Here is a 45,607-nt window from a genome sequence, read left to right on the forward strand (position 1 = left end):
TGCCGCCGCAACGCCACCGGCTGCGATGTGGACCACACCATCCCCTGGGCCACCGGAGGAACCACCGCGAGCACGAATCTGGCGCATTTGTGTCGGCATCACCATCGGGTCAAACACGAAGCCACCGCTTTGGGTGCTTGGCAGGTCAGACACATCAACCCCCACACCGCAGAACCTTTCACCACGATCCCGGAGAACACCTCAGCCCGAGGGGTCAGCGGTCAGCAGCACCCTGCTGACCAGCGAGCCCCTGCCGGGGTGCTGGAATGGACCTCACCCACCGGGACTGTGCGCCGCACTGTGCCCGGGGCCGCCACCCCGATCACCACCACGTGGCTCACCGGCCATGCACTTCAGCCAGGACCCGCGGATCACGCCCATGATCGGAGACAGACAGTCGAAAAGGCACCAGGCCCCTCCGCCGAGGACCCACCGCCCTTCTAAAGAGGTCGGTAGACGATCGTGTGGGGCCGTCAGACGTGGTGTCAGGCAGGCATCCAACGCAACCCGAGGTCTAGCTCATACGCGCAACTAGGTAAGACTCAACTAGGTAAGACGCAGCCGATCTCGGAGACGGCCCGGATCTCGTCGTCCTGCCTACCGCCCCAGGGACGGGTCGTAGTCCACATAGCCGTCGATGGTGCTCTGACGTCTCTGCAACCACTTCATACCGCCGGGCAGCCGGGAGATCCGCTGTTTGAGCACCACCCGTTTCTGCGCGGGCAGCACGCTGGCAGCAGCGTCGAGTTGCCGCTTGGCCGCATCGAGATCACCCGACCGCAGGTTATCGGCCATCTGGCGCAGCAGGCCCTGCGGGGAGCCCACTTCCAGGCGCCGCTCCACGAAAGCGATCTCGTCCGGGGTCATCTCGTCGCGGAAGCGGGCGAGGTTGCGGCGCAAGGCCTCGTCTTCACCCGCGTCCATGGCCTCCCGGTTGGACATCATGGATCCCGCCGTCCACCAGACCAGGCACAGAACCTTCTCCGTCCGGTGGAAGCGCCATCCTGAATACACCGCCCGGATCCAGAACTCCCAGTCCTCCACGAACGCCATGGTCTCGTCGAAGTCCCCGACCTCCTGGAAGAACGCCCGAGGGAAGAGCGAGGTCATGGAGCCGAAGTTGTACTGAAGGATCACTTCGCGCTGCCGGTTCGGCGCGGGCATGGGCTCGCGAGCAAGAGGGCGGGAGGTGTCCAGCCCTCCGCCCGTCACCTCGACCGCGTTCGGCACGATCAGCCATTTCCCGTCGCCGAGCCTCTCCCGTTCGGCCATCATGTGCGTGATGGCGCCGGGCAGGTATGCGTCGTCGGAGTCCAGGAACAGGACCCAGTCGCCCGTGGACCGGCGCAGGCCGTGATTGCGCGCGGAGGCCACACCGCCGTTCGGCTGCGAGACGACCACGAACTCCCGGCCGGGCAATTCCATCCCGGCGTAGACCTCCACCAGGTCCATGGCGTTGTCGGGGGAGCCGTCGTCCACCACGACGATCTCGAGGCGCGGCCAGGTCTGACGGAGCAACGACGAGATCGTCTCCCCCACGCTGACCCGGCTGTTGTAGACGGGCACCACGACGGACACCAGAGGGTGATCGCCGTCGTTGCCGGTATCAGCATCGGCGGATACGGAGTGCACCGGGTCGCGGTCGGGAACATCCCGCCCCTCCCCGGGGGCCTCGTCCATCGGACGAGGCGAAGGGGTACCCTCCGCGGACTCAGAACGCTCGGACATACTTCTTGTCTCCCCTCAGTGACCGTTCGGCCAGCGATCGTCCAATGACCGTTTGCAGATGACCTTCAGCACGGATCCGGCGGGTATCCACACCGCCGCAGCGCGCCGGATCGTTCTCGAACCGCGCTGCCACCCCTCGGACAGCGTGAGTCTACCGAGATCCCCTCTGACCAGGGCCGGTGACCAGGATCGGCGGATGTCCCCACATCTGCGCGTGTAATGGGTCTCATTGTCCCGGGACTCCAACCGTTTGCAGTAGAAGCCATGTAAGGTCACCAAGCGCGGCAGCACTTCCAAGGATGGGGATTCCTGGACGATCTTGCTGCCTGCATACGACGGCGATCCAAGAGGCCGTCGTATGGCCCGGGCTTCCCGAGTGCGGGCATATCGGGTTTGTTGATTGAAGGGGAACCACCGTGACGCTTACGCGTTATCTGAAGGCTCTGCGCCGTCTCTGGATGACTGTCCTGATCGCCACGGCGGTGGGTCTCGTACTCGGTCTCGGCTCAGCCCTGATCCTGCCGAAATCCTACGAGGCTCAGTCCACCATCTTCGTGAACGTCTCGGAGTCCACGACCGTCCAGGACCTGCAGATGGGTGAGCAGTTCGCGCAGGCCCGGGCGGCTTCCTACGCCGCGATCGGCACGTCCTCGCGAGTTCTGGACCCGGTGGCCGAGGAGATCGGGGGCGACGTCGACGCCTCCGCTCTGGCCGAGGACGTCACCGTGACCAACTCGCCCAATACCGCCGTGATCACCGTGACCGGCACCGATGGCGATGCGCAGCGCGCGGCCGACATCACGGCCGCCACGGCCGAATCCCTGGTGCGGGCCTCCGCCGAGCTGGAGGGCGCATCGGACAGCGACTCGTCACCGGTGCAGCTGAGCATCATGCAGGAAGCCGTTGTCCCCGAGGACCCCGCCGCGCCCTCGGTTCCCCTGAATCTCCTCGTGGGCGCTGTGGTCGGGCTGGTCGTCGGCTTGCTGATCGTCCTGGCGCGCGCCGGAAGCGCACGCCGGGCCGAGGCCTGAGCGCACCGGAGGAAACCGCCATGAGCACCGGCTCCAAGACGCGTGTGCTCGTGGTCTGTCCCACCGAGTACGGCGGGCAGATCGAGCACGCGGCGGACACTGCGATGGCACTCGCCGCGGATCCCCGCGTCGAGCAGGTCGTGCTGCTCTCCCGCCCCGGGGCCGACGCCTACCTGGGCCGCCCCGAGGTGGCGGGACTGAAGATCGTGGAATCCATCCCCCCGCGCCGCACCTCGGGATTCGGGCCGCTCCGTCAGGGCCTGCAGGTCCTGGACCTGGTACGCGAGCACACCCAGATCCACCGCCTGAGCCGCCTGGCCGGACCCGACACCGTGCTGGCGCTCGATTCCAGTAAGTATCCGTGGCCCCGTGTCCTCACCGCCGGCCGGCAACAGCGACTCGCGTTGTTCCTGCACAATGTCAAACCGCATCACGACGACGGCGCCGCGGCCTCCCTGCGTGAACGCGTCCTGCGCTACCTGGAGCTGGGCGCCGCCCGCGGCTGCGACCGGGTCATCGTGCACGGCGAGGACCAGAAGCGCACCGCCGGATCGTTCGTTGCCGGGGACCTGACGGCGGTCACTCTGCCCACCTCCACGCGCATCGACGAAGCGGCCACCGCGGAGTCGGTTCCGGTGGACGTTCCCGCCGAACCCGTCACGGAGACGGACTCGATGCGAGGCGGTGCACGAGAAGACCTCGAGGACCTGACCCGAGAGCCCTACGCTCTGGTGCTCGGTGAGCTGAGGGCCAACAAGGGGGTGGAACTCGCCATCGACGCTGCGGGCCGGGCCCAGGTGCCGATGCTGGTGGCGGGTCGTCCCGAGAGCCCCGAGCTGGGCAGGCTGCTGCACCAGCGTGCCCAGCAGACCGGCTGCGTCAATATCCTGGCGCGCTTCCTGGAGCGCTCGGAATTCACCCGGCTCCTCGAGGAAGCCGCCGTCGTCGTACTGCCGTACACGCACTTCGATGCGCAGTCGGGCGTCCTGGCCAAGGCCTTGGCCTCCGACCTGGCGATCGTGGCCTCCGACCTGACCTCCCTCAGGGAGCAGGCCGGCGACTACCGGAACATCCTGTACGGCGATGTCCACGACGTCGATGCCTTCGCCCAGGCCATGCGTGAAGGGTTCGACCGCGCCGCGGCCTCCGCCCCCCGCGGGGCGATCGCGCCGTCCGGCCACTCGGACTGGGAGGCCACGGTGGAAGCGGTGCTCGGCACCCGCCGGGAGGACCGGAGGTCGTGGGCCGTACGGACGTGGGGCATACGGAGGAAAGAGGACTGAGATGCCGAGCTCATCGACTCCGTGGTCGGATACGCCGCCTTCGCCGCAGCCGGACTCACGGTGGCTGCGCGGACCGCGTCACGCCAAGACGCCCCAAGGACCTGAGGCCGGGCTACCCGGCACCGTCGTGGACCGGGCTCTCGCCGGTCTGCTGATCCTCCTGTCCGCATTCCCCTACGCGGGGATCGCCCTGGGCGGCAATACGAACGTCCCGATCTCATCGTTCGTCGCAGCGTTGCTGCTCCTGCGCTGCATCAGGTACATCCCCCTGATGGTCGTCGCGGTGCTCTTCGCCGCCATTCCGTTCTTCTCGGCGTTCATCCGGATGTTCTACGACCCCACTCCCCTGCAGCTCGTGCCGGTGGTCACCTGGGTCATGGCAACGCTGGCCCTGCCGGGAGCGGCGGCGGCGGTGATCTTCCTGCGCCGTCGCACGATCCCATGGCTGTCCTGGGCGCTGATCGGTTCCGCGGGGTACGCGGTGGTGCAGAAGCACATCTTCATCGACAGGCTGGGAACCGTGCCGTTGCCCCGGCTCTACGAGCTGCCGGGGTACGCGAACCTGCTGCCGTTCCAGGAGACCTTCCTGACCTATGTACGCAGGCCGTTCGGGTTCTTCCCCGAGACCTCCTTCATGGTCGGCACCGTCACCCTGATGGCCATGGTGCTCATCATCCTTCTCCGCCACTACAGGCTCTCCCCCGGCATCCGGGACTGGGCCGCGATCGGACTCTCCGTCTGGGCCACCGCGGTGAGCGGCTCCGGCTCGGCGATCTTCGTGCTGGGCGCCGTGGTCATGGCCATCGTGCTGCCCTTGGCCCTGCGCAGGGCCTGGATCGGGGTCCTGGGCGTTCCCGCGGCCATCGTGGGCGCCTACCTGGTGGCGGACAGCGTGCTCGAAGAACGCTCCACCTCCTTCAACTGGTCCTGGGCGGACCGCGGCTCCTCCATCCAGGCGGTGATCAAGCACCTGCTCGAGAGCCCAGGGGCCTTCTGGGGAGGCATGGGGCGCGGACGCGTGAACGAGGAGTTCATGGCGGGGAAGATGCCGACGGAGACCTTCACCCACTACAACCCGATCGTGGACATCTTCTCGGTGACGGGACGCATGGTGGCGGAGAACGGAGTCCTCGTAGGCGGCGCCGCCTTCCTGTTCCTGGCCCTCCTGCTGCTGCGTTCCGGTGGCCGGGTGCCGTTGTTCTACGGCGTCCTGCACGTATTCGTCTGGGGCGTGATCGCAGGCGGCACCATCACCTACGACAACGCGTTCTGGCTCTGGGGCGGCGCCGGAGTATGCCTCGGCCTGGAGCTGACGCGGCACTGGCCTGAGAAACCGGTCCCCGAACGCCGCCGGATCCCCACCGTCCAGGAGATCGAGGCCCGTCATGACCGGGATCTCGACGCTCTCAAGGAGAAGCATGCGCATCCTGCACGTGGTTAACGATGCCGATACGGGTGGGGCCCAGACCCTCATCGAGGCACTCGCCCGGCGCCGCGGGTCCCACGACGAGGTCCGGATCCTGGTGCTGCTGGGGCGGGGCGGCCTGAGCGACCGCCTGGAGGCCGCGGCGACGTCGGTGGACTATGTCGGCATGTCCCGCCGGGAGGTTGTTCCGGCCCGAGCCGTAGCGCACCTGTTGCGCCTGGTGCGCAAGCACAGGATCGACGTCGTGCACTCGCACTTGCACCAGTCCGATCTCGTCAACGCCATCACCCCGCATGGGCGTCCCCGGATCTCCACGCAGCACGCCAGCGAGGACGCCTCGTCGAGCAGGGTGGCCCATGCCGCGTGGAGAGCCGCCGGAGCGCTATCTTTCCGCATGGATCAGATGGTGGCCTGCTCGCCGTCGGCACGGAACATCACGGCGGAGTTCGGCTACACCTTCCGGCCCGGACGAATGCCCGTGATCTTCAACGGCACCACGGTGACCGACTCCCCGGCGCCGAACCCCGGGGGCCAGCAGCTCCTGCACCTCGCCCGTTTCGCCCCTCCCAAGGACCACCGGAATCTCCTGGAGGCCATGGCGCGTGTTCACGCCGACCATCCGCAGGCCAGGCTGCTGTGCGCCGGTCACGGTGCGGACGAGTCGAACGAGCACCTCACGGCGTGGCGTGCCGAACTGGGGCTGGACGACGTCGTGGAGTTCGCCGGGACCATCACCGACGTGCGGCGGAGGATGCGCGGGGCCGCGGCTCTGGTGTTCGCCAGCTACAACGAGGCCCTGCCCATGGCCGGCCTGGAAGCGATCAGCGAGGGATTGCCGGTGATCACGACGCGCGCCGGCGACGCCGCTTTCATGACGGTGGACGAGCGCCTGGCCGTCGCTCCCCACGATCCGGACGCTCTGGCCGCGGCCATCAGCTGGTTCCTGGATCGGCCGGTCGACGAGGTCGAGGCCATCCGCATGAAGTCCTGGGAGCTCTCCCACCGGGATTTCGACATCGACCGCGCCACGCAGCGGTACATGACGATCTACCGGGATCTCGTCCGCTCCTGAGGCATCCGGCCGGGCCTGCGACTGCGCACGTCGTCATGCGATCGTCTCCGGCGACGTACCGCGGCACGCGCGCCGGTCAGGCCCTCTCGGGTTGTTCAGGGTCTCCGGCCTCTCGGATGACCGCCCGGTCGGCCTCGCGCTCTGCCACGAGGGCCTCTGAGTTCTCCTCGCTCATCTCCGCCACCACCGCTCCATCGGCCCGCACCAGCTTGATCATCCGGAAGGCCATCAGGGCCAGGCCCGCACCCACGATGAGGATCGTGGGCCAGGCGGGCAGGAAATGGGCCACGATCAGCGCGACTCCCGCATAGAGCGCCGCGCCCCCCGCCATGACCCCCCATCTGCCGAGGTCCTTGCGCTCGATCCCGTAGGAGACGTCCTTGTCGGCCAGATACATCTGGACGCCCGAGAGCAGGAAGCCGGGCAGCACCGTGGCCAGGGCCACGAGGGCGATACTCCCCGTGGCAGTCGCAAGCCAAACGGACGGGAGGGTCAGCACCAGGACGGTCAGGCTCAGGATGGAAGCGCGCATGGGCGATCCGCGGAGGTTCATGACCAGGTTCGCCGGCTGGGTGATCGCCTCGGCCATGATGCCGAAGGCCAGCATGGCCAGCGCCAATGCCGCGAAGGCGAAGTCGTCGCCCATCCACGCCGTCATGAGTTCCTGAGGGATCGAGGCCACGGCGACGGACATGAGCAGGCCGATACCGAACGTAAGGGTCAGGCAGTTCTTGAGGATCCGGGCGGATCTGCTCGGCGTCGCAATCCTCATGGGGTACCCGTAGGGCAGGGCGATCCAGGAGACCACCAGGCGGCAGGACTGATAGACGCGCATGATCGCACCGAAGGCCGTGGTGGCGTGCAGTCCCAGGGTGGGGCCCACCAGGAACAACGGCAGCTGATAGATGGCGAGCTGCGATAGGGCACCGATGGACATGACGGAGGACAGCTTGATCAGCGGCTTGCCGTGATCACGCCACAGCCCTTCGCCGACGACGGGGGCCCTGAAACGACGCGCGACGGCGATCATGCACACCACCGGCGGAAGCATCAGGGACGCGCATTCCACGATCACGATGCCGAGCAGCCCGGTGTCCGTGACGGCCACGACGCCGTAGCCCGCGGCACGGCCGAGGATGGCGATGACGGCGGCTTTCCGCTCGACGTCGGGCCTGTTCAGGCCCCACAGCACGGAGTTCATGCCACGGCCCAGCAGGGAGAGGAAGAGAGTCACCCCCGCCATGACGGTCAGAGGCCACAGGATCTGCTGATCCTGCTCCGCGATGGTGACCGTCTGCAGGTAGAGGGGGAAGACCACCATGTACAGAGCCGTCAGCACAGCGGCCAGGATCAGGAACACCAGCAGGGCAGCAGTGACGAACATGCGCCGTTCACGCTGGTAGTCCTCATGGTCCGGGATGCCGGTCAGGGTGCGGACGATTCCGGCGCCGAGGCCGAAATCGGTCATGGTCAGCATCTGGATGGCGCCGATGGCCAGCACCCACAAGCCGTAGGAACTGGCCCCCACGATCGACACGGCCAGCGGGTAGAGCAGCAGGAGCCCGAAGATGGAGGTGAATCCGGACAGGTAGTTCCACAGGATGTTCTGTCCCAGGCGTGAGGCACTGGTATCGGCTCCGGTGGCGTGCTCTTTCTGCTGGTCGTGTTTCGTCATGCGCAGGAGAACCTCCTAGGTGATCGCTGTCCATGTGCCAGCGGGTGCCCGATCGAATGGACGGATCGCCGTGTCCGGTGCCATCAGGGCGTTGGTCTTGTGAGCGGCCGGCTCCCCTACCGGCCGACCCCCTCCGACAAGGAGCCCGAGGAGGATGGTAAGCACCTGCCACCGTGTTCCGGCATCCGGCAGGGCGTCATCAGGTTCGGGGACACTCAGGACTCTCGTCCCTGTGACGCATGATTCGGGGGTTCCTTGCGTGCTGCCGTGAGCAGGGTCTCGTCCCGTCCGGGCAGCAGCGCCGCTCGCAGGGTCTCCAGGACGGTCCGGCATCCCGTGGAGGTGAGCACCGAATGATCCAGCCGGTCGCTGGCGATCGAGGTGATCTGCCGCCCGGCCGCGGACAAGCGCTCTACCGCCCGGTCCCCCTGTGTCTTCTCCCAGCGGGGCAGGTCGTCGGGTCCGTTGAGCACCACCACCCGGGCGTGCCGGGTCATGGGCTCCAGCACCCGTTCGGGGGTCTCCATGACTCTCATGCGCCCGCCGGCCCGCCAGAGCGGGTAGGGCAGGCGCGTGCGAACAGCACTCACGGCTTGTTCCCGGGCCCAGTTCTTGAGCCCGGCCTTACCGCCGGTACGCGCCAGTTCATTGATCCACCGCACCCGGTCCCCGAGACCGGGCAGACCGCCCCGGATCTCGGTCTCGGGCCGCACCGGAGCGGAGGAGTCCCTGGCAGCCCGGTTGGTCACGGGCATGGCACCGCGAGGCGCATCCGCGTCATAGGTCTCCCGGACCTCCGCCCACAGCTCTTCGCTCATCTTCCACTCGGCGTGCCCGACGAGCACGATGGTGCTCGCATCGACCGGGGCGCCGCGAACTTCACCGAGACAGGCCGCCCAGGCCGAGGCGCACAGGAAGGAGGCGCTGATGGTGGTGCACCCGGCCTCACGCAGCCATGCCGTCGACTCCCGGAAGCTGGTCGCGCTGCGCAGGGTGTAGGAGTTGGTCGCTCGCAGAGCCTCTACCGGCGTGGAATCACCGACGAGCGGCCGGTCGACCCGGAGGGTCACGATCCCGTCCGAGGCCAGCGCACGGGCGATGTGGGGCCATTCCCCGCTTCCCACCCGTCCGTCAGGACCGCCCCCGGACACCAGCAGGCCGTGAGCCTGATCGAACCCGCCCGGCGAACCCTCCTGGTCACGCCAGGTCACCACGCCCGCACGACGATCGGCACCGACCTCCACCAGCCGCTCGTGGAGCGTCTGCCCCCGGTCGTCGGTCCAGCTGTTCTGCAGGACAGGGCGGATCCGCACGTCGAGCGGCTGGGCGTCCGGTGCGGGCAGAGCGTCGACGACGAGGCCGAGGACGTCATCGTGCAGGCGCGTCTCGAAGGGCTCCACGCCGTACATGGCCTTGGCCCGGCGTTTCTCGGCCTCTCTGACCTCGACGAGGGTCTCGGAGGGCTCGGGCACGGCCAGCGCGCTGAACTGCTCCGCCTGGGCCTCCGTCAGGGCCATTCCGAGCAGGTCGACCTGGCCCTCGGTGGAGGGTACGTGCGGTACCACCGTGTGGCGCAACCGGGACCATTGCCTCACGAAGGTCTTCCCTGCCACTGGCTCCCAGGACACAACCGCGTCGAAGTCCTCGGCCATGGACCCGAGGACTGCGGCACCCGTGCGGTATCCGACGGCGAAGACGGGGAGATCATCCGCGGCCAGGAGGGCCTTGGCGCCGGCGGTGACCGAACGAACGTCGCTCTGCCAGACCTTGACCGCGTCGTCATGGGAGGCCAGCGGCTGTGAATCGCCGCTGCCACGCCAGGTGAAACGGACGGCGACATACCCCTCGCGGGCAAGCAGTATGCACAGGCGGCGTACCGCGAGCGCCGAGAGCGCCTGCTCCCGGCCGGCAGGGGAGGCGACCACGACGATCCCTCGGGCGCCCCGGGTTCCGGCGTCCTCCGGAGTGTGGATCCAGGCCAGGACGGCCTCGGAACCGCTGCCGATCCATGTGGGCAGGCCCTTGATCATTCCCGTTTCTCCTCGCTCGTCCCGTGCTCCGGCCGGTCGTTCCCTCGCCGGTGGCTGTGCGGGCAGTGCTCTCATCGGCGTTCCTGACCTTCCGGAGCTATCAGGTCGATGGCGAGCGCGCCCGTGGACAGCAGCTCGAGATCATAGGCTTCAGCCAGCCGCTCGCGTTGCATGGCCCGGCTGTTCTCCCACAGGGCTGCGTGCTGTTCCGCGACCATGGTGTGACGTGCCTGCACATCGTGCAGGCGGTGCCAGTTCCGGACCAGGTCCTCGGGTTCCTGGAGGACCAGGGGCATGCCGATGCCGTCGAAGGCGCGAATGGCCCGGACGGCCATGGGCCGGCCCAGGCGAGCCGCCTCCAGGACGGTGATCGGGAACCCCTCCCAGCGAGCGGTATGGAGGTAGAGGTCTGCCGCGGCGAGCCGCCGAAGCACCGTCGAGGGCCCGACCCATCCCGTCACCTCTATGCCCTGTCGCTCCAGGCCCGCCTGCAGGCGGTCGTCTCCCCCGCCGACCCACAATGCCCGGACCGCGTGCCCCGACGCTCGCAACGCGGTCACGGCCTCCGCGAACCACACGGGGTCTTTCTGCAGGGTCAGCCTGCCGGATCCCACCAGCAAAGGGCCGCGCGGATCCGTCCAGGGCTGGATCGGAACGCCGGCCACCTCCTCGTGGGGCTCGGGCGCGACGTTGGGCACGTAGACCGTCCGGATCCTGGCACTCCATTTCCGCGCCTCCAGGTTCTCCGCACGGGAGCACCCCGCCAGGACATCGGTCCGGCTGCTCAGGAGACGTTCCACGGCGCGGTAGGCGCGGCGTTCCCCTGCCGATTTGTCCTCGCGGTCGAAGGCCCAGGCATGAGGGGTGTAGACATATCGCACGTTGGCGGTCCTTTTCGATGCCGCGCGCGCCCAGACCCCGGCGTAGCTGCTGTGGGCGTGCACGACGTCCGGCTGCAGCCGCAGGATCGTGTCCCTGACGAACCTGGTGGCTCCTATGTGACCGGCTATGTGGCCGGCATCGATCCGGTGGATCGAGGTGAACTCATCCGCCCACCCGGATTCGAGGGTGCCGGCCTCGGGGCGCAGGCGGCAGACGAGATGGTGCTCGCATTCCGGCAAGGCCCGGACGTAGTCGCGGACCGCTGCCGCCACTCCCCCGCCGAATGCCTCTACGACGTGCAATACCCGGCGCCGATGGAGGCCACGAGAGCCTGGCTCCCGTTCCTCGGCAGATATAGACGTTGCCACGCCGTTCCCCCTACCCGCTCCGGCACGTCCCCACGTGCCGCGGCGTTGCTTCCATCCTGCGGAACAGGCCTAGGCCGCCCCCTGAGTCGGCTGGGACAACGATTTCCCAGCCCGGTCACGCGATCTCAGATATTCGCGGATTTCCCGAGGACAACGGTATAGAACCACTTAGATCTTGGCACCGTGAACACCCAAATTCGTGGGAGTGAAACTCGACACATCAATAGGGCGAGCGGCGCTGGCCGCCGAGCCGGTCCCGGAGCTCGGCGCGCGCCCGCGGATGGCCCCATCCAGGTAGACGCCACAGCATGCTTCCTCCTCAGCAGCCTGCTGACGGTATGACGCGCCGGCCGGACCATGAGCCCTTCAACGGCTGAGCCTGCTCCATCGTCGCGGGCAGCGGCGGCAGGACCCCGCGGGCGCATCCACCGGGGCCTACGGAGGTCTCTATCACCTGATAATTGGGTGGCCGCATTCCGGGAGGGTTTCTCCCATGAAGAAACTGTGCACGCCGCGTCCTCCCGATCAAGGAATTCGGCCGACGATTCAGATAACCCGCCCACTAACGACGGCGCGGAGACCGCAGCGAATTCATAACGCGTTCCGCGCTCGCTGCGGCCTCCACCCGGGCACCTCCGGTTGTCTCATACGGCCACCGGACGGCGGTTCCAAGCGGGGATCAGCAGAACCGCTGCGATCAACGCCGTTCCGGCGAAGGTGTAGAAGACACCCGTGGCCGCCATCAGTCCGGGCAGCAGGCCGCCCAGGATGGACCCCACGGATCCGCACCCGTTAATGAATCCGGCGGCGCCGGCGGCATGTTTGCTGGTGCCGAAGTCGATAGCGGCCACCCCGGAAACCATGGAGTCGGCTGCATATGCGGTGAAGCCCACCACGCCGAGCAGAACGGCAATGACCCAGACGGAGCCGAGGGAGGCGGCCGGCTGCCACAAGGCCAGCGCAACGCACAGGACGAGAAGGCTGAGCACGCAGGGCGGCATCCGCCGCGCCTTGAAGACCGTATCCGAAATCCAGCCGATGACGACGGGGGCGATGACGCCCGCCAGCCCGAATGTGACGGGCACCAGGATCGCCGTCATGTTGTCCACCCCGGGCACGGCGTCGAGCACCAGGACGGGGCCCCACAGCAGGATGGCGTACCGGGCAGGCTTGATCATGAAGTAGATGATGCCGAGCCGAAGGACCATGGGGTCGTGCCGCGCAGCCGCCAGCAGGTCGCTGAGCCGGAACTTCTCCCGGGGAGCCTCGAGTTCCCGGGCCTGCGCCGCTGCGTGCCCCTTGACGTAGTCGTCGTCGAACTTCTTCGGATCCTCGTCGATACCCGGCAGCCCCACGTCCTCCGGCCGATTCTTCTGGAGAACCAGGAAGATCAAGAACACGACCAGCATGACCATCGCGCCCGTGAAGAATGCCCACCGCCAGTTGTCGAAGAGCGTGTAGGCGACCCATCCCATGACGGGAACGGCCACGAGCCCGCCGAACGCATAGCTGGTGGAGAAGAAACCCATGGCCCGGCCCCGCTTGGAGATCGTGAAGAACGTGGCCATGTTCTTGCTCAGCGCGGACCAGCCCGTTGACTGCCCCAGGCCCTGAACGATCATCAGGGGCAGGAAGAGCGACAGCGCGGGGATGACTCCCATGAGCACCGCGGCGACCATCGCCATGACCATGCCGCCCGCGATCACCACGCGCTGCCCGTATTTCTCCGCCACTGCACCCCAGACGAACTGTCCCACGGCGTACGCGGCGAGGTAGACGGAATCGAGGATGCCCGGGCCCGCGCGGCTGATGACACCCTCCTCCAAGATGCCGACTTTCGCCGCGGAGAACGCGTTCCGCGGGAAATAATAAGCGGCGTATACCAGCCAGCTCAGCATAAAAATCTGCGTTTGGTACCGCAGGAGAACCTGCCGGTTGGTGATAGAGGGATTTACAGATTTTTCTTCGATAACTATCTGAGCGCCATGAGCCTGCGAAGAGGACTCCGGAACACGTTGGGCATCCATAGGTGTTTCCTTCGTGAAAGAACCTGAACCCATCCCCTGACGGCAGCGATAACCTGGCGGGGCAGATTTGCCTTGAAAATCTTTCAGGTGAAGAACTGCCTGCTGACCGGGACAAGTGGTGACAACACCATTGTTTCAAGGCAAGGCGAACCGGTAAGGGGGAATTGTTTCTGAGGCGTTACGGTATTTCCCATTCCGATGAATGGCCCGTTACCCGATGAGTCCGCCGCCCGAGTACGCAGAGGCCGTACGACACGCTCACGGGAGAGCGAGGGTCGGCTCAGAGCCGGGATCGCTTCCAGTTGGTGCCCACCCTCTGCATATGCATACGCGTTCGATCCGCCCGGAAGAAGTCATGAGCGTATTCAGCGGCCCAGTTATCCGCGTCGTAGGTCACGCGATAGATCTCCAGCAGGCCGGAGCCCTGCGGAATCTCGAGCATCTCGGCCTGACGGGCATCGGCCGTGGTCGCTTCGACTGTTTCTTCTGCTCGATCGATCTGGAGTCCGTAGTGCTCCGTCAGGAGAGCATAGAGCGATCCGTCGAGATTCTCGGAGAGCAGCCCCGGAAACCGCCGGGCCGGAAGCACGGAGGTGTCCAGGGACAAAGTGGCATTCCCCGCGTAGCGGACGCGGACGGTACGGATGACGGGCGCCGTCTCGTCGATCTCCAGAGCCCTGCGTTCGTCGGGGAACGGCTGAGCGAGTTCGAGCCGGAGGACCCGGGTCTCCGTGGACAGGCCCTGACGGCGCACCATGTCGGGAACGCCCTGCACCGTGTTGAGGTGCCGCTGGATCTTGCCGTCGTCGGCGAACACCCCGCCGCTCTGCCCCATGGCCCGGCGAACCAGATGTTCGGCCTCGAGGCGCTCCAGGGCGCGCCGCAGGACACTGCGGCTGACCCGCAGCTGCTCGGCCAGGGCCCGCTCGCTGCCCACCCGCTCGCCGGGGCGGAAACGGTTGTCGCGCAGCAGCCGCCTCAGGCGCTGCTCAACGTGCTCGGTGCCGGACATGCGCTGAGTCCACTGGTGTCAGGACAAGACCGTCAAAGATTCATGCAGCGCATCGACCGCCCAGCCGATGTCATCGCGGTCGAAGGGCAGCGGTGGCCGCAGCTTGAGGACATTGCCGTGCGGTCCCGCCACTGACGTCAGCACTCCGCGCGAGCGCAGTTCTTCCAGCATGTCCAAGGCGAGCTCCTTGTCCGGCTCACGGGTGCCGCGGTCCTTGACCAGTTCGAATCCCATGAAGAGTCCCGTGCCGCGCACATCTCCGACAGCATCGTGGGCATCGGCCAGCTCCTTGAAGGACTGGAGCGTCTCCGCGCCGACCTCCTGGGCATGCTGCTGGAGGCCTTCCGTACGGATCACGTCGAGCACAGCCTGCGCAGCCGCCATCGAAACCGGGTTTCCGCCGAAGGTATTGAAGTACGGGACGGTGTCGCTGAACGAGGCCAGCACCTCCTCCCGGGCCAGCAGACCGGCCACCGGGATACCGTTGCCCATGGGCTTGCCCATCGTGATCGCATCCGGCACCACCCCATGAGCGGCGAACCCCCAGAAATGGTCTCCGGTGCGGGCGAAGCCGGGCTGGACCTCATCCGCGATGAAGATACCGCCGGCAGCGTGGACGACGTCGATGGCCTCCTTGAGATGGCTGCCGGTAAGCACGCCGTCCGAGGAGAAGATGGAGTCCGCGATGAAGCCGGCGAACTCCACCCCCTTGGACTCCATGTCGGTGATGGCCGCCCGGACCTGCCGGGCGAACCACGCTCCGATACCGTCCGGGCCGTTGCCGTCGATGCCCGTGCGGTAGCTGTCGGGGGCCGGGAGCAACCAGACGCTCTCGCCGATGGGCTGCCCGCTGCCCAGCGCCGGTGACACCGAGGAGCTCAGCTCGGAGTTCCCGTGGTACGCCTCGGTGGTGGCGATCAGACCCGTACCTCCCGTATGGGCCTTGGCCACGCGCAGGGCCAGATCGTTGGCCTCCGATCCCGTGCACATGTACATCGCCTTGTAGGCCTCGGCATCCAGGTACGCGGGCAAGGTGGTGCGGAGGTCGTCGGTGTAATCCAGGATGCGTTCGTGAAGGTATCGGGTATGCGTGTTGAGTTGCCGCATCTGCGAGTGCACGGCTTCCACGACGGCCGGATGCGCATGTCCCACGGACGCCACATTGTTGTACATGTCCAGATACTTCTCGCCATGGGCATCCCACAGATATTGCCCCTGCCCCCGGACGAGGTGGACTGGCTTCCGATAGAAGAGCCGGTAGGACCCCCCGAGGACGTCCTCGCGGCGTCGGGTCAGCGTGAGCGTCTTCGGATCCAGTTCCGCCGCGTGCTCGGCCCTGAAGCTGTTGGTGTCCATGATGGTGGACCGGATGGTCATGGGAGCTCCTCGGGGAGGTGGCGCAGCGTGGCCCAGGCGACAGATGTGCCAGTCCTCCGGAGTGCCGGACCGCGCGGTTGAGGCGCGCAGTTGAGGACGGTGTGGGGATCGTCGCTACTGGGCGGGGATCGTTACTACTGGCATTCATCCTCCCAGAACCGGCGGGAGCCCGGCCCTCCGGCTGTTTCCCGTGCGTTACAAGATGCGCCACCGTCGTGAATGGCCCGTTACCGACCGGGATCGTATGAAGATCGACCGGGTTCGGCCGGGCCGGTCACGAGCGTGCCGTCAGGTCAGCGCTCCTGGTGGCTCGCGCCCGCTGTCGGCCGGATGCCTCGTTCGCCGTTGGAGCCACCCGCGGCGTTGACCGTGAAACGGACGGTGTCCGAGCGGTAGCGGTCGTCCGAGTACTCGAAGGCCCGCCCGTCGGCGTCGGAGGATCTGCGGCGCAAACGCAGGACGGGCGAGGCCTCGTCGATGCCCAGCAGATCGGCATCGAGCGGGTCGGCACCGATGGCGTCGATCTCGACCTCCACCTGGTCGAAGTTCAGGCCTCGGGTGGCAAGGTATGCGGTGATGGACCCGGCTTCCAGATCGGCGTCGAAGAGCAGACGCCCTACGTCCTCGCGGAACCTGGTCCGCTCGAGCATCGTCGGCTCGCCGTCGAGCAGACGGAGCCTGACCAGCTCGACCACCATGGCCTCCGGCGGCACGTCCAGTTGAGCGGCGCAGTCCTCACCGGCTCGCCGTAATGAGAGCGAGACCGTGTGCGCGCCCGGCTGCCGTCCGTGGACCTCTGCCCACCTCGTGAACGGGAGATAGACGTCGATCGGCTGGCGCGCCTGGCGTGAGATCACGCTGCCCTGACGCCCCTGGCCCGTATCGATCAGGCCCTCGCGGCGCAGTTGAGCCAGCGCGTTGCGGACCGGGCCGCGGGACGTGCCCCATAGCTCGCACAATGCGGCCTCCGTGGGCAGAAGCGCACCCTCCGCCATCTCGCCGCTGACGATCCGGCGCCGAAGGTCTTCGGCGATCTGCCGGTACATCACACGAACCATATGTACATGTTAGTCCGAAGCCATCGTCCGAGGTGCTCGACCACGGCATTCACCCTGGATACTCGAAGACATGTATGAACAAGATGTTAATTATCGCACGTGAACGCTCACATAGCTATACAAGTTGACATGGTGCGGTCATCATTGTCTTCATGAAGATCCCAGAGAACGTGGATGTGCTCGTCGTCGGCTCCGGCATCGTCGGGCTGGCCCACGCCTACGAGGCATGGCGCCAAGGGGCCAGGGTGGCCGTCGTCGATGCTGCGGCCACCGTTCACGGCGCATCGGTGCGGAACTTCGGCCACGCCTGCATCACTCCGCAAGCCGGTGCAGCGTCCTCCTTCGCCGAGGTCGCACGGACCCGATGGCTCGAGCTGGCGGGAAAGGCAGGCTTCTTCGCCCGCGAGTCCGGCACGACGGTGGTCGCCAGACGTCCTGAGGAGATTGCGCTCCTCGAGCAGTTCGCCGCCGGCCGCGACGACGTCGAACTCCTGGACCGCGCCGGCGTCGGCCGTATCGTGGATGTCGCCGAGGACGCGCTCGGCGGGGCGTTCCTGCCCCGCGACCTGCAGGTGGACCCTCGGGAGGCGGCACCCGCCATAGCCCGCTGGCTCGAGAGCGTCGGCGTCGCCTTCCTCTGGCGCGCGACCGTGGCCTCCGTGGCGACGGGGACCGCCTATACCAGCCGGGGCGAGATCTCGGCCGAGCGGATCGTGGTCTGCGTCAATCACGACGTCGATCGGCTGTTCCCCGATCTCGCGGAGCAATACGAGGTGACCCGCTGCCGCCTGCACATGCTCAAGGTCTCCGGTGGCCCCGCACGGCCGCGCACGCCGGTGCTGACGGGATGGTCGCTGCTGCGTTACGCCGGCTTCGCCGGCTGCCCCGCGAGCGCCGACGTCCGGGACGCTCTCTCACGCGCGCTCCCGGCCGGCATCGAATACGACCTCAACCAGATGTACACCTCTCCCCCGGACGGGACCGTGATCGTCGGAGACACGCACGCGCGTGCCGTCGACGCCGCTCCTTTCCAGCCCTGGGAAGGCTTCGACCTGCTTCTCGACGAGACGCGCCGGCTCTTCCCCCGGTTGACGCTGGACATCGTGGAGACCTGGCAGGGGGTCTATGCCACATCGCCGCGTACCGAATTCCTGATCGCCGAACCGATCCGGGACGTGCATGTCGTCACCGTCACCACCGGCATCGGGATGACCACGGGCCTCGGGATCGCCCCGTCGGTGCTCTCCTGAGGTCCCCCGCAGGTCATGGCATCACCGCCGCAACCATCCACTCGCCCATCCCCCGCAAGCCCCATCACGACGACAGGAACAAGCTGATGACGACTCCCCTTTCACTCGTAGTACTCGACATGGCAGGAACGACCGTCGACGACGGCGGTGCGGTCTACACCGCTCTGCGCGAATGCGTGGAGGCGCTCGGCGTCGTCGTCGACGACGAGTCGCTCCAGGCGTGGATGGGCGCCGACAAGCGCACCGCCATTCGCGCCCTGGCCGGGGACCTCGCCACGCCCGACGTGGTGGAGACCGCCTACGCGGACTTCGCGGCGCGGCTGGAACGGTTCTACGGTGAACGTCCCCCTGTCCCGATCGAAGGAGTCCGCGAGGCCTTCGAGCAGTTGCGCTCCGCCGGCATCAAGATCGCCCTGACCACCGGCTTCGCCCACGACGTTGCGGATCCCCTGATCGAGGCCATCGGGTGGACGCCAGGGGCGGAGGGCTCGCCGGTGGACGCGATCGTGTGCGCTGACGACGTGGCTGCCGGTCGCCCCGCTCCGTACATGATCTTCCACGCCATGGAGGCCGCCGGAGCAGTCAGCACATCCGCCGTCCTGGTCGGCGGTGACACGGTGGTGGACGTCGAAGCGGGGACGAATGCAGGAGCTGCCTATGTGGTGGGTGTCCTCACCGGGCAGCTGAGCGCGGAGCAGCTGGCGAAGGCGCCGCACACGGACATCCTCCCGTCGGTGGCAGCCATCCCGGAGCTGCTGGGAATCGGTTGACGAACCCGGCGCCGGAGGTCCTCGGCGCCTCGGGCACGCCCATCAGTCCAGCTCCGCGCCCTTCCGCTCCGGGACCATGAACATGGTCAGGAACGCCAGGACGTAGATCGAGGGCAGTAGGGCCAGGGCGAACGGGAACCCGTGGCGTGCGGCGATCAGGGCGATGACCACCGGGGCGAATCCCCCGATGCCACGGCCGATGTTGAACAGGACGTTCTGAGCGGTCGCTCGCGCTTCCGTGGGGTAGAGCTCGGCCATCAACGCGCCGTAACCGCCAAGCATGCCGTTGGCGAAGGCGCCCATCACGAACCCGCCCAGCAGCAACGCAGTGGGGTCGGTGAACTGGCTGTAGAGCAGGACGGATACGGCCGCGCCGATCTGGAAGATCCAGAACGCCTTGCGCCGGCCGATGCGATCGGCCAGCTGGCCGAAGATGACGATGCCGGACGCCATGCCCAGCACCGTGACCGCCGTCCACAGCGAGGACGAGGTCAGGTCCAGGCCCATCTGATCGCTCAGGTATCGCGGCAGCCAGCTGATGATGCCGAAGTAGCCGAAGTTCTGCACCGAGGTCAGGATCACCATGGCCAGGGAGATGCGTACGGTGCGGGCGTCGGCCACCAGCAGGCGCAGCGGGGACTTCCGCCGCTGGCCCTCTGGCCGCTGTTCATCCGCCTCCAGGAACTTCGGGGACTCGTGCAGGCGTTTGCGGATGACGATCGCGACGATGGCGGGGAGAGCTCCCACCACGAACAGGCCGCGCCACCCGAACGCGCTGATGATCGGCGCGGACAGCAGCGCCGCCGCCAGCACACCGCACTGGAAGCCGATGCCCACCCACGACGTCGCCCGTGCCCGCATTCTCGCGGGCACGGCCTCGGCCGCCAGCGTCATGCCGATGCCGAACTCGCCGCCGATGCCGATGCCCGCGATGAAACGGTAGATGGCCAGGTCGGTGTAACCGACGGCGAACGCGGAGAATCCGGTGAAGACGGCGAACAGGATCACGGAATAGGTCAGCATCCGCACCCGCCCGAACCTGTCGCTGAGGATGCCGAAGACGATGCCGCCCAGCACCGCGCCCAGCAGGGTGACGGTGGTGAGAAAACCGGCCTGTGTATCGGTGATCTCGAAGGTGGCGATGATTCCGCTCAAGGCGAAGCTGAGGATCAGCAGGTCGAACCCGTCGAGCCCGTAGCCGATGGATGAGGCGAACACGGCCTTCCGGCCGTAGGGGGACATCTTGTCCTGGGCATGCGCAGCCGTGGACTCCGCTGTGCTCGCGGCGTCATGGCTCATGAGTGACCTCCCTGCGGGTCGAAGGGTCGAGGATTCCGGGGAGGCCCGAGTGGGAGGAGATTCCCACGACCGCAATTGTCCACCATGCGCCGGGGGCTTCAGCACTCCCCTGCTTGTCGCCTTTACCACTACCATGCCTACAGGCGCGGTCCTCTGGCCCGGTCAGGGGCTCGCGTCGGCAACCAGTAGTCATCGCTCGATCACCGCATCGAACACCCAGGAGGAATCTCATGGCCGTATCCGCTGAGCAGACCGTGAACGCACCCGTCCAGAAGGTGGTGGAGACCTTCCTGGACGAGTCCTTCAACCGGCACGTCTCGGAGCGCGGGCGGACCACGTTCGTATCGCAGACCGTCGAGGGCGACCCCTCGGGGGCGTTCACCGTGACCCTCGTGCGCAGCATGGGTGCCGACAGGCTCCCCGACATGGCGAAGAAGTTCATCAAGGACGGGCTGACGATCACTCAGGTGGACTCCTGGGCCGCACCTCAGGCCGACGGTTCGCGCGATGTCCGGACCGAGATCACCGTCGGCGGCATGCCCGCCTCGGGACAGGGCACCCAGCTCCTGAAGGCCGAGGGTGAGAAGACCCAGGTGTCCGTCGAGATGACCTTGACCACCAAGATCCCCCTGGTCGGAGCCAAGATCGCGGCCGCGGCGGAGCCCTATGTCGGCAAGGCCCTGTCCCTGCAGGCCCGTGAGGCGAACGCCTGGATCGCCTCTCACTGATACCCGAGTCCCCCGCTACGGTGGTGCGTGACACGTATTTGTGATCATACGGGCGTACACTGACGCGGTCCGACGTTCCCTCCAGGAGGTCAGCAACTGTGTCGCAAGACGCCGCCACCGAACCCGCAGTGCACCAAGGACACCGAGGACTTGGGGCTTTCGTCCGCAAGGACCTCGTGGGCGGTTCCTTATTGCTGATCGCCATGCTGGCCGCCTTGGTCATGGCCAACTCACCGGCCTCGGACCTGTATTTCAATGTCCGGGACTTCGAGATCGGCACCGAGGCCGTCCCAGGGCTCATGCACACCGTGGGCGAATGGGCAGCAGACGGCTTGCTCGCGGTGTTCTTCTTCCTGGTCGGCCTGGAGCTCAAGGCCGAGTTCGTGGACGGTGAACTGCGCAATCCCCGGAAGGCGGCCCTGCCCATCGTGGCGGCATTCGCCGGGGTGCTCACTCCCGCGCTGATCTTCGTGGGCATCAACCTGATCGACCGCACGGATCCCAGCACCCTGCAGGGCTGGGCCATCCCCACCGCCACGGACATCGCCTTCGCGGTGTCCGTCCTGGCGGTCGTGGGATCGGCCCTGCCCGTGGCGATGCGGACCTTCCTGCTGACCCTGGCGGTGGTGGACGACCTCATCGCGATCATCATCATCGCCGTGTTCTACAGCCACGACTTCAACCTGCTGTCCCTCATCGGGGCATTCGTGGTCCTGGCCGTCTACTGGGCGCTCACGCACCGCTTCAGCCACTTCTTCATCGAGAAGAAATGGGCCGCATGGCTCATCCTCCTGCCCCTCGGGCTCATCACGTGGCTCCTGGTCTACAACGCCGGCGTCCATGCCACCATTGCCGGCGTCCTGCTGGGCTTCGCCACCCCGGTCATGGCGATCATGCCCCGTGTGATCACCAAGAAGGCACCCGCCTTCGGCCTGGCTCCGACCCTGGAGCACCGGCTCCGGCCGTTCTCCAACCTGGTGGCGGTGCCGATCTTCGCGTTCTTCTCCGCCGGCGTCGCCGTCGGAGGCTGGAGCGGCCTTCGCCAGTCCTTCACCGACCCGGTGGCACTGGGCATCGTCTTCGGCCTGATCTTAGGCAAGGCGATCGGCATCTTCTCGTCCTCGTGGCTCATGGACCGGTTCACTCCGGCGCGCAAGGACAGCGACTACGGCTGGAGCGATCTCTTCGGGCTCTCCGTCGTGGCGGGCATCGGGTTCACCGTGTCGCTGCTGATCGCGGATCTCTCCTTCGGCCTGGGCTCACCGCACGACAATCACGCCAAGGTGGGCATCCTGTGCGGATCCGCCATCGCGGCCGTGGTAGGCGGCACGATCCTCCTGATCCGCAACGCCCACTACTCCAAGCTGCGCGCGGAGGGGCAAGAGGTCGATTCCTACGACGGCTGACGGCGCTGCCGGGCATGCCGCCGGTTCGAACCGGCGGCGCCCGTCTGCTCCCGATCAGTCCTCGGTGCGCCCCGCGGCCGCCTGCCGCAGGGCGGCCTCGGTGGCCACCCAGGCCAGTGCGGCGCACTTCACCCTGGCCACGAAGCGGGAGACGCCGAGGAACGCGACGGCGTCCCCCAGCAGTTCCTCGTCCGGCTCCGCCGCCCCGCGTGAGCGCAGCATCTCCCGGTAGGCCTCGATCTGCGTAAGCAGCGTGGAGACGTCAGCGCCGGGAGCCATCTCGGAGAGCACCGAGGCCGCTGCCATTGAGATCGAGCACCCGTCCCCCTGCCAGGTCAGCGAGGTCACGGTGTCCCCGTTCAAGCCGACGCGTACCAGGATCTCGTCACCGCAGGTCGGGTTGTACTCGTGGTGACAGCCGGCCGCGTCCTCATCGCCCATCGGGGTGGCGTCGCCCGCTGCCAGGCCTTCGCCGATCCGCCGCTTGGAATGGTCCAGGATGACCTCCTGGTACATCTGGTCCAGTGCGCTCATGCGCTCATGACTCCTTCAATCGGTGCTCGTTGAGTCGGGCTCGTTCAGTCGGTGCTCGAGACGGCTCTCGAGTCAGTCCTCGGCCCGGAAGTACGCCCGCACGCCCGAGAGCTCCTCGAGGAAGCGGTCGACGTCCGCGGTGGTGTTGTACACATAGGCGCTCGCCCGGGTTGTCGCCGTGATGCCGAGGCGCCGGTGCAGCGGCTGGGCGCAGTGGTGACCCACGCGCACGGCCACGCCGGCAACGTCCAGCAGCTGGCCGACGTCGTGGGCGTGCACGCCCTCCACGACGACGGAGGCCAGACCCACCCGTTCCTGTCCCGGCCGGGGGCCGACCAGGCGCACACCCGGGATCTGCGCGACGCCGCGGGCCAGGCGCTGACCCAGCTCCGCCTCCCAGGCAGCGACACGATCCATGCCCAGGTCCTTCAGGAACCGCACCGCCTCGGCCAGTGCCACGGCCTGGGAGATACGCTGCGTTCCCGCCTCGAACCGCGCGGGTGCCGGAAGATACTCGGTGCGCTCCATGGTCACGGAGGTGATCATGGAGCCCCCGGTCAGGAAGGTCGGCAGGGAGTTGAGCAGCTCGGCCCGGCCGTAGAGGGCGCCGATCCCGGTGGGCCCCAGCATCTTGTGGCCGGAGAACGCGGCGAAGTCGACGCCGAGCGCATGGAAGTCCACCGGCAGATGCGGTACCGACTGGCAGGCATCCAGGACGGTGAGGGCACCCGCGGACTTGGCCGCCGCCACCAGGGTCGCCACGTCGTTGACCGCGCCGGTCACGTTGGACACGTGGGTGAAGGCCAGGACCTTGGTGCGTTCGTTCAGCAGATCGCCGAGAGCGTCGAGGCGCAGCAGGCCGTCGTCGTCCACGGGAATCCAGCGCAAAGTGGCTCCCGTGCGTGCGCACAGCTCCTGCCACGGCACCAGGTTGGCGTGATGCTCGGATTCGGTGACCAGGACCTCGTCGCCTTCGGCCAGCCGGAACCGCTGCGAACCCGGGCCGGAGCCGTTACTGCCCGCCGTGGCGTTCGAGAAGGCATAGGTGAGGAGGTTGATGGCCTCGGTGGCATTGGAGGTCCAGACGATCTCCCGCTCGTCGGCCCCCACGAAGTCGGCCACGGTGCGGCGTGCCTCCTCGAAGGCATCCGTCGCCTCGACGGCGAGAGTGTGAGCACCGCGGTGGACGGCGGCGTAGGAGTTCCGGAGGAACTGCCCCTCGGCCTCGATCACGCTCTCGGGGCGCTGCGAGGTGGCCCCGGAATCCAGGTACACCAGTGGCGCGTCCATGACCGTCCGCGAGAGGATCGGGAAACGCTGCGCGAGCGCTCGCGCCTGGTCGTCGTCGAACGGGGCCTGGTGCGAGTCTCCGCGCTGTCCGTCCGGCACGGGTAGTCCGTGATTCACGTCGACCTCCTGGGTTCTGGGCGTGCTGGGGTTCTCGGCATGATGGGGTGACGATCCGTCGTGCCCACGCTAGATCAGATGCGGCTGCGACGTGGCCCCGCCGAAACAATCCGTACCATGCACACGCCACGCACACGCCATGCACACAGCGGGCCGTTCAGCGCGCGTGCACGGAGTTCTGGGCGGCCACCAGTCCGTGGTCGATGATCTTCTCGACGGCGTCGGCGGCGTTGTCCAGCAGCAGTGGCAGTGCGGAGGCCTCCGACGAGGAGAAGGGCCTGAGCACGAAATCGGCCGTGTCCATCCGGCCCGGGGGACGGCCCACCCCGACGCGGACGCGGAGATAGTCCTTGCTGCCCATCGCCTTGGTGATGTCCCGGAGGCCGTTGTGGCCGCCCTCGCCGCCACCGCGCTTGAGCTTGACCGTGTCGAAGTCGATGTCCACCTCGTCGTGGACCACGATCAGGCGGTCCAGGTCGGCACCGAAGAACTTCATGACGCTGGAGACAGGGCCGCCGGAGACGTTCATGTACGTCAGGGGTTTGACCAGCACCAGGCGCGGGCCTCCGGGACGCAACCGGGTCTCGGCGAGCTGCGCCCGGGACTGCCTGTGCGCGGAGAACCTCTCCCCGGTGCGCTGCGCCAGCTCGTCGAGCACCATCTGGCCGACGTTGTGCCGGGTGCGCTCGTACTGCGGGCCCGGGTTGCCCAGCCCCACCACGATCCACCGTTCAGTCATGTTCCCGTCCTGTCGTTCCCGTCCTGCCGATCATGCACCGCCACGTCACCGCGCCGGCCACTGCATGGACCGACGGCATCCGGATCGGTTGATCCGGATGCCGTCGATGGCCGTGATGCACCGAGGTGGATCACTCGCTGTCGGAGGAGGGCTCCTCGGTAGCGGGCACGACGTCGCCCTCGGCCTCTTCCGCGGTCTCGGGCTCCTCGCCCAGGTCCTGCTCGATGGGCTCGGCCACGTTGACCACCAGGGTCTCCGGGTCGGTGACCAGCTCGACGCCGGCGGGCAGCTGGATGTCGCCGGCGTAGAGGTGCTCGTTCGGCTCGCGGCCCTCGATGGACAGCTCGAACTGCTCGGGCACCTTGAGCGCGTCCACCAGCACGGTCACGGAGGTCTCCTCCTGGGTGTGCATGGCGGTCGGGGCCACCTCGCCCTCGAGCGTGACGGGGATGTCCACCTCGACCTTCTCGCCGCGCTTCACGGTGAGCAGGTCGATGTGCAGGATCTCCGGGCGGATCGGGTGCCGCTGAACGTCCTTGAGCATGCACAGGTGCTCGCCGTCGGTCAGGACCTCGATGACGGCGTTGGAGTTACGGGCCACCAGCATCATCTCGTGGCCCGGCAGGGACACGTGGATGGGCTCGTGGGTGCGGCCGTAGATCACGGCGGGGATCCGATCGTTGGCGCGGATGCGGCGGGCGTAGCCCTTGCCGAAATCGGTGCGGGTCTCACCGGGGATCCGGATGACGTCGACCATGAGTCGTCGCTCCTCGTATTGATAGGCAATGTCTTTCATGAAGTGTTGCGCCGGCCTAAGGCGACCGGCTCATTGCCCGCCCCGGTGCGCCACCTCGATCCCGGCACCCGCTGAGCGCGGGAGCGCGGCGGCTCTGGAAGAGCCCGTGGTGGCGGATATCCGAAGGGATCCGAACCAGCCTCGTCGATCACGGGAAGCCTCATCGTGCTCACTGCACCGATGATGCCTCACCCTCGCCTCGGCAACCTCCCAAGACTATCATGGGCGCAGGCCCAGGGCGCTGACCTGGTGTGATACTCACCACGTGAGCCAGATCTTCACATTTTGGACACATCTGGGGACGCCCGGTCTTCATGTTTACTCCTAGGATGGGCGGAGCCGGGCAACCGGTTCCCGGTCCGGACGCAATGGGGATTGCGGCAGGCCGGAGACCACGCCCGGCCGTTGGGTTCGAAAGAACATGTTCGATAGAACACCTCGGGGACATCCAGCCGGCCGAGCCGGCGCATCTCGCCGCGGACGCCTCTGGCGGGGTCGGTTCGCGGGTTGGCGCGCTCGCACCGGCTGAGCCCCGAACGGTCTGCATCAGGGGGAGGAGCATCGAGATGTCCAGCATCACCGACTCATCGGTGGAGGGCATGGGCTCACAACGCGGCACCGCTCAGCGGCACGGGCGGCCCGGACAGGGCCCGGGCCCGGCCAAGATGCCCGTCGGCGGCGACGGCATGGAGACCCAGCCGAGCACGGGCCCCGTCCGGGCCGTAGCTCCCGCCGGAGCCGAGACCATTCCGGGCAAGACCCCCGCCACCGTCCCCGTCGCGGCCACGCCGCGCAACGACTGGCGAGCCCGTTATGTCCGGTCGATGCGCATCTCCGACGGCGTGGCCATCGTGATCACCCTGCTCGTCGCGCAGCTCGTACGGTTCGGCGCGGACAGCACCGCGGGAGGCGGCGATCTGAGCTGGGGGCGGTTCAACATCGACTACGTCTTCGTCGGCATCGCACTCGGCGTCGCCTGGTGGGCGTGGCTCGACCTGCGCGGCTCCCGGGCCATCCGGCTGATCGGCTACGGCATGGAGGAGTCCCGGGAGGTCTCCACGGCCACCCTGATCTTCTTCAGCGCGATCGCGATCGTCTCCTTCGCCCTCTCGCTTCCCGTCGCCCGCGGATACGTGCTGATCGCGCTCCCGCTGGGCCTGGTCCTGCTGATCCTGGGGAGGTGGTGCCTGCGGTCGTACCTGCTGCGCCGTCGTCGCCGCAACCGCGCCGCCATGTCCCGGACCATGGTCGTCGGGCGTCAGCGCGGAGCCCTGGAGACGGTCGAATCCCTGCGGGACCACGTGGAGGCGGGCCTTGCACCCGTGGTGGCCTACTACCCGGTCGGAAAACAGCCCCTCCCGGAGAAGCTGCAGCATGTGGAGGTGCGCAACGTCCTGGCCCCGGAGGACCGCCCCACCGTGGCCGGCATCCTCGAGGCCGCCCATCACCACCGTGTCCAGGCCCTGGTCCTGACCAACAACTCTCCCCTGAGCTCCGCCGAGATCAGGCATCTGAGCTGGTACCTGGCGGACGCCCGCATTCGCCTGGTGATGAACACCGGGCTCACGGACATCGCGGGCCCGCGCATCCATACCCAGCAGCTCGCGGGACTGCCGCTGATCCACGTCTCCACGCCCCACATGTCCTGGTCGCGCAGGCTGTTCAAACGCGGGATGGACATCGTGGGCTCGCTGCTGGCCCTGATCCTGCTGTCACCGGTCATGCTGGTGGTGGGAGCCGTCATCAAGGCGCACGACCGGGGACCGGTCTTCTTCGGACAGGAACGCGTCGGACTGGATGGCACCAGGTTCACGATGTTGAAGTTCCGCTCGATGTACACCGACGCCGAGGAGAGGAAGGCCGCTCTCGACGCCGCCAACGAATCGGCCGGCGCCGTGCTGTTCAAGATGAAGGACGACCCCCGCGTCACCAGACCCGGCCGGGTCCTGCGCCGCTACAGCCTGGACGAGCTGCCCCAGTTCGTGAACGTGCTCAAGGGCGAGATGTCCCTGGTCGGCCCGCGCCCGCCGCTGGAGTCCGAGGTGGAGAAGTACGAGGACTACGTCCACCGGAGGCTGCGCGTGAAGCCGGGAATCACGGGCCTGTGGCAGGTCTCCGGCCGCTCCGATCTGGACTGGGACCAGTCCGTGCGGCTGGATCTCTACTACGTGGAGAACTGGTCGGTCCTGGAGGACGTCCTGATCCTCCTCCGCACCGTCAGGGCCGTCTTCGCCCACTCAGGGGCCTACTGACAGTCCGGAATTCATAGATTTTTACAGCCGCTGATCGAGGGTGATTCCCGCGTGATCTCGGGCAAGTTCCCTGGTCAGCGCATATAGAAGTCGTCAAAATGCTTGCATGATAACGAAATGATCACGCTATACTCTTCATCGCTCGGCCTTCTCCCCCCAGTCGCCGGGCATCCCCCCGAAGATAGGCGTACGCGTGATCCTCTCCCATCACTCGTCGCGGGTCTCTTCCACCGCGACCGCTGTAACCGTCTCCGTCTCGATGGTGCTGGCCGGCCTGGCCGCCGCCGCACCAGCCGGAGCCGTAGAAGAAACACCCCCTTCCATCCTCAACGAGCACGTCAGCCAGGAGGGCACCCCTCAAGGTGAACTCTCCCTGACCGACGGCGAGGTCGTGTCCTTCGACGCCGACGGCGTCGCCTCCTACGACGCCCCCGAGCTGCCCGATGCTCCCCCGAGCACCGGAGACCGTTCACCGGGCGCCACCATGGGCATGTACCAGAAGAGCCTGGCCTCCGCCGCCCATCTCTCCGACGAGTCGGAGCAGTCGATGGCCAGGATCGCGGGTGGTGACGCCGAGGCGGACGGCACCACGACCACGGAGTCCGGCGCTGCCTCCGAGACCCCGCTCGATCCCGCCGGTGAGGCCCCCGCCGCGGACGTCCCGGTCGCTGAGACGCCGGCGGCGGATGCGCCCGCATCCGGTTCCCCCGAGACCGATCAGGCACAGGTGGGCCCCGCAGGGGCCATGTCGATGGTGGTCGTCAACGGCGCCTGGCAGCCGGCCGGCATCCAGGGCATGGACGTCTCCGGATGGCAGCCCTCGGTGAACTGGTCGCGCGAGTACTCCCTGGGCGCTCGTTTCGCCTATGTCAAGGCCACGGAGGGCACCAGCTACCGCTCCCCCGCGTTCAACAGCCAGTACATCGGCTCCTATCAGACCGGCATGATCCGCGGCGCGTACCACTTCGCCATTCCCTCTCGCAGCTCGTCGGGCGCGGCCCAAGCCGACTACTTCGTGAACAACGGCGGCGGCTGGTCGGCCGACGGGAAGACGCTGCCCGGCCTGCTGGACATCGAATACAACCCTTACCCGGCCTACGGCGATGTCTGCTTCAACCTGACGCACTCGGAGATGCGGAACTGGATCAAGAGCTTCTCCGACCGCTACAAGCAGCGCACCGGCCGCCTTCCCGCCATCTACACCGCCACCGACTGGTGGGTCCAGTGCACGGGCAATACGAACATGTTCAACGACCATCCGCTGCACATCGCCCAATGGACCAACTCCCCCGGCCCGATGCCGAACGGCTGGAACACCCACGACATCTGGCAGTACTCGGACAGGGGTCCGTTCTCCGGTGACTCCAACGTCTACGGCGGCTCCTGGGGCCAGCTGCAGGACATGGCGCGCAATGCCAGCTACAAGCCGCTCGGCGGCCGCGCCCCGGCAGCCGCCGCGGGTCCCTTCGTGGATGTGTCGCCCAGTAACCAGTTCGTCCGGGAGATCACCTGGGTGAAGGATCGTGGCTACCTCAATGGCTGGCCCGATGGCACCTTCCGCCCGGTCCAACCCATCGACCGCGACGCGATGGCCGCAGTGGCCTACCGCCTGGCAGGCTCCCCCGCCTACACCCCACCAGCACGCTCCCCCTACCGCGACGTAGCCACCACCCACCAGTTCTACAAAGAAATAACCTGGGCCCGCTCCGCCGGCTACCTCACCGGCTGGCCCGACGGCACCTTCCGACCCAACAACAAGATCACCCGCGACGCCACCGCCGCGATGTTCTACCGCATGGCCGGATCCCCCGCCTACACCCCACCGGCCACCTCCCGGTTCCCCGACATCCACCGCGGCCAACAGTTCTACCGCGAAATCCACTGGTTCGCCGCCCAAGGCATCACCACCGGCTACGCCAACGGCACCTACCGCCCGCTGAACACCACCAACCGCGACGCGATGGCCGCCTTCATCTACCGCTACATCAACTAACACCCCCTGGCCCGGGTCCCCCCCCGGTCCGCTATTCGATGCAGCCATCCCGTGGTCCGGCCGGCTGACCGGCCGGACCACGCCCCCAGAAAACACCACTGCACATCCGTGGGTACCCCCTGCCCACATGAATCCTCCGGTTGCAGCCCAGGACGCCACGGCGGTCTTCCTCTCCAGGGTTGAGTCCAACCTGTACCCGAAAGGACCACTCCCCCATGCGTTCATCGCATCGTCTCTTCGCCGGCGCCGCCCTGGCCGCCGCCGCCATCACCGCAGTCCCCGCCTTCATCGCCGCCCCGGCCCAGGCCGCCCAGGAGGACATCGTCCACGCCTCCCAGGCCACCCTGGATGGTCACCGGCAGACGATCCTCAAGGAGATCAACAACTACCGCGCCTCCCGCGGGCTCCCCGCCGTGAAGTACTCCCCCACGCTGACCGGCATCTCCCAGGACGAGTCCGACCGCGCGGTCCGGGACGAGAACGCCAACCACTCCATGAACTTCCTGAACGACTCGCGCTTCGGCAACGCGAGCCACAAGCGCGAGATCACGGCCCTGGAGTACAGCATCAACCCGGTGGCGCTGGTGACGTGGTGGAAGAACTCACCGTCCCACAACGCGGTGCTGCTGGATCGCAACGTCACCGTGGTCGGCATCGGCGTGACGCTCGCGGACGGCAGCCTGGCCAGGACCCGCCAGCCGTGGCAGATCGTGTCCGTGGTCAACGGAGCGGGCTACGCCAACGGGGGTGCTCCCTCCGACGCCCGCTCTTCGGTGACCGGGGGGTCGAATGACAGTCCGCCGGTCACGGCGCCCTCGCCCGCCCCGCCCCAGCAGCCCGCACCGGGGCCCTTCGTGGACGTCCCCGCCGGCTTGGAGCACGCCTCGGCGATCTCCTGGGCCAGGAACGGCGGCTACCTCAGGGGCTGGCCGGACGGGACGTTCCGCCCGCATCAGCCCATCGACCGCGACGCCATGGCGGCCATGGCCTACCGGTTGTCCGGTTCCCCCGCCTACACGCCCCCGGCCCGGTCTCCCTACGTCGATGTCTCCACCAGTCATCAGTTCTACAAGGAGATCTCCTGGGCCAAGGCGACCGGCCTGCTCACGGGCTGGAGCGACGGCACCTTCCGCCCCAACAACAACATCACCCGCGACGCCACCGCTGCGCTGTTCCATCGCCATGCGGGCAAGCCATGGGTGAGTCCGTCGTCGTCGTTCCGCGACGTGTCGCCCGGGCAGCAGCACGCCCAGGCGATCCAGTGGATGGCCTCGTCCGGAGTGGCCACGGGATGGTCCGACGGGACCTACCGGCCGTTGCAGACCACCAACCGCGACGCCATGGCGGCTTTCATCCAGCGCTACGCCGGCTGAACCCGAAGGCAAGAGGAAGGCCCGATCCGGGTTCCGGATCGGGCCTTCCTCTTGCGCTCGGAGCCGGGTCAGGAGCGGCCGTTGAACAAGCTCGTCACGGAGCCGTCCTCGAAGACCTCCTGGATCGCGCGGGCCAGCAGCGGGGCGATCGAGAGGACGTCGAGGTTCTCGAACCGGTGCTCCGGGGGCACGGGGAGGGTGTCGGTCACGACGACGGAGCGGGCACCGCAGCTGGAGAGGCGCTCGACCGCCGGGTCGGAGAACACGGCGTGGGTCGCGGCGATGATGACGTCCTTGGCACCGTGCTCGCGCAGCACGTTGACCGCGCCGGAGATCGTGCCGGCGGTATCGATCATGTCGTCGATCAGCACGCAGGTGCGGCCCTTGACCTGCCCCACCACTTCCTTGGACACCGCCTGGTTCGGGCGGGTGATGTCACGGGTCTTGTGCACGAAGGCCAGCGGAGCGTGCCCCAGCAGCTCGGCCCACATCTCGGCCACGCGCACCCGGCCGGTATCCGGGGAGACCACCGTGATCTCGTCCTCCCCCACCATGCCCTGGACGTGCTTGGCCAGGATCGGGATCGCCATCAGGTGGTCCACGGGCCCGTCGAAGAAGCCCTGGATCTGCGCGGTGTGCAGATCCACGGACATCAGGCGGTCGGCGCCGGCGGTCTTGTAGAGGTCCGAGATCAGCCGGGCGGAGATGGGCTCGCGCCCGCGGTGCTTCTTGTCCTGCCGGGCGTACGGGTAGAACGGCGAGACCACGGTGATGGACCGGGCGGAGGCCCGCTTGAGCGAGTCGATCATGAGCAGCTGCTCCATGATCCACTGGTTGATCGGGGCCGGGTGGGACTGGATGAGGAAGGCGTCGGCGCCGCGGACGGATTCGCCGAAACGCACATAGGTCTCACCGTTCGCGAAGTCGTAGGCATCGGTGGGCACCAGTTCCGTGCCCAGCTCCCGGGCGACGTCTTCGGCCAACTGCAGGTGGGCTCTACCGGAGAGCAGGACCATTCGGTTGGCACCTGAGTTGAGGATCCCGGTCATCGTGACTCGCTTTCTGAAGCGTTCGTAGTCGGTGGCTCTTGGCCTGGGTGGCGGATGGAGTGGTGAACCTCAGGAGTCGTCCGCGGCGGGCGCCGCGTCCTGGGCGGCCTGTGCCGCCGCGGCGGCAGCGGTACCGGCGCGGTTCTCGAGCACCCAGTCCTTCACGATGACCTGACGGCCTTCGGTCAGGGCCAGGGCGCCCGCGGGGACGTCCTTGCGGACCGTGGTGCTGGCGCCGGAGTATGCGCCGTCGCCCACGGTGACCGGGGCGACGTACATGTTGTCGGAACCCATGCGCACGTGGTTGCCGACGGTCGTGCGGCTCTTGTTCACGCCGTCGTAGTTGACGAACACGCTCGCGGCGCCGATGTTCGAGTGCTCGCCGATCGTGGCGTCGCCGACATAGGACAGATGGGGGACCTTGGAGCCCATGCCGATCTGGGAGTTCTTGGTCTCCACGAACGTGCCGATCTTGCCATCGGCCCCCAGCTCGGTGCCCGGGCGGAGGTAGGCGAAGGGACCCACCGAGGCGCCGTCGCCGATCGTGGAGCCCGAGCCGTGGGTGCGCACCACGGTGGCGCCCTGGCCCACGCGCACGTCGGTCAGCGTGGTATCCGGGCCCACGACGGCGTCCTCGCCGATCGAGGTCACGCCGTGCAGCTGGGTGTTGGGGTGGATCACGGCGTCGCGGGCGATCGCCACGTCCGCGCCGATCCAGGTGGTCTCCGGGTCGACGATGGTCACGCCGTTGCGCATGTGGGCCTCGGCCGTCCGCCGGCGGAGGTAGCCGCCCAGGGCCGCCAGCTGGACGCGGTCGTTGGCGCCCTCGACCTCCATGTAGTCGGCCATGGTCAGCGCATCGACGCGCCCGCCCTCGGCCCGCACGATCGCGGGGACATCCGTCAGGTACATCTCGCGCTGGGCGTTGTCGACGGTCACCTTGGCCAGGGCATCCCGCAGGACGGCGGCGTCGAAGGCGAAGATCCCGGAATTGATCTCCGCGACCGCCCTCTCCGCCTCGGACGCGTCCTTGAACTCGCGGATGTCGGTGAAGGCGCCGTCGGCGCCGCGCAGGATCCGGCCGTACTTCCCCGGCTCCGGATGGATCGCGGTCAGCACGGTCACGTCGTTGCCGCGCGCATCGTGGTGGGACACCAGATCGCGCAGGGTCTGGGCGGTCAGCAACGGGACGTCCCCGTAGGTCACCACGATGGTGCCCTCGACCCGGGCCTGGTCGTCGAGCTTCTGCAGGCCGGCCAGCACCGCCGAACCGGTGCCGGGCACCTCGGACTGATCCGCGATGACGGCCTGAGGATCGAAGTCCAGGACGTGCTGGGCCACCCGGTCACGGTCGTGCCGGACCACGACCGCCAGCCGCTTCGGCTCAAGGGTCCGTGCAGCCGCGAGGGAGTGCCCGACCATGGACCGCCCCCCGATCTCGTGCATGATCTTGGGCCTCTTGGACTTCATCCGGGTGCCTTGCCCGGCGGCCAGGACGATGACGGCTGCGGGATTCGTGATGGACTGCTCAGCATCGGTGGTGGTCACGATGTGGCTGCTCCTCGTGATCGACTGGCCGTCTTCGGCCATAGGGGGCGTACGGGAGGGCATCGACGGATGTCGATTCGTTCCGCCTCTAGGACTCGAACCTAGACTCCACGGCTCCAAAGGCCGGGGTGCTGCCGATTACACCAAGGCGGAACGCCACCGGTCTCGCGCCGTGGGCCGCTTGTGAGCGGGTGGGTGTCCAGTGGCGGTGCACCATGTGCACGGTGAGTCACCCTACCATTCAGGCGCTGATCCCATGGCTCGCTCACGGCTGCGTCCAGGGCCGGTCCCGGCACCTGCTCGAAGGCGCGCCCGCCGGCATCGTGCCCTGTCCAGGCCGTCGCCGGACCTCCATGGGAGTCCCCGATTTCAGGGGTGTACGGCCGCGTCCGTACCCTTGTCGGGTGGCCCACTTGTTGAACGGCGAAAACCTGCACCTCTCCTTCCCCACCCGTACCGTCCTGGAGGGGGTGACGGTCGGCATCGACGGCGGTGATCGCATCGGCATCGTGGGGCGCAACGGTGACGGCAAGTCCACCCTCATGAAGATCCTGGCGGGTCGCCTGGACCCCGACGAGGGGCGCGTCACCGCCCGCTCCGGGACCCGCATCGGGATGCTCGACCAGTCCGACGCCCTGGATCCGGAGCTCACGGTTGGGGCCGCCGTGGTCGGGGGCCGCGAGGAGCACGAGTGGGCTGGAGACCCCAAGGTCCGTGACGTGATCGGCGGGCTGGTGGCCGACCTGGACTGGGATGCCCGTGTGGGCGAACTGTCCGGCGGGCAGCGACGGCGCACCGCCCTGGCCGCCCTGCTGACCCGGGACTGGGACGTACTGTTCCTGGACGAGCCCACCAACCATCTGGACGTCGAAGGCATCGCGTGGCTGGCCGGGCACCTGAACCAGCGCTGGCCCGCCAGCCAGGGAGGCCTGCTGGTGGTCACCCACGACCGCTGGTTCCTGGACGAGGTCTCCACCTCCACCTGGGAGGTGCACGACCGCATCGTGGAGCCTTTCGAGGGCGGCTATGCGGCCTACGTGCTCCAGCGCGTCGAGCGCGACCGGCAGGCGGCGGTAGCCGAGGCCAAACGCCAGAACCTGATGAAGAAGGAGCTGGCGTGGCTGCGCCGCGGTGCGCCTGCGCGGACCTCGAAGCCCAAGTTCCGGATCGACGCCGCCAACGAGCTGATCGCCGACGTCCCGCCGCCGCGCGACACCGTGGCGCTGTCCCGCATGGCGGTCTCCCGCCTGGGCAAGCGCGTGGTGGACCTGGAGGATGCGAGCGTCACCTACGACGGCGCCGAGCGCGGCTACTCCCCCGACGACGAGTCCGTGGCCTCGACCGAGCCGCGGGAGGTCCTCCACGACATCACCTGGCGCATCGGCCCGGGCGAGCGAACGGGCATCCTGGGCCGCAACGGCGCAGGCAAGTCCACCCTGCTGCATCTGGTCACGGGCGAGCTGGAGCCCACCTCCGGGCGGGTGGTGCGCGGCAAGACCGTGAAGGTCGCCGTGCTGACCCAGCATCTGCGCGAGCTGGACGAGGTGAGCGGAGAGCGCGTCTCGGAGGTGATCGGTCGCAAGAGGACCTCCTACGTCGCCGACGGCAAGGAGCTGACCCCCGGACAGCTGCTCGAACGGCTGGGATTCACGAACGCGCAGCTGGCCACGCCGGTTCGCGAGCTCTCCGGCGGGCAGAAGCGGCGGCTGCAGCTCCTGCTGATCCTGCTGGACGAACCCAATGTGCTGGTGCTCGACGAGCCGACGAACGATCTGGACACGGACATGCTCGCGGCCATGGAGGACCTGCTGGACACCTGGCCCGGGACCCTGCTGGTGGTCTCGCACGACCGGTACCTGCTGGAGCGCATCACCGATCAGCAGTACGCCGTGATCGACGGCGGCTTCAGGCATCTGCCCGGCGGGGTGGACGAGTACCTGAGGCTGGCCGCCCGGGAGGGCAAGGACGCCTCGTCGTCGAACCCGCTGACCGCCGACTCCACGGCTCCCGCGACCGCCGGGGACGACACGGCGTTGTCGGGCGCCCAGGCCCGAGCCGCGCAGAAGGAGGTGGGATCGATCGAACGGCGCCTGGAGAAGCTCTCCGGCCAGATCGAGGCCAAGCACGAGCAGCTGGCGGCCCACGACCAGTCCGACTTCGAGGGTCTTCAGCGGCTCAGCACCGAGCTGCGCGCCCTGGAGAGCGAGACCGCCGATCTCGAGGAGCGCTGGCTGGAGCTCTCCGAGCAGCTCTGAGAGCAGCTCTGACCGCCGTCCGCCTCTGCCATCGGGCACCCGGTGGCAGAGGCGGACGGAGCCACGACGCTAGAAGCGGGAGATCTCCTCGGTCTCCTCGCGCTCCGGGTTCCGCAGGCGGTTGACCAGCCAGGTGATCGCCCAGAGGACGACGCCGATCGCCAGGAGCGCACCGGCGATCTCGTACTGGATCCATTCCTCGCGGGCCCGTGCCCACGGGCCGACCAGGAAGAGCGAGAACACCGCGCCCAGGATGGGCAGCACCGTGGGGGCCCGGAAGCCGTCTTCGGGGGTGGGGTCACGGCGCAGCACGAGCACCGCGACGTTGACGACGGCGAAGACGCACAGCAGCAGCAGGGCCGTCGTATTGCCCAGAGCGCCGACGATCCCGCTGTCGGAGTTCTGGTTGACGTAGGCGATCAGGCCGATGGCGAGCAGGGTGCTGAAGACGATGGCGACCCACGGTGACCGGCGCTTGGGCAGCACCGCGCCCAGTGCTTTGGGCAGCACCTCCTGCTTGGCCATGCCGTAGAGCAGACGGCTGGCCATCAGCATGTTGATCAGTGCGGTGTTGACCACCGCGAAGATCGTGAGGAACGGGAAGATCGCATCGACCGGGATGCCGGGAGCGCCGATGCGGACGACGTCGAGCAGGATCCCGGCGTCGGGGTTCTGCGGATTCGTGATGTCGCCCGTGGGCACCACGAGGATCACGGTCGCGGCCACGAGCATGTAGATCAGCGCGCACAGTCCCAGGCCGGTGAGCATGATCTTGGGGAAGATCTGCCGCGGGTTCTTGCACTCCTCGACGAGGTTCACGGAGTCCTCGAAACCGACCATGGCGAAGAAGGCTATGGCGGTGCCGATGGTGACGGCTGTGAAGACCCCGCGGTCGGAGGGAGTCTCGAACACGACCAGGCGGCTGGCATCGCCCTCCCCGTTGACGATCGCGATGCACCCGATGAAGATGATCACGGCCATCACGGCCAGCGTCACGACGGTGAGGACGACGTTGAACTTCACGCCCTCGCCGACACCGCGCAGGTTGATGAGGGCAAGGACCACGATGATGCCCATGGCCGTGAACATGGTGGCTGTCGGGCCGGTGGGGACCCCGTCGGCGAATTGGCCGATGCCGATCAGGAGGTTCTGGCCGACCAGCGTGGCGGAGGTCGAGGCGCTCGTGATGCCGGAGCAGGCGACGGCGAAAGCCACGATGAACGTGACGAAGTGGATGCGGAAGGCCTTGTGGGCGTACAGCGCGGCGCCGGCGGCGAACGGGTATTTCGTCACGAGCTCCAGATAGGAGAACGCCGTGAGGGTCGCGATGACGAAGGCCAGCAGGAACGGCAGCCAGGCGATGCCGCCGACCTGACCCGCCACCCGTCCGGTGATCGCGAAGATCCCCGCCCCGATGATGTCGCCCATGATGAGCAGAAGCAGGAGTTTCGGCCCGATCACCCTCTTCAGCGGGCCGTCTTCCCCTCCGCCCTCTATCGCTGCGACGGCTTCAGTGTCGAGCTTTGCCATCATCGCACCTTCTCTCGTGTGTCGCTGGGGCTTCGCTTCAGGAGACTTCGCAGAACCCGCGGGGTTAGAAAGTAACCCGATCGACGGCGGCAAGCCCGGTGATCGGATCATTTTTACACAAGGGAAATCCGGACGGGGGCGCTGGCCCTCGCCAGACGGGAAGCGGGAGCCGCCCGGTGGACGGGAGCAGAACCCCTGCAATATTTGTCTTATTGACAGGACTAATGCGGAAGGCCAGAATGGGACGCGTTTTGCACCGGCAGCGCAGCCCTTGCATGCCGGGCGACCCCTCGTTCCTCGGCGAGCGCTGCGCGCCGCACGATCACGATGGAGGGTCCCCTTTGGAAGACGCGGTCCCGGCACTGAGTGCCGGATGGTTGTTGGTCATACTCGCAGGAGCGATCACCGCTCTGCTCGTCCTGATCATCAAAGTCCGGCTCAACGCCAACCTCGCCCTGATCCTCATCTCGGCACTGACCGCCGTGGCGACCCGCATCCCGACAGCGGAGATCGTTCCCACGATGATCGAAGGGTTCGGGACCACCCTGGGCAACGTCGCCCTGCTCATCGGCCTGGGCGCCATGCTGGGCCGCATGCTGGAGCAATCCGGTGGCGCGGATGTGCTCGCTGAGGGCATGCTCAGGATCTTCGGGGAGAAGCGCGCACCGCTCGCCCTGTCGGTGGCATCCCTGCTCTTCGGCTTCCCCATCTTCTTCGACGCCGGCCTGGTCGTGATGCTCCCGATCATCTTCTCGATAGCCCAGCGTTTCGGCGGATCGGTTCTCATCTACGCCCTGCCGGCCGCCGGAGCGTTCCAGGTGATGCACGGCCTCATGCCACCTCATCCGGGGCCTGTGGCCGCCACCGGCCTGATCGGGGCGAACCTGGGGCTGGTCCTGATGACCGGCCTCTTGATCTCCGTGCCGGTGTGGTACCTGGCGGGCTACCGGTTCACCATGTGGCTGGGCCGGAGATACGACCTGCCCGTGCCGGAGATCCTCGGCGGAACCCAGTCCCGTGAGCTCCAGGGGCCCCGCCCCTCCATGGCGGTCGTGCTGTCCCTGCTCTTGCTGCCCGTCCTTCTGATCTGCATGAACACCACCCTGTCGACGCTGGTGGCGGACGGGCTGATCGGCGGGTCAGGCCTCGTCGATGCGCTGATCGCGCTGGGGCAGACCCCGGTGGCGTTGTTCATCACCGTTCTGGTGGCCCTCTTCCTCCTCGGCTTCCAGAGGGGGATCCCCGCGCACACCACGGAGGTCCTGGTCGACAAAGCCCTCATGCCGGTGGTCACCATCATCTTCCTGGCGGGAACGGGCGGAATGTTCGGCGCGGTGCTGCGGGCCAGTGGGATCGGCAGCGCCCTGGCCGACGGACTGGAGACGTTGGGGCTGCCCCTGATCGTGGCGGCCTACCTCATCTCGGTGACCCTTCGAGTCGCCCAGGGCTCGGCCACGGTCGCCGTCACCACCACCGCCGCACTGCTGGCCCCGGCCGTGCTGGTCATGGACCTGGGGGAACTGCAGCTGGCGCTCATCGTGCTGGCCATGGCAGCCGGGTCGTTCTTCGCCTCCCACGTGAACGACTCTGGGTTCTGGCTGGTCAGGGGGTTCCTCGAGATGGACACCCCCACCGCACTGAAGGTCTGGACGACCACCTCCTCGGTGATCTCCTTGACCTCCTTCGCCCTCGTCGCGGCCGTCTACGCGGTCGTGTCCTGACGTCCGGCTGCGACGGGCCGCTACGGCTGCAGGCGCTGGCTCTCCCACCCGTCCGGGGAGTCCAGCGGCCTCGGCCGCCCGTCGGAGGTCCGCCACAGCACCCGGTCGTGCAGCCGGGCGGGCATGCCCACCCAGAACTCGACCTCGGCCGGCCGCAGCCGGTATCCGCCCCACTGCTCGGGCAGGGGCACCTCCGTGTCGCGGAACCTCGACTCGGCCGCCGCGAACCCGGCGGTGACGGCCTCCCGTGATGCCACCGGCGCGGACTGCGACGAGGACCAGGAGGCCAGCTGGGAGGCCTGCGGACGCGTGACCCAGTACTCCCGGTCCTCGTCCCTGGTGGTGCGCTCGACCGGGCCGCGGAATCGCACCTGACGGAACATCGGATGCCACAGCATCACCGCGGCGGCATCCGGCGTGGTCTCGAGCTGCCGGCCCTTGGCCGAGTCCAGGTTCGTGAAGAAGCGGAGTCCTCCGGCGTCGAAATCCTTGATCAGGAGGATGCGGTTGTCCGGGAGCCCGCCGGCGGCGTCGAACGTCGCCAGGGAGGCCGCCGCCGGCTCACCGACCCTCGGATCCGCCAGAGCCTGCGCCCACCACGATTCGAAGAGTTCCAGGACCGTGGTCTTCGTGTCTCCTGACCCCAGGCCCTCGAGACCGGAGCCGCTGTAGACGACCCTCCCGTATTCTTCGCTGCGCATATGGCGCCTCCGCTCCACCGGTAGCCGCGGCCTGCCGTCCGGCGGCCTGTCTGACCTGGGCGCGTACGCGCACGCGCCCAACCCATTCTGCGCCCGGCCTGGCCCTGTGAGGCCAACGGGACCTCGGAGGTGACGCGTATCCGGGTGGACCACGGTAATTTTGGGGAAACCCTAGGCATCGTGGATTCCCCGCGAGGGGGTGAGGAACGGAGCCCTCGGTGGAATCCATAGGTCTGCCGGCCATCGCGGCGGTCCTGATCATCGTGGTGGTCTCGGCCTTCGCACCACGACTCGGAGTGGCGGCGCCCATCCTGCTGGTCCTGGTGGGCCTGGGCTGCAGCCTGGTTCCCGAGATACCGGACCTGGTGATCGAGCCCGACTGGATCCTGGTGGTCGTGCTGCCACCGCTGCTCTACGCGGCCGCGGTGAACGTGCCGACCACGGACTTCCGCCGCGAGCTGGGCACGATCAGCGCGCTGTCCGTGGGTCTGGTGGTGGTCTCCGCGTTCGTCGTCGGGTTCATCCTGTGGCGGATCTTCCCGGAGCTCGGCCTCGCCGGCGCCGTGGCGGTGGGCGCCGTGGTCAGCCCGCCGGATGCCGTGGCCGCGACCTCGATCGGCAAGCGCCTCGGCCTGCCGGGCCGCCTGGTCACCATCCTGGAGGGAGAGGGCCTGGTCAACGACGCCACGGCCCTGGTCACCCTGCGCACCGCCATCGCCGCCGTCGGCACGTCGATCTCCTTCTGGGGAGTGCTCGGCGATTTCGCCTACGCAGTCACCGTGGCCCTGCTGATCGGAGGGATCGTGGGGGCGGTGAGCGTATGGCTGCGGTCCCAGCTGTCGCAGCCCGTCCAGACGACGGCGATCTCCTTCATCGTCCCGTTCGTGGCGTTCATCCCGGCGGAGGAGGTCGGCGCGTCCGGTGTCATCGCCGTCGTCGTCGCGGGCCTGATCACCAGCGCCCAGAGCGCCAAGCGGTTCAGCGCCCAGGACCGCATCTCCGAGCGCACCAACTGGCGCACCATCCTGCTGCTGCTGGAGAACGGGGTCTTCCTGCTGATGGGCTACCAGCTCACGTTCCTGATCGGGCAGGTCCGCGCTTCGGGTGAATCCGTGGGGCAGGCCGTCATGATCGGGCTCCTGGTGGTCGTCGTGCTGGTCGTCGTCCGGACCGCGTTCGTGTTCCCCATGGTCGAGTACATGGGCAGGCATCACAGGCTCTCGGCAAGCCGCCCGCGGCCCGTGGTGACCCTGGTACGCCGGGTCACGGCCAAGATCGCCCCGGATGACGGGCGCATGCAGGAACGGGCCGATCGCAAGCGCCGCCGCAGGGAGGCGGATCTCACCTTCTACGAGAACGAAGGCCTGGACTGGCGCGGCAGCGCGGTGATCTCCTGGGCGGGGATGCGCGGTGTGGTCACCCTGGCGGCCGCCCAGACCCTGCCGTTCGGGATGGCGCACAGGCCGCAGCTGATCCTGGTGGCGTTCACGGTCGCCGTCGTGACCCTGGTGCTGCAGGGCTCCACCTTGCCCCTGCTGATCCGGCTCCTGGGGATCCGGGGGACGGACATGGAGGAGCAGCGCCGCGAGTTCGGCCGGCTGATGGCGGAGATCGGCGAGACCGCACAGGCCTTCCTGAAGAGCCCCTCGCTCAAACGCCACGACGGCAAGCCCTTCGATCCCCAGGTGGTGGCTCAGGTCCAGCGCAGCAGCGTGGCCATCAGCAATGCCGCGGCCGTCCTGGAGGTCGGTGGCTCGAACACCTTCAAGCAGCGCTTCGAGCTGCAGGGCCGGCTGCTCGACGTCGAGCACGCCGCTCTCCTCGATGCACGGGCCTCCGGGAGCTACCGGTCCTCGACCATCGAGGCCGCGCAGAACCTGATCGACTCCAACGTGGCCCGCCTGGAGCGTCCGCACAGCGGTTGACACGCTGGCCTGCCGCCCCGGCCGCCGTCCTGCCATGATGTGCACATGGCACCCCAATCCGCGGCGGAGGAAGCGCAGGCGGTCGATCTGCTCAGCGGGCCCCGGGCCGACCGGGCGCTGCTGCTGGTGGCCCGGGCCCTGGGACTGGCTCCCCGCGCTGACCGTGCCCCCGGCCTTCCGGAAGGCACGTGGGCCCTGATGCAGCTCAACCACCGGCCGGGCGCGGGTGTGACAGGGGTCTTCACGGTCAGCCTGCGCACGCACCCCGCGGGAGTTCCGCACCACGCGGGGCTGGAGGAGCACGAGGCCCTCCTCTGTCTGAGCACCGCCGCCTTGCCGCACGACGCCGAGGTGGTCGCCTTCTCCTGGGGCGAGCAGCGGTTCTCCGGGTGGCTGTGGCCTGACGATCCTTGGCTGCCCGGCCTGCGGGAAGCCGCGCAGCCATCGGCCTCCCTGATCGCCGATGCCCGGGCGCGAGTGGTCCCGGTGGCATACCGGCCCACCCGCCGAGCCGTCTTCAGGGTGGAGTCCGACGACGACCCCCGGCCGCTGGCGTTCATCAAAGTCCTCCGCCCCCGCCGGGAAGCCGACCTGGTCCGGCGGCACTGCCTCCTGGCGGACGCGCAGGTTCCGGTCCCCCGTCCCCTGGCCGCGACCGGTCACGGCGCCGTGGCCTTCCCCCCGCTGATCGGTCCGACGGCTGCCGCAGCACTCCGGGCGGCCAACGCCCCGAGACTGGAGCCGGAGCACCTGGTGGCACTCCTGGACCGGTTCCCCGAAGGCGTCCTGGCCCTGCCCCGCCATCCATCATGGACGGATCGCGTGGTGGACTACACCAGGTCGGCTGGCACGGCCCTCCCCACGGATATACGGAGGATCGACTCCCTGGCCACCGCGATCGCCGACGCCGCTGCAGACGTTTCCGGCGATGAGGACCTCGTACCGACGCATGGGGACTTCCACCCCGGCAACGTGATCCTGGGTCCGCATCCCGTCGACCCGGCGCTGGGCCCGATCACAGGGCTCCTGGACCTGGACTCGGTGGGGCCCGGCCGGCTCAGCGACGACCTGAGCTGCTTCGTCGCCCACACCTGGCTGCTCACCGACGACGCCCGGCCCGGCGAAGGCTTCCCTCCCGTGGTGTCCCGGTACGTCGAAGCCTTCGGCCAGGTCGTGGATCCCACGGATCTGCGCATCAGGATCGCCGGGGTGCTGGTCTCCCTGATCGGCGTGGCGGGACGCCGTCGCGGGAGGACAGCCGCCCGGCGTCGCCTGGCCCTGGCGGAGGCGGTCTACCGCTCGGCGCTCTGAGCTAGACCGCTGGGACCGGCACCGAGCCGGGTCGCGGCCGCGGAGACGGTTAGCTGAGGCAGACGGACTCGATCAGGTCCGCGGCACGACCGGCTCCACCGGCACGCGCCATGGACTCGGCCATGGCGCGTGCCCGATGCCGCAGCGCCTGGTCCCGGAGCATGGCCCCGATGGCCGTCCGGAGCGCCTCCGGGCTCGCCCGCCGTCGGCTCAGGCGTCTCCCGACGCCGCTGCGGGCGATGGCCGCCGCGACCATCGGCTTGTCCTGCGCGCCGGGAACTACGAGCACGGGGACGCCTTGTGCCACAGCTGCCAGAACCGCCCCGTAGCCCCCGTTCGAGATGAAGAGGTCGGTGCGCCTGAACAGCGCATCCTGAGGCGCCCATCCGACCGCGGTGACGTTGGACGGCAACCCGGGACTCGCTTCCAGGCCCGCGACGACCAGATGACAGTCCAGACCGTCGACGGCGTCGATCACCCGACGCGCCAGAGGGAAGGCGTCATTGCCCAGCGTGCCCTGGCTGAGGTGGATGACGGGGCGATCCCGGGGCAGGGATTCGAGCCAGGCGGGCTCCTCGCCCTTCCCCCTGGTACCGGCTGCCGTATCCCCCACGAAGTGGATATGCGGCGCAACGGGCCTCCTGGCCCGCTCCAGGCCGGCCACCCCCTGCGCCAGCACCAGCGTCGGTGACCAGGTTCCCTCCAGACCGGCGCGTCGCGTGGCGGGCAGGCCCAGCCTCCCGCGCGCTCCGTTGTGCATCCGCCGGAATACCCTCCCCACGGTGTTGTCCGCCGCGAACCTGAGCCCGGGATTCAGACCCAGTCCCACAACCGACTGCGACATCGTGGCGTGCGGCACCCCGGACAGCCCGTGGAACAGGGACGGCGCTATGCACGCCCCCTCACCGACGACGACGTCGATGGGATCACGCCGGTGAATGGCCTCGAGATCCCGGGCCTGCGCAGGTGCGAGGCCAAAGAAGATGTGCTCGAAGCTGCTGAGCATCCCGAGAGGCCCGTTCCCCGGGCGCATCGCGGGGAACCCCGCGGAGGGGTCCCTGTCATCGAAATCCCGGGCCGCGTCGAACGGATGCCACTGCGCACCGGCCCGGTTCACGACGGCCGCGTACTTGGTCCCCGTGTAGAGGCCGACCCTATGTCCGCGGTCCAGGAGAGCACGCGCCAGTCCCGCCATCGGGTAGACGTGACCGGCGAACGGCATGGCGGCCAGCAGGACGTGCGCCATCAGGCCTCCGGCGGGGCGTAGCCGTAGAGGTAGGCGCGGACCGAGTCCCGGGCGATGTTCTCCAGTTCTTCACCGGACAGAGGAGAGGCAGCGTAGTAACCCCGTACTTCCGGAACGCCCTCGATCAGCTGCAGGAGGTGCAACGTCGCCACATGCGGGTCGGACGGTCGCAATTGGCCGGCCAGCATGAAGCGCTTCAGGTGGAGGGCGATGGCACCCTGGACCCGCTCCGGCCCCGCCTGCATCCCCCGGTCCAGGATCTCCTGGGGGACCTCGGCACGGTCGGCCTGGATGCGGCTGGCCAGCGCGAGGTAGAGCGAGAGCTCCGATGACTGCTGGAGCCATCGATCGGCGAACGCCACCAGCACGTCCTCGACGGGGCCGTCGACCCCGAGCTGCTCATGGATCGTGCTCAGACGGCGTCCCACGAACTCCCGGGCGACGAGTTCGACCACCGCACCGAACAGACCCGGTTTGTCCGTGAAGAGGTTGTAGATGGTCCGCGTCGACACGCCGGCTTCCTCGGCGATGTCGACGATCCGCGCACGGGTGTAGCCGTCACGGGCGAACACTCTCAAGGCGCCTTGCACCAGGTCGTCCTTCTTAGCCACTTCACTCCATCCATATTACAACCACCGTTGCACTTAAGTGCAATATGCGTTGTACTTCTGGTGTCGATAGCCACGGCTCTCCGGCCTGCAGCACAGCACTCGTCCCGTCAACTCTAGGAGGCACCGTGGGTACCGGTGGACCGCAAGGCATCACCCCGGCCGACCACCAGGCGGATACCAGTGTGGGGAAGATC

At 68.0% G+C, this 45,607-nt stretch carries 35 protein-coding genes and 1 tRNA gene; 16 read left to right on the forward strand and 20 right to left on the reverse strand.

The window, feature by feature from the left end; translation table 11 throughout:
* Positions 1 to 27 precede the first annotated feature (27 nt).
* Entirely contained in the window at positions 28 to 444 is a 417-nt protein-coding gene (locus FCK90_RS13600; protein WP_246180411.1) for an HNH endonuclease, read from the forward strand.
* A gap of 153 nt (positions 445 to 597) precedes the next feature.
* Here FCK90_RS13600 and FCK90_RS13605 read toward each other — a convergent pair whose 3' ends face one another.
* Entirely contained in the window at positions 598 to 1,680 is a 1,083-nt protein-coding gene (locus FCK90_RS13605) for a glycosyltransferase family 2 protein (protein WP_181954325.1), read from the reverse strand.
* Between the two features lie 464 nt (positions 1,681 to 2,144).
* Between FCK90_RS13605 and FCK90_RS13610 the strand changes: the two genes are divergently transcribed.
* Genes FCK90_RS13610 through FCK90_RS13625 form a run of 4 tightly spaced genes read left to right on the forward strand, consistent with a single transcriptional unit; the run spans position 2,145 to position 6,540 of the window.
* Entirely contained in the window at positions 2,145 to 2,759 is a 615-nt protein-coding gene (locus tag FCK90_RS13610) for a YveK family protein (protein ID WP_158034854.1), read from the forward strand.
* A 20-nt stretch (positions 2,760 to 2,779) separates the two neighbouring features.
* Positions 2,780 to 4,042, forward strand: a complete 1,263-nt coding sequence (locus FCK90_RS13615) for a glycosyltransferase (RefSeq protein ID WP_158034855.1) — start codon at positions 2,780 to 2,782, stop codon at positions 4,040 to 4,042.
* Position 4,043: 1 nt separating this feature from the next.
* Positions 4,044 to 5,483 (forward strand): hypothetical protein, encoded by a 1,440-nt coding sequence (locus FCK90_RS13620; RefSeq protein ID WP_158034856.1) that lies wholly within the window; start codon positions 4,044 to 4,046, stop codon positions 5,481 to 5,483.
* The gene (locus tag FCK90_RS13625; RefSeq protein WP_158034857.1) at positions 5,461 to 6,540 is read left to right on the forward strand and encodes a glycosyltransferase; all 1,080 of its coding nucleotides are present in this window, start codon (positions 5,461 to 5,463) and stop codon (positions 6,538 to 6,540) included. Before FCK90_RS13620 ends, FCK90_RS13625 begins: the two co-directional genes overlap by 23 nt.
* 76 nt (positions 6,541 to 6,616) lie before the next feature.
* Here the strand turns inward: FCK90_RS13625 and FCK90_RS13630 are convergent, their stop codons facing one another.
* From FCK90_RS13630 to FCK90_RS13660, 7 genes are all read right to left on the reverse strand, one after another.
* Positions 6,617 to 8,215 (reverse strand): lipopolysaccharide biosynthesis protein, encoded by a 1,599-nt coding sequence (locus FCK90_RS13630; RefSeq protein WP_158034858.1) that lies wholly within the window; start codon positions 8,213 to 8,215, stop codon positions 6,617 to 6,619.
* A 215-nt stretch (positions 8,216 to 8,430) separates the two neighbouring features.
* Positions 8,431 to 10,245 carry an alpha/beta hydrolase family protein gene (locus FCK90_RS13635; RefSeq protein WP_158034859.1) on the reverse strand — a complete coding sequence of 605 codons (1,815 nt, stop codon included), beginning with the start codon at positions 10,243 to 10,245 and terminating at the stop codon, positions 8,431 to 8,433.
* A 71-nt stretch (positions 10,246 to 10,316) separates the two neighbouring features.
* Positions 10,317 to 11,429, reverse strand: coding sequence for a glycosyltransferase (locus FCK90_RS13640; RefSeq protein WP_246180400.1), 1,113 nt, complete (start codon positions 11,427 to 11,429; stop codon positions 10,317 to 10,319).
* A gap of 710 nt (positions 11,430 to 12,139) precedes the next feature.
* Positions 12,140 to 13,555 carry an MFS transporter gene (locus FCK90_RS13645; protein WP_343029902.1) on the reverse strand — a complete coding sequence of 472 codons (1,416 nt, stop codon included), beginning with the start codon at positions 13,553 to 13,555 and terminating at the stop codon, positions 12,140 to 12,142.
* Positions 13,556 to 13,802: 247 nt separating this feature from the next.
* Positions 13,803 to 14,534 (reverse strand): GntR family transcriptional regulator, encoded by a 732-nt coding sequence (locus FCK90_RS13650; RefSeq protein ID WP_158034861.1) that lies wholly within the window; start codon positions 14,532 to 14,534, stop codon positions 13,803 to 13,805.
* A gap of 18 nt (positions 14,535 to 14,552) precedes the next feature.
* Complete coding sequence (locus FCK90_RS13655; RefSeq protein WP_158034862.1) at positions 14,553 to 15,911, reverse strand: aspartate aminotransferase family protein; 1,359 nt, start codon at positions 15,909 to 15,911, stop codon at positions 14,553 to 14,555.
* A gap of 293 nt (positions 15,912 to 16,204) precedes the next feature.
* Complete coding sequence (locus FCK90_RS13660) at positions 16,205 to 16,969, reverse strand: GntR family transcriptional regulator (protein ID WP_246180402.1); 765 nt, start codon at positions 16,967 to 16,969, stop codon at positions 16,205 to 16,207.
* A gap of 152 nt (positions 16,970 to 17,121) precedes the next feature.
* On the opposite strand from FCK90_RS13660, the gene FCK90_RS13665 reads away from it, so the two are divergent.
* Both FCK90_RS13665 and FCK90_RS13670 read left to right on the forward strand, forming a co-directional pair.
* The gene (locus FCK90_RS13665; RefSeq protein ID WP_158034863.1) at positions 17,122 to 18,219 is read left to right on the forward strand and encodes a TIGR03364 family FAD-dependent oxidoreductase; all 1,098 of its coding nucleotides are present in this window, start codon (positions 17,122 to 17,124) and stop codon (positions 18,217 to 18,219) included.
* Between the two features lie 86 nt (positions 18,220 to 18,305).
* Positions 18,306 to 18,989, forward strand: a complete 684-nt coding sequence (locus FCK90_RS13670; RefSeq protein WP_158034864.1) for a phosphonatase-like hydrolase — start codon at positions 18,306 to 18,308, stop codon at positions 18,987 to 18,989.
* 42 nt (positions 18,990 to 19,031) lie between these two features.
* Here FCK90_RS13670 and FCK90_RS13675 read toward each other — a convergent pair whose 3' ends face one another.
* Complete coding sequence (locus tag FCK90_RS13675; protein WP_158034865.1) at positions 19,032 to 20,288, reverse strand: MFS transporter; 1,257 nt, start codon at positions 20,286 to 20,288, stop codon at positions 19,032 to 19,034.
* A 230-nt stretch (positions 20,289 to 20,518) separates the two neighbouring features.
* Between FCK90_RS13675 and FCK90_RS13680 the strand changes: the two genes are divergently transcribed.
* Positions 20,519 to 21,016 carry a DUF2505 domain-containing protein gene (locus FCK90_RS13680; protein ID WP_158034866.1) on the forward strand — a complete coding sequence of 166 codons (498 nt, stop codon included), beginning with the start codon at positions 20,519 to 20,521 and terminating at the stop codon, positions 21,014 to 21,016.
* 128 nt (positions 21,017 to 21,144) lie between these two features.
* Positions 21,145 to 22,422 carry a Na+/H+ antiporter NhaA gene (nhaA, locus tag FCK90_RS13685; protein WP_158034880.1) on the forward strand — a complete coding sequence of 426 codons (1,278 nt, stop codon included), beginning with the start codon at positions 21,145 to 21,147 and terminating at the stop codon, positions 22,420 to 22,422.
* 54 nt (positions 22,423 to 22,476) lie between these two features.
* Here the strand turns inward: nhaA and sufU are convergent, their stop codons facing one another.
* The 4 genes from sufU to FCK90_RS13705 form a co-directional block, all read right to left on the reverse strand.
* Positions 22,477 to 22,956 (reverse strand): Fe-S cluster assembly sulfur transfer protein SufU, encoded by a 480-nt coding sequence (gene sufU, locus FCK90_RS13690; RefSeq protein ID WP_158034867.1) that lies wholly within the window; start codon positions 22,954 to 22,956, stop codon positions 22,477 to 22,479.
* A gap of 72 nt (positions 22,957 to 23,028) precedes the next feature.
* Entirely contained in the window at positions 23,029 to 24,363 is a 1,335-nt protein-coding gene (locus FCK90_RS13695; RefSeq protein WP_281347457.1) for a SufS family cysteine desulfurase, read from the reverse strand.
* A gap of 157 nt (positions 24,364 to 24,520) precedes the next feature.
* Positions 24,521 to 25,102 carry an aminoacyl-tRNA hydrolase gene (gene pth, locus FCK90_RS13700; protein WP_158034868.1) on the reverse strand — a complete coding sequence of 194 codons (582 nt, stop codon included), beginning with the start codon at positions 25,100 to 25,102 and terminating at the stop codon, positions 24,521 to 24,523.
* 130 nt (positions 25,103 to 25,232) lie between these two features.
* On the reverse strand, positions 25,233 to 25,859 hold the full coding sequence (locus FCK90_RS13705; RefSeq protein ID WP_158034882.1) for a 50S ribosomal protein L25/general stress protein Ctc: 627 nt from the start codon (positions 25,857 to 25,859) through the stop codon (positions 25,233 to 25,235).
* 605 nt (positions 25,860 to 26,464) lie between these two features.
* Between FCK90_RS13705 and FCK90_RS13710 the strand changes: the two genes are divergently transcribed.
* The 3 genes from FCK90_RS13710 (at position 26,465) to FCK90_RS13720 (ending at position 31,516) form a co-directional block, all read left to right on the forward strand.
* Positions 26,465 to 28,150, forward strand: a complete 1,686-nt coding sequence (locus FCK90_RS13710) for a sugar transferase (RefSeq protein ID WP_246180408.1) — start codon at positions 26,465 to 26,467, stop codon at positions 28,148 to 28,150.
* 193 nt (positions 28,151 to 28,343) lie between these two features.
* Positions 28,344 to 30,143 (forward strand): GH25 family lysozyme, encoded by a 1,800-nt coding sequence (locus FCK90_RS13715; RefSeq protein ID WP_181954326.1) that lies wholly within the window; start codon positions 28,344 to 28,346, stop codon positions 30,141 to 30,143.
* Between the two features lie 215 nt (positions 30,144 to 30,358).
* Positions 30,359 to 31,516: a CAP and S-layer homology domain-containing protein gene (locus FCK90_RS13720; RefSeq protein WP_158034869.1), complete on the forward strand. Its 1,158-nt coding sequence runs from the start codon at positions 30,359 to 30,361 to the stop codon at positions 31,514 to 31,516.
* A gap of 68 nt (positions 31,517 to 31,584) precedes the next feature.
* Here the strand turns inward: FCK90_RS13720 and FCK90_RS13725 are convergent, their stop codons facing one another.
* From FCK90_RS13725 to FCK90_RS13735, 3 genes are all read right to left on the reverse strand, one after another.
* Positions 31,585 to 32,565 (reverse strand): ribose-phosphate diphosphokinase, encoded by a 981-nt coding sequence (locus FCK90_RS13725; protein ID WP_158034870.1) that lies wholly within the window; start codon positions 32,563 to 32,565, stop codon positions 31,585 to 31,587.
* A gap of 69 nt (positions 32,566 to 32,634) precedes the next feature.
* Positions 32,635 to 34,155, reverse strand: a complete 1,521-nt coding sequence (glmU, locus tag FCK90_RS13730; protein WP_158034884.1) for a bifunctional UDP-N-acetylglucosamine diphosphorylase/glucosamine-1-phosphate N-acetyltransferase GlmU — start codon at positions 34,153 to 34,155, stop codon at positions 32,635 to 32,637.
* A gap of 38 nt (positions 34,156 to 34,193) precedes the next feature.
* Positions 34,194 to 34,266, reverse strand: a tRNA-Gln gene (locus FCK90_RS13735).
* Positions 34,267 to 34,517: 251 nt separating this feature from the next.
* On the opposite strand from FCK90_RS13735, the gene FCK90_RS13740 reads away from it, so the two are divergent.
* Positions 34,518 to 36,368: an ABC-F family ATP-binding cassette domain-containing protein gene (locus tag FCK90_RS13740; RefSeq protein ID WP_158034871.1), complete on the forward strand. Its 1,851-nt coding sequence runs from the start codon at positions 34,518 to 34,520 to the stop codon at positions 36,366 to 36,368.
* Between the two features lie 69 nt (positions 36,369 to 36,437).
* Here the strand turns inward: FCK90_RS13740 and FCK90_RS13745 are convergent, their stop codons facing one another.
* On the reverse strand, positions 36,438 to 37,898 hold the full coding sequence (locus tag FCK90_RS13745; RefSeq protein ID WP_158034872.1) for an APC family permease: 1,461 nt from the start codon (positions 37,896 to 37,898) through the stop codon (positions 36,438 to 36,440).
* A 380-nt stretch (positions 37,899 to 38,278) separates the two neighbouring features.
* Here FCK90_RS13745 and FCK90_RS13750 point away from each other — a divergent pair, with 380 nt between their 5' ends.
* Positions 38,279 to 39,619, forward strand: a complete 1,341-nt coding sequence (locus tag FCK90_RS13750; protein ID WP_343029903.1) for a GntP family permease — start codon at positions 38,279 to 38,281, stop codon at positions 39,617 to 39,619.
* Positions 39,620 to 39,639: 20 nt separating this feature from the next.
* Here FCK90_RS13750 and pdxH read toward each other — a convergent pair whose 3' ends face one another.
* On the reverse strand, positions 39,640 to 40,320 hold the full coding sequence (pdxH, locus tag FCK90_RS13755) for a pyridoxamine 5'-phosphate oxidase (protein ID WP_158034873.1): 681 nt from the start codon (positions 40,318 to 40,320) through the stop codon (positions 39,640 to 39,642).
* 218 nt (positions 40,321 to 40,538) lie between these two features.
* On the opposite strand from pdxH, the gene FCK90_RS13760 reads away from it, so the two are divergent.
* Both FCK90_RS13760 and FCK90_RS13765 read left to right on the forward strand, forming a co-directional pair.
* A complete protein-coding gene (locus FCK90_RS13760; protein WP_158034874.1) occupies positions 40,539 to 42,245 on the forward strand; it encodes a cation:proton antiporter in 1,707 nt (568 codons plus the stop codon).
* Between the two features lie 45 nt (positions 42,246 to 42,290).
* Positions 42,291 to 43,556 (forward strand): phosphotransferase, encoded by a 1,266-nt coding sequence (locus FCK90_RS13765; RefSeq protein WP_158034875.1) that lies wholly within the window; start codon positions 42,291 to 42,293, stop codon positions 43,554 to 43,556.
* A 49-nt stretch (positions 43,557 to 43,605) separates the two neighbouring features.
* On the opposite strand, the gene FCK90_RS13770 is transcribed toward FCK90_RS13765, so the two are convergent.
* Positions 43,606 to 44,802 (reverse strand): glycosyltransferase, encoded by a 1,197-nt coding sequence (locus FCK90_RS13770; protein WP_158034876.1) that lies wholly within the window; start codon positions 44,800 to 44,802, stop codon positions 43,606 to 43,608.
* Entirely contained in the window at positions 44,802 to 45,413 is a 612-nt protein-coding gene (locus tag FCK90_RS13775) for a TetR/AcrR family transcriptional regulator (protein WP_158034877.1), read from the reverse strand. Before FCK90_RS13775 ends, FCK90_RS13770 begins: the two co-directional genes overlap by 1 nt.
* Positions 45,414 to 45,607: the final 194 nt, after the last annotated feature.

Source organism: Kocuria coralli (genome assembly GCF_008831305.1).
GTDB classification, from domain to species: domain Bacteria; phylum Actinomycetota; class Actinomycetes; order Actinomycetales; family Micrococcaceae; genus Kocuria; species Kocuria coralli.

Bases quoted from the DNA above. Each gene is read 5' to 3' on its own strand.
- FCK90_RS13745 (WP_158034872.1), bottom strand. From the start codon at position 37,898: ATGGCAAAGCTCGACACTGAAGCCGTCGCAGCGATAGAGGGCGGAGGG.
- FCK90_RS13770 (WP_158034876.1), bottom strand. From the start codon at position 44,802: ATGGCGCACGTCCTGCTGGCCGCCATGCCGTTCGCCGGTCACGTCTAC.
- FCK90_RS13635 (WP_158034859.1), bottom strand. From the start codon at position 10,245: ATGATCAAGGGCCTGCCCACATGGATCGGCAGCGGTTCCGAGGCCGTC.
- sufU (WP_158034867.1), bottom strand. From the start codon at position 22,956: ATGAGCGCACTGGACCAGATGTACCAGGAGGTCATCCTGGACCATTCC.
- FCK90_RS13720 (WP_158034869.1), top strand. From the start codon at position 30,359: ATGCGTTCATCGCATCGTCTCTTCGCCGGCGCCGCCCTGGCCGCCGCC.
- pth (WP_158034868.1), bottom strand. From the start codon at position 25,102: ATGACTGAACGGTGGATCGTGGTGGGGCTGGGCAACCCGGGCCCGCAG.
- FCK90_RS13655 (WP_158034862.1), bottom strand. From the start codon at position 15,911: ATGACCATCCGGTCCACCATCATGGACACCAACAGCTTCAGGGCCGAG.
- pdxH (WP_158034873.1), bottom strand. From the start codon at position 40,320: ATGCGCAGCGAAGAATACGGGAGGGTCGTCTACAGCGGCTCCGGTCTC.
- FCK90_RS13615 (WP_158034855.1), top strand. From the start codon at position 2,780: ATGAGCACCGGCTCCAAGACGCGTGTGCTCGTGGTCTGTCCCACCGAG.
- FCK90_RS13630 (WP_158034858.1), bottom strand. From the start codon at position 8,215: ATGACGAAACACGACCAGCAGAAAGAGCACGCCACCGGAGCCGATACC.
- FCK90_RS13620 (WP_158034856.1), top strand. From the start codon at position 4,044: ATGCCGAGCTCATCGACTCCGTGGTCGGATACGCCGCCTTCGCCGCAG.
- FCK90_RS13765 (WP_158034875.1), top strand. From the start codon at position 42,291: ATGGCACCCCAATCCGCGGCGGAGGAAGCGCAGGCGGTCGATCTGCTC.
- FCK90_RS13650 (WP_158034861.1), bottom strand. From the start codon at position 14,534: ATGTCCGGCACCGAGCACGTTGAGCAGCGCCTGAGGCGGCTGCTGCGC.
- FCK90_RS13705 (WP_158034882.1), bottom strand. From the start codon at position 25,859: ATGGTCGACGTCATCCGGATCCCCGGTGAGACCCGCACCGATTTCGGC.
- FCK90_RS13710 (WP_246180408.1), top strand. From the start codon at position 26,465: ATGTCCAGCATCACCGACTCATCGGTGGAGGGCATGGGCTCACAACGC.
- FCK90_RS13670 (WP_158034864.1), top strand. From the start codon at position 18,306: ATGACGACTCCCCTTTCACTCGTAGTACTCGACATGGCAGGAACGACC.
- FCK90_RS13625 (WP_158034857.1), top strand. From the start codon at position 5,461: ATGCGCATCCTGCACGTGGTTAACGATGCCGATACGGGTGGGGCCCAG.
- FCK90_RS13605 (WP_181954325.1), bottom strand. From the start codon at position 1,680: ATGGACGAGGCCCCCGGGGAGGGGCGGGATGTTCCCGACCGCGACCCG.
- FCK90_RS13665 (WP_158034863.1), top strand. From the start codon at position 17,122: ATGAAGATCCCAGAGAACGTGGATGTGCTCGTCGTCGGCTCCGGCATC.
- FCK90_RS13675 (WP_158034865.1), bottom strand. From the start codon at position 20,288: ATGAGCCATGACGCCGCGAGCACAGCGGAGTCCACGGCTGCGCATGCC.
- FCK90_RS13725 (WP_158034870.1), bottom strand. From the start codon at position 32,565: ATGACCGGGATCCTCAACTCAGGTGCCAACCGAATGGTCCTGCTCTCC.
- FCK90_RS13680 (WP_158034866.1), top strand. From the start codon at position 20,519: ATGGCCGTATCCGCTGAGCAGACCGTGAACGCACCCGTCCAGAAGGTG.
- FCK90_RS13660 (WP_246180402.1), bottom strand. From the start codon at position 16,969: ATGGTTCGTGTGATGTACCGGCAGATCGCCGAAGACCTTCGGCGCCGG.
- FCK90_RS13645 (WP_343029902.1), bottom strand. From the start codon at position 13,555: ATGGGTTCAGGTTCTTTCACGAAGGAAACACCTATGGATGCCCAACGT.
- glmU (WP_158034884.1), bottom strand. From the start codon at position 34,155: ATGGCCGAAGACGGCCAGTCGATCACGAGGAGCAGCCACATCGTGACC.